A 45,445-nucleotide genomic window follows, 5' to 3' on the forward strand; every position below is an offset into this window, starting at 1 on the left:
CCGTCTTCCCTGCGCGTACGCCAGCAATGGTGACCGCGGCCGTCCGACGTTGAGCTCGCTGATGACCGCCGCGAGATCGGCGTCGTCCACGTCGATGAGGGCCTGCTTGCCACTCTTGGCGGGAAACGACAGCGTGACGACAGTGCCCTCGACCGTCGCATCCTTTCGGATCAGTGTGGTGAGCCCCCTGCTGCCGTTCGCCTTCATGTAGCGGGCGGAACCCACCCGGGGAGCCGCCTGGTCGAGCAGCCGGAAGGCCGCACCGAGCACGCGCTCACGATCGAGCGCATCGCGTCGCAGGGCCGTCGTCACGCGAGCCCTCGCCCGCGGAATGACCTCTGCCAGTTGCAGAGCCCGCGCGAACTTGCCGCGATCCCGCGTGGAGCTCCAGGCCGGGTGGTAGAGGTACTGCCGCCGACCCGCATCGTCCGTGCCGACGGCTTGGATGTGTCCGCGCCCGTCGCGGGCGATCCACACCTCACGCCACGCGGGCGGTATGACGAGGGCTTCTATGCGCTCGATGTCGCGCGCATTGGCGGGCCTGCCCCGATGATCGGCGTAGCGAAATCCGGAACCGGAGCGGATGCGTCGCAGTCCTGGGTCATGAAGCGGTTGCACACGCACGAGCCGACGCGCATCGGCGCTTGCCGCTCGTCCTATCGCCATCGACCCGCACTCCCCACCCGCCGATCGCAACGCGCGACCCTGATCGTGATCGAGGCGGTCGAAACCGCTCCATCGGAAACATAGCCGTTACGGGCACACGAACACGGGGACTTGACACGGGGACCTGACACGAGGTCTCGTCGCCGCGTCCATGCCGAGACATGGCATGTGCGCGCCGCATTCCGCGGCGGATCCGTCTCCCCGCCTCGCGATATCACCGTTCGTGAGGACTCGTCAAGCCCCTCACACGCCGCTCGACTTACCCCTAACGTCTCTTCACAGTGCCACCCGCACGTCGTCCGCATGCGTCCGCCGATTCAAGTATCCGGCGCACGTCCGATCGGACAAAACACTAAGGAGTATCACCATGAACCTCGCAGCCCTCATCATCATCATCATCGCGGTCGTCCTCGCCATCACGGGCGGCATCTGGTCTGCAGCCAACTGGCTGATCTGGGTCGCCATCGTGCTCGCCGTGATCGCGCTGATCATGTTCCTGCTCCGACTCATCACGGGTCGCAGCAAGGTCTAGAAATGTCCGGCCGCGCGCGTTTCGGGTGCGTGCGTCGGCCTTCCCCCGCGGATGCCGCGGTCTAGCTTTCGTGCTGGACCGCGGCATCCGTTTTTTCGTGCCCGGATCCTTCTTCCGAATCCGGCCTGCCCGCTAGAATTCCCGATCCGCGTACGCGTGCAACGCGTCGCGAACGAACTCCGCGCCGACATTGCCACCCGCGGACGTGGCGTAGTTCGCGCCGAACCGCGGATCCGCGACGTACATGTCACCGAGACCCGTGACGTATGCCCGCAGCGCGTCACCGGACGGAGTGCCCGGCATCCCCGTGAGCCACTCGACGTGACGTCGGGCGAGTGCGAGCGCCGCCGGGGATGTCGCATCGATACCCCTTTCGGCGGTATCGACCCAATCGCGCGCCAGATCCGCTGCGCGCTGCTTCCAGACTTCCTTCTGATTGGCCGTCATCCCGCGCCACCAGGCGTCGCTGCGGGCGTATGCGTCCGAGCCCCAGCGAGCCTCGACTTCATCACGATAGGCGGTGTGGTCGAAACCATCGAACATCGTGTCCATCGTCATTTCTTCACCTCCCCTCAATGCCGTGATCGTGTTCTCGACGGCCGTGATCTGGCGCGTCAAGCGCTCGCGCTCCCGACGCAGAGCCTGGAGATGCTCCTCGAGTACGTCGGCCGAATCGGTGTCGGCAGACTCGTCGAGCACGCGAGCTATGCGGGGCAGCCCGACACCGAGTCCCCGCAACAGCAGGATCCGCTGCAACCGCAGGAGCGCCGCACTGTCATAGAGGCGCTGCCCGCCCGCGGCGACACCCACCGGCCTGAGCAGCCCGACGGCGTCGTAGTGGCGCAGAGTCCGACTGGTGACACCCGTGCTGCGCGCCACCTCTTGGATGTTCCACTCCATGGCTCCTCCTCTTTCACCCTCAAATGCTCGTTCTCGGACGTGCGCGGCTACGCCCAACGTTAGAAGTTGACGCAACGTCAATGTCAAGTCACGTCCGCATCGCGATTCTCGGCCACTAGGCAGACACGATATATCGTGTTATTCTCCAAACTCACGATATATCGTGTCTTCGAGCGCAAGGAGCGTGCCATGACATTGGAAAAGTGGATCGTCCACCCCGGCGAATCGCGCGTGATCGACATCGAGTCCGTCAGCAAACTCAAGGTCGGTCTCGTCGGTGGCCAGATCGACGTGATCGCGCATGACGAACCCGGCATCCGGATCGAGGTCCACGCGGTCACCATCAAGGACCTACGCATCGAGGCGACCGGTGACACGATCGAGATCGATCACCCGCAGCTGCGATGGGACAACTTCCTCGAGGTCTTCCGCAACTTCGGCGCGGGCGGCCCCAAGGCCGAGATCAGTGTCGCCGTGCCGCGCGCGATCGCGCTCAACTTGGGCGTCGTTTCTGCGAGCGCCCTCGTTGCCGGACTTCAGAGCGACGTGCGTCTCAACACCGTTTCGGGCGATATCATCGTCGACGGGCTCACGGGCGACCTGCAGGTCAACGCCGTTTCGGGTGACGTGCAGGCCCACGAACTCGTGGGCGCTCTGAGCGCCAACAGCGTGTCGGGCGATGTGGCGGCAACCGGCACGATCCGGAAGGCCACCGTCGACACTGTGTCGGGCAGCGTCATGCTGGATACCACCGGACCCATCCATCAGATCGGCCTGAACACCGTCAACGGCAACGCCACGGTGCGCCTCGATCAATCCCTCGCGGCGAACTATGTCGCGCGCAGCGTGAGCGGCCGCGTGCAGGTCGACGGCGTCGTGCGGTCCGGCTCCGGTCCGACCAATTACACCGGCTCAACGGGTGAGCTGAGCGGGTCGTTCGCAGACATCCGCACCAACACGGTGTCGGGCGACGTAACCGTTCTCCGCCGGTCGGTCAGCGAAACCGCTCCGGCCGTCGATGAGGCCGCCGCGGACCACGATGTCGATGTCGAGGACGCACGATGAGTCCCGTCTTCTCGCATGGCGACCTGCGGCTGTATCTCCTCAACCTGCTCGACGAGGCTCCGCGCCACGGTTACGACATCATCCAGGCACTGTCCGACCGCACCGGCGGCACATACACACCGAGCGCCGGCACGGTCTATCCGCGCCTCGCGAAGCTCGAAGAGGAAGGCCTCGTCACCAAGAGCATCGATGGCCGCAAAACGGTCTACGAGATCACGGCGGCGGGACGCGCCGAGGTCGCATCGCGTGCGGGCGATCTCGAGGGTATCGAGGCGGGGCTGGCCGACTCGGTCCGCCTGATCGCCGACGAGGTGCGCGGCAGCGTTCGCGAGGCGATGAAGAGCCTGCGAGCAGACCTTGCCGCCTCGGCCCGAGAAGAACGCGACTCGGATGCACCGCCCTCCCCTGCCGATGACTCGCGCGGACGCAGCCGCGAACAGCTCCACCGGGCCGACGCGATCGTGAACGACTTCCGCGGGCGCCTCCGCGCAGAGCTGCGGACGCACGTGGCGCGCGGTCGTCTGCTCGAGACGGGCGTGATCGACGACCTCGCGGCGTCCCTCGAGAGCGCCCTGAAGGACCTACGATCGGCGCTCGGCCGCTGACCCGTTCGGAGCGATCGGGGCCCGACGGCTCACCGGTCGAATGAGAATGGGGCGGTTCTCGGAGCCGCCCCATTCTCACTCCTGGGGCCAGAGGTCCTCGTCGTCCGCCGCTGCCGTGCCGAGCGGCACGACCAGGACCGGGCGATGCTGACGATGAGCCAAGCGCGCGGCTACCGACCCGGTGAAGAACTCGCGGATCGATTCGCCGATACCGCGGTCGCGTGTGCCCACGACGAGAAGTTTGGCGTCGAGACGCTCGGCGAAGTTCTTCAGGGCGATAGCGGGATCACCGACGAGCTGACGCAACTCCCACGCGACACCCTTCGCGTCGAGCGCGTCGTGCGCGGCCTGCCTCACGGCATCGAGCTCGGCCGTTCCCGGCGTGATGTCGATATCGATCGGGGCGGAGTGCACGTAGCCATCCGGGTCTTCGTACGTCACGAAGCGCGTCATGTCGACGTGCACGATCACCAGCGGAGCGTGCATGAGACGGGCAAAGTGCGCACCCTCGCGCAGCACCCGAGCGGATTGGCCGGGCACCGCGGCGACAATGACCGCGCCGTGAAGCGGAGCGTCGCGCTCCCCGTCGCTGTCACCGTTCGAGGAATTCGGGTTGATGGCGGTCATCGCTGCTCCCTCACGGTGGCGGCGCCCCCGGCTTGCCCGTGTGCGCCCGTGCTATTCTGAATGCTACTCTTACCGGCCTCGAGCCGGTCTCGTGAATGCATCGGGCACCTCAGACATGCCCGCAGCTCTAGTCGTGAGGGGGTCTCGCATGGGTCGTGGCCGTCAGAAGGCGAAACACACCAAGATCGCTCGCGAGCTCAAGTCTTACAGCCCGTCGGTCAACTACACCGCGCTCGAACGCGAGCTCGGGCACACGAACGACGACCTGTACGTCGACAAGTGGGCGGACGAGTACGAGGACGAGAAGGCCTAGCCCTTCGTTCTCATCCTGCGTGCGTGCACAACGTCGCAGATTCCAGCGGACGACCACTGGCGGACCGCGAAAACCAGAGCAATCCGGCCTGACCGAAGCCGGGTCGGCGACGGTGTGCCCGGCGCCCCGGATCGGCGGGACGTCGCGCGCGGTCAGCGATTGAGCGACGCGAACTTTCGGACCGACAGCGGCACGAAGACGATGAGCATGACCGCTGCGAATGCGACCACGTAGAGCACCGGGTGCTGCAACGGCCACGCATCCGCTGTCTCCGATCCCTCCGGCACGTTGCCGAACAGCACGCGTGCCGCCTGTACGAGCGCGGATACGGGGTTCCATTCCGCAAAGACGCGGAGCGGGCCCGGCAGGTTCTCGCTCGGGACGAACGCGTTCGAGATGAACGTGAGCGGAAAGAGAATGAGGAAAGACGCGTTGTTGATGATCTCGGGGCTGCGGACCGAGAGCCCGAGGAAGCTCATCACCCACGAGAACGCGTACGAGAACAGGATGAGCAGGCCGACCCCTGCGAGGAAGCTGACGACCGACGACTCGACACGCCAGCCGACCAGCAGACCGGTCAGCATCATCACGATCAGCGACAGCACGTTGATCACGAGGTCGCCGACCGTGCGTCCGATGAGCACCGCCGCTCCGTTCATCGGGAGCGTCCGGAATCGGTCGATGATGCCGTCCTTCAGGTCCTGCGCCATCGCTGATCCGGAGTAGGTCGAGCCGAAAACGATCGTCTGCGCGAAGATGCCCGCCATCAGGAACGACGTGTAGCTCTCGCCCGGGATGTCGATCGACGAGCCGAAAACGAACGTGAACAGCAGCACGAACATGATCGGCTGGATCAGGGTGAACACCAGGATGTCGGGGACGCGCACGATCTTCTTGATGTTGCGCCACGTCGCGACGTAGCCGTCGGAGAAGAAGCGGCTGAGCGCCGTGCCGGGGATGGGCTGAAGCGAGCCGCCCGAGACCGGCGTGGTGCCGCGTGCCGTTTCGGAGGTCGTCATGCTGCCGTCTCCTCGGTTTTGGTGCCTTCGGCGGCGTGTCCGGTGAGCTGGAGGAACACGTCGTCGAGGGTCGGGCGTCGCATTCCCGCGTCGTGGAGTTCGATGCCGGCCGAGGCGACATCGGCCATGATCCTGCCGAGGGCATCCGCCCCGTCCGCAACGGGAACGACGAGGGTGCGCCCACCATCGGACACCACCGAGCCGGTCCCGTAGCGCTGCAGGACCTGCTCGACCGCGGGCGCATCCGCTTCCTGCACGAAACTGATCGCCACCCGCTGTCCCCCGACCGACGACTTGAGCTGGTCGGCCGTGCCTTCGGCGATGACCCGACCGGTGTCGATGATCGAGATGGAATCGGCGAGCCGGTCCGCCTCTTCCAGGTACTGGGTCGTCAGCAACACCGTCGTTCCGCCGGCGACGAGCGACTCGATCACGTCCCACAGCGCGAGCCTGCTCCGCGGGTCGAGTCCGGTCGTCGGTTCATCCAGAAACAACACGGGCGGATTGATCACGAGCGCGCCGGCCAGGTCGATCCGCCGCCTCATGCCGCCCGAGAATCCTTTGACGGGACGATTCTGGGCATCGACCAGGTCGAACAGTTCGATGAGTTCGCGCGCCCGCTGTGACGCTCGCTTGCGACCGAGGTGATAGAGCAGCCCGACCATCAGCAGGTTCTCGAAGCCGGTGAGATTCTCGTCGACCGCCGCGTACTGTCCGCTGGCCCCGCTCATTCGGCGGACGCCCTGCGGGTCGGCGAGGACGTCGATGCCGTTGATGCGCGCGGCACCCGAGTCCGGTCGGATCAGGGTTGTCAGGACCTTGACGGTGGTCGTCTTGCCCGCTCCGTTGGGTCCGAGCAGCGCAGTGACCGTGCCCTCGGGCACTGTGAGGTTCAAGCCGTCGAGTGCCCGTACCTCGGGGGCACCCTTCGGCTGGTACGTCTTGACGAGATCACTCGCCTCGATGAACGCCATGCGCGCGAGCGTACTCCGGGACGCCGACATCGAGGTAGCCGCGGTGTTTCGACTTCGCGAAGACCGGCACTGAGCAGGGAAACGAGTCGAAGTGTCGCGGGCGACCGGCGGTCAGGAGGTCTGTGAACCCTCGACCCACGCCAGGTACTCGTCCGACACCGTGCCCGTGACGTAGCGGCCATCGAAGCAGCTCATGTCGAGGTCGGTGACATCGGACCCCTCGAGGATCGCCGCCTTCAGGTCGTCGACCTCCTGGTACACGAGGTAATCGCAACCGAGTTCTTCGGCGATCTCGGGAATCGTCCGTCCGTGCGCGACGAGTTCCTGACGCGACGGCATGTTGATGCCATAGACGTGCGGGTACCGGACGGGCGGGGCGGCGGAGGCGAACGTGACCGTTTTGGCCCCGGCATCCCGTGCCATCTGGATGATCTGCTGGCTTGTCGTACCGCGCACGATCGAGTCGTCGATCAGCAGCACGTTCTTGCCCTTGAATTCGCTCGACATGGCGTTGAGCTTCTGCCGCACGCTCTTCCGGCGCACAGCCTGTCCCGGCATGATGAACGTCCGCCCGACGTAGCGGTTCTTGTAGAAGCCCTCGCGGTACTCGATGCCGAGTTTGCGGGCGACCTGCATGGCGGCGGGGCGCGACGAATCGGGGATCGGCATGACGACGTCGATCGTCCCGGTCGGGGTGTACTTGGCGATCGTGTCGGCGAGGCGATCGCCCATGCGCAACCGCGCCTCGTACACGGAGATGCCATTCATGATCGAGTCGGGACGAGCGAGGTAGACGTACTCGAACGAGCACGGAGCCAGCTGTGTGTCCGCCGCGCACTGACGCGTGTGCAGATGCCCCTCGAGGTCGATGAAGACGGCCTCGCCCGGCATGACGTCGCGGACGACGTCGTAGTCGCCGTTCTCGAGGACGAGGGACTCGGAGGCGACCATCCATTCGTAGCCGCCGGCCTCCGTCTTGCGCGTGCCGAGAATCAGGGGACGGATGCCGAAGGGATCACGGAACGCGAGCAGCCCGTGACCCGCGATCAGCGCGATCGTGGCGTACGACCCCTCGACGCGTTCGTGCACGCGAGAGACGGCCTGGAAGATCTGGTCGGGGTCGAGGTCGAGCCCCGAGATCGACGCCTGCAGCTCGTTCGCCAGAACGTTGACCAGCAGCTCGGTGTCGGAGCTGGTGTTGAGGTGGCGACGATCCTTCGAGAACAGCTCTTCCGTAAGCTCGCGCGTGTTCGTCAGGTTGCCGTTGTGCACCAGGACGATGCCATATGGGGCGTTGACATAGAAGGGCTGTGCCTCTTCTTCGTTGCCCGCAGTGCCCTTCGTCGCGTAGCGCACGTGACCGAGCCCGATCGTGCCGAGCAGGGCACGCATATCGCGAGTACGAAAGGCCTCTCGCACCTGTCCGCGCGCCTTCGCAATGTGGAAGATGCCGTTCGGCTCTGCGGTGGCGATGCCCGTCGAGTCCTGGCCGCGGTGCTGAAGAAGCAGCAGGGAGTCATAGATGTCCTGGTTGACCGACCCCTGGCCGACCATTCCGACGATGCCGCACATGGGGTTTAGTTCGCTCCATCCGCGTAGGAACCGACGAGCCGAACGGCGCCGCCGTCGACCCCCTTCGCTCCCTGTTCGAAATCTCCCTCGGGCAGCGCGTCGTCGCGCACAACACCCACGGGCCAGGCCGCGATACCGTCGCGACCGAGAGCCGCGATCGCGGCGTCGGCCTGATCGGCGGCGACGACCGCGAGGAATCCGATGCCCAGGTTCCAGGTGCCCTCGGTCTGCTCGAGCGAGATGCGACCCGCGTCGGCGAGCACGCGGAAGACGGGCGGCGGCGACCAGGTGGCACGGTCGACATCAACCCAGGTTCCCTGCGGAAGCACCCGCGCGAGGTTGGCCGCGATGCCACCACCCGTGACGTGACTGAGCGCGTGGACACCAGCGCCGGGGCGCAGCTCGTCGACGAGGCGCAGGAGGGGACTCGTGTAGAGGCGGGTCGGCTCGAGGAGCGCTTCGCCCCAGGATGTCGCGGATCCGGATGTCCCGACCGTGAGTTCGTCGGCACGGTCGGTGTAGGCGATCCCGCGATCCGTGATGATGCGGCGGACGAGCGAGAAACCATTCGAGTGCAGTCCACTCGACGCCAGGGCCAGCACGACGTCGCCCGCGACGATGCGCTCGTGCCCGAGGACGTCCGCCGCCTCGACGACGCCCGTCGCCGCGCCCGCGATGTCGTAGTCGTCGTCGGCCAGCAGACCCGGGTGCTCGGCGGTCTCGCCACCCACGAGCGCCGTGCCCGTTTCGGCGCAACCGCGAGCGATGCCCGCGACGATATCGGCGATGCGGGTCGGCACCACCTTGCCGCACGCGATGTAGTCGGTCATGAAAAGCGGGCGAGCCCCCACCACCACGATGTCGTCGACGACCATACCCACGAGGTCGATGCCGACCGTGTCGTGCTTGTCGATGGCCCGGGCGATCGCGATCTTGGTGCCCACACCATCCGTGCTCGTCGCGAGAAGCGGGTGATCGAAGTCGCGAAGGGCCCGCGCGTCGAACAGACCCGCGAAGCCGCCGACGCCCCCGAGGACTTCGGGACCGTGCGTTGCGCGCACCGCGGACTTCATAAGTTCTACGGCGAGGTCGCCTGCCGCGGTGTCTACTCCGGCGGCGGCGTATGGATTGAGCGAGGCTGAGGCCACCCGCACAGCCTACCGGCCCGTCCGGGGCGCCGGATTCGGTCGACCGGACCGGCAGCAGCGGTCGATGGGCGGAGGGGCTGCGACCTACAATGACGGCATGCCCAGCGCCGCAGGTCCGGAGTGGGTGATCCGCGAGGATGCGAACGTCGCGGTCATCCTGGCACTTGCGCTGCGCCAGCTCGTAGGAGTTCGCTGGCCGGACGAGCTGCCGCCCCTGCGCGGACTGCCCTCGAACGACATCGAACGCGACGAGGAGGAGCAGTCTCGACTCGAGCGACAGTGGCGCGAATACTGGGCGATGACCGTCGAGCCGCAGGCTCACCCCGCTTCGGGCCCCCTCGACCTGGTCGACGGGTTTGAAACCTACGTTGCACTCCCCGTCGACGGGTTCGACGACCTGCGGGCGGCGATCGCGCCCCACACGAGTGCCGTCGACTTCGCTCGCGCGGCACACGAGCGTCATGCCGGCGACGCGCTCGGACGGTCGGGCGTTTCGTACCGCGCCTACGCGGGCGCCATCGCCCAGCACGAACGCGAGGTCGGGCGGCGCGCACATGCTTTCGAGCTCAACGTGCAGGTTCTTCCGCTCACCCAACGCGGGGTCTGGTGGATCGGGTCGCTCACGATCGCCGTGACAGACGGACTGCGCAGCGACGTCGTCGCTTTCGACGCCGCGATCCACCCGATCATCGCCGAACTCGCGTAGGAGCGAGTCACTTCGACAAGCTCAGTGACCGGACGACGTCCACGCTCCCTGAGCCTGTCGAAGGGAGCACCGGAACCTCAGAACGGCAGAGAGATCAGTCGACGACGGTCTCGTGATCGAAGCTGAGCGTGCGCGCCCGGCGGCGCGAGGCGCGATCGAACAGCAACGCGGCGACGCCCCCGACGACCAGACCGACGGCGACGCCGATCAGGGCGAGGAATCCGAAGACCTGCGTGCCCGAGTACGTGACCTCGGTCAGGGGACTCGTGGCTTCTCCGCCGTTCACGAAGGTAAGGATGAGGGCAACCAAGACCCCGAGTAGCGCACCCACCGTCAGGAAGACGCCGTACTTGGGCGCCCGGCGCACACGCCCCTCGACGATTTCGTTGCTCACCCCTCCATTGTCGCACCTACACGGACGGTCCGGCCTGGTCGTGGGCGACAGCCTCGGCCGAGGCCGCGTCCGCCGCGCGACGGCGACGAACGACGATCGTGACGGCGAGGGCGACGATCAGCGCCAGCCCGATACCCCCGGCGATCCAGGGCCAGACGGGCAGCGGATCCGTGGTCGCCGTTGCATCGGTCTCGGGTGCGGCGAGCGGCTCGTCCTCGTCGATCGGTGCGGCAGCGGCCGCCACACCACAGTCTGCCGCCAGGGGGATCTCGAGGGTCAACGGGTCGAGCTGCTCACCCTCGGGGTAGCTCCCGAAAGCCGTCGCTCCGGCGGCGGTCAGCGTGACCGCGACACCGTCGAGCACGATCGAGTCGGCCCCCACGGCATCCGTCGGCACTGCATCTTCAGGCACGTCGAACTCGGCGAACCGCACGTCGGTCATCGCGATCGGCTCACCCGACTGGGTCGTACCCGTGATGTCGAAGACGACGTAGCCGACGTCACCCGCGAACTCGATCCGCGCGGCGGTGAGAGACGTGTCGAGCGCCCCGTCGTGGCCCGTGAAGCGGATTGTGCCCCCGAAATCGACGACACCCGTGACGGCGCCGGATCCTGTCCCGGATTCGGTGTCGAGCGATCCCGAGCCGCCCGTCCAGACGAAGTCGGGGTACTCGTAGGCGACGCCGTCGAGCTCCCACCCGCCAGCCGCGATGCCCTCGATGTAGGTGCGGAACGACTCCTTGAATCCCCATCGCATCGAAGCGCCCTCGACCACGCACGCGCCCAGGGCCTGGGCCCGCGCCAACGTGAACGAGACACCGCGCGACACCGAACCCTGGAAGGTCAGGGTGTGCTCGCCGTCAGCAAGGGTCGCGGGGAGGGAACCAGTCCAGGTCGCGACACCGGATGCATCCGCTACAAGATCCGTCGCCAAGACCGTCGGCGTCGAGTAGACGACGACCGCGATGTCGGTCTCGCCCGGGGTGAACCCGTCGGCCTGAACCGTGACGGATGCGCCGGACGAGAGGGCGGCGAGGGTGTCGGTCGCACGCACGATGCCGGTGGTCGCCGGAGGCGTCGCCGGGATGGTGCGTGCGACCGACGCGTTCGCGGCACTCGCCGTGGCGACCGTGCCCGTCGAACCCGACGGCGCCGCGGCCTCCACGCCGATCGTGAACGTGACCGGGTCGAGGGTGGTGTATTCGCCCCGGAAGAGAGCGCTCCCTGCCGACGTCAGCGAGACAGCCGCGTTCGTGAACGTCACTGCCGAACCCGAGACGCTGCGGGCCGCGGTGCCGACCGCGACATTGCCGAGGTGCAGATGGGTGCCGCCGCTCGTGACCCACAGCTGTGCCGAAGCGGGCGATGCGAACCGGAACTCGGGGTTCGCGAGCGAGACATCGAGGAGGCCGCCGTGGCCTGAGAAGCGCACAGCACCCGTGTAGGACACGTTTCCGAGTCCGGTCGCCGGGTCGTAGGTCGAGCCGGCCGCCTGGCCGAACTGGAACAGACCAGCCGAGCGAGTCGCGCCGCCCGAGACGGTGATGCTGCCGTTCGCGATGCCCGTGATGTAGGAGGCGAACCTCGCCGAGACACCCCAGCTGAGCGATCCGCCCGCGACCGGCGCGGCCGGGGTGACCGGGTCGACGGGCGTCGACGGAACTTCGGGCTCTTCGGGAACCTCGGGCGCCGTGCCCGGGAACAGGATGTCCCACTGCGACGGGCTGATCGAGACATCCGCTCGTGCGTAGATCGTGTCGTCGGTCGGAGTGGTGTGGCCGCGCCAGACGATGACCTCGTACTGCTTCGTGCGGTCGAGCTTCTCGGTCGGGGCGACGATCGTCTTGTCGAAGGCGCCCCCCGCGATCGCGCCCGGTGTCATCCAATAGCCGAACGCGACGTACCCGCCGCTGCCGCTGACGGAAGACTCCCTGCCCTTCTCGATCACGGCTGCGTACGCGCCCGTGATGTCGGCGAAGTTCGAGCCGATCACACGAATCGAAGCGCCGTCGGCCTGAGACACATCGGGAACGGTCGCGTCGATCGAGGGCGGCGGCGTGAGCGTCACGGGAACGCTCAGCTCTTGCTCGGCGTTCGTCACGCCGCCTGCCGCGTAGGTGTAGACCCCGTACCGGCCGCCCTCGGGTGGGGTCGCGGACTCGGTGACCGTGACGGTCGTGCGGAACGAGCCATCCGCAGCGATCGGTGCCCACTGGGAGCGGATTGCGGACTGATATGGGGACGGCACCTGTTCGAGCACACTCTCGGCGAGCGCCCACTTCTGCGAGGTCGCCTTGCGCGTCGCACTCGAAGCACCCGCGGACGGCCGCCATTCCTCCGCGAAGCTGCCGAAGACGACGTAGGTGCCCTGCGGCAGGGTGTTGGGGATCGGCACGCCACGGCCGCCGACGTTCGCGGTCGGGTCGTATCCGGCACCCTCGACGACGAGGGTGTCGCCGAACTCCACGGTGTTCTCGCCCAGGGGCGTCACGCCGTCTTCGAGGTACACCGACAGGGACGGTGCCGGCATCACATCGACGAGAACCTCGCGCTCCTGGGCCGCGTTGTTCACGCCACCCGCACCGTAGGTGTAGACGCCGTAGCGGCCGCCGTCGACGAGGGCGCTCGGCGCGGTGACGGTGAGGGTCGTTTCGAACGAACCATCCGATTCGATGGGCGTCCACTGCCCGCGGATCGCGGCCTGGTAGTTGCTCGGCACCTGGTTCAGAACCTCTTCGGCGAGCGCCCACTTCTGCGATCCGACCTTGCGGGTGCTACTCGCCGCGCCCTGCGAGGGCTGCCACGATTCGGCGAAATGCCCGAACACGACATAGGTCCCCTGCGGCAGGGTGTTCGGGATCGGCACTCCACGGCCGCCGACGTTCGCGGTCGGGTCGTACCCCGTGCCGCGCACGACGAGGGTGTCGCCGGCACGGACGACAGCTTCAGAGACCGGCGTCACGCCATCCGCGAGGAAGACAGAGAGTTCGGGAGCGGATGCCGGGGGTTCCGTGGGCTCGGTGGTCGGCTCCGTCGTGGGCTCGGTCGTGGGCTCCATTGTCGGCTCTGTGGTGGGCTCGGTCGTCGGCTCCGGGTCCGGCTCCGCGGGCGGGAAGACCGCATCCCACTGCGTCGAGGTGATCGCGATATCGCTGCGCGCATAGATCGTTCCCGAGTTGGCAGCCGAATGGACCTGCCAGATCAGCACCTCGTACGCCTGGGTGCGATCGAGCAAACCCGGTGCCGCGGTCAGGGCGAAGGACGTCGCTCCGTCGACGATGGAGGGAAACGGCATCGCGAACGCCGCGTAGCCGCCCGAGCCGCTGATCTGCGACTCGGTGCCCTTCACGATGAGTGCCGCGTAGGCCTGGGTGGCCGAGCCGAGTCCGGATGCCTCGACGGACACCGTCAGTCCGGATCCTTCGGAGGCCGACGTCACCGACCCCGAGATCACCGCGCCCGAGATCGTCGCGCCGTCGAGGGCGCGTGCGGGCACGGCTCCGACCACGCCGGCGGCGACCAATATCAGGGCCAAGACGGCGGCGAGGATGCTGCGAACGGGGGTGATCGAGGGTGCTGCGGTCACGATGATGGGTCTCCGAAAGACACGCATAGCGGCGCTCGGTCGCACGCGAACGAGATCGCCGGGGATGCCGGATGGTCGGGATGCATGAGGTTAGGCTTGGCTAACTCGCATGCCTTTCCGACGGTAGGGCATGACCTCGGGATTCGTCAACATTTAGGTTAGCCTGTCCTAATGCGACGCGCTCTCACCCTCGTCCTCGTCGCCGCGATGTGCGTCCTCTCGGGCTGCGCCGTGGCCGGAGCCGAGGCATCCGACACCTGCGTGCACGCCGACGCTCCCCTCGCATCGCTCGATCTCGTCGAGGACGTGCGGGCGTCGACGGGCGGCTCGACCGCCTGCCTGTCGACCCATGGTGTCACCCCGATCGACGACGACACCGCACCCGAACTTCCGGTCTCCGTCACGGACGCCGAGGGTCGCGAGGTCGAGATCACCGACATCGGGCGGATCCTGCCGATCGATATCTCGGGCACGATCGCGGCCACCGTCTTCGGCCTCGGGCTGGGCGAGAATGTCGTCGGACGCGACCTGTCGACGACGTTCGCCGGGACCGAGGATCTGCCCGTCGTCACCCAGAGCGGGCACACCCTGAATGCCGAGGCGATCCTCGAGCTGGCGCCCACCGTCGTGCTCACCGACACCTCCATCGGCCCCAAAGAGGTGCGACAGCAGCTGCGCGAGGCGGGCATCCCCATGGTGGTCGTCTCGTCGGAGCGCCGGGTCGACACCGTCGATGACCTGGTGAACGAGATCGCCGTCGCTCTCGGCGTGCCCTCGCGTGGCGCGACCCTCGTCGACCGCCTCGACACCGAGGTCGAGGACGCGCGTGCGGAGATCGCGGAGATCACCCCGACCGACCCCGCCGACAAGGCACGGATGCTGTTTCTCTACGTCCGAGGCAACGCGAACGTGTACTACATCTTCGGCCGCGACTCGGGGGCCGATTCGCTGATCGAGGCGGTCGGCGGCGTCGACGTCGCCTCCGAGATCGGCTGGGAGGGCATGAAGCCCATGACGGCCGAGGCACTGGTCGCCGCACAGCCCGACGTGCTCGTGATGATGACGGACGGACTCGCCTCGGTCGACGGTATCGACGGCCTCCTCGAGCGCATCCCGGCACTCGCGCAGACCCCCGCAGGCCAGCACCGCCGTGTCGTGGACATGGCCGACACTGAAATCCTCAGCTTCGGCCCACGCAGCGCCCAGATCATCCGCGCCCTCGCTCGCGCCCTCTACGCGCCCGCAGACTCGCCCGCGTCCGCAGACTCGACCCCGAGCTCCACGCCGTGAAGAACGGGGCCGCGAGCGTGGAATCTTCGAACGCGGAGTCTTCGAGCGCGGAGGTGGTGTTCCCAACGCCCGCGCGCAACCGCCGCCCGCGGTTCGTGATCATGACGCTCTGCCTCGCCGTCGCACTGATCGTGACCGTCGTCTTCTCGCTGGGTGCCGGTCAGTACGCCATCTCGCCCACCGAGGTGATCGGAATCCTGCTCCGCGCGGTCGGGATCGACAACGCGTGGGCGCCGGATGCTCCGACCGCAACCGGGGTGCTGCTCGAGATCCGACTTCCCCGCATCGTCATGGGCCTGCTCGTCGGCGCCGCGCTCGCGGTCTCGGGAGTCCTCATGCAGGCCATCTTCGGCAATCCGCTGGCCGACGCGGCGGTCGTCGGGGTTTCGTCGGGGGCAGCCCTCGGTGCCGCCGCGAGCCTGACGTTCGGACTCACCATGTTCGGGCTGTGGACGACCCCCGCATGGGCGTTCGGGGGCGGGTTGGTCGCGGTGTTCTCGGTCTACCTGATCAGCCGTTCGGGCGGCCGCACCGAAGTGGTCACGCTGCTGCTGACGGGTATCGCCATCAACGCGATCGCCGGCGCGGGGCTGGCATTCCTGACGTTCATCGGCACGACCTCCACCCGCGAGCAGATCGTCTTCTGGCAGCTGGGGAGCCTGAACGGGGCGCTCTGGCAGAACATCGCGCTCATCGTTCCCCTGATCGCGGTCGGCATCACCGTCGGCGCGCTCGTCGCCCGGCGCCTCGACCTCTTCGCCCTCGGCGAGCGCACCGCCCGCCACCTGGGCGTGCACGTCGAGCTGCTGCGCATCGGGGTCATCATCACCGTTGCCCTGCTGGTCTGCGCCGCCGTCGCCTTCGCGGGGATCATCGGCTTCGTCGGCCTGGTCATTCCGCACCTCATGCGCATGGCGATCGGCCCGGCCCATCTGCCCCTCGTGATCACGAGTGCGCTCGGCGGCGCGCTCCTCCTCGCCCTCGCCGACCTCGTCGCGCGCACCGCGGTGCCCCTCGCAGACCTGCCGATCGGCATGATCACCTCACTCGTCGGGGGACCGTTCTTCCTGTGGTTGCTGGTGCGGACGCGCAAGCGGGCCGGGGGATGGGGATGACGGGCACCACGGACGCTCCGCGGATCGAGGCATCCGCGGTTCGCGTGATGCCGGATGCCTCGCAGCGTCCCATCCTCGACGACGCGACGATCGAGGTCCGGGCGGGCGAGGTCCATGCCCTGGTCGGGCCGAACGGTGCGGGCAAGTCGACATTGTTCGGGGTCCTTGCCGGCGATGTGGCGCCCGCCGCAGGCACCGTTCGTCTCGACGGAGTGGAGCTACGGGGCCACCGACCGCGTGAGCTCGCTCGCCTTCGCGCCGTCCTGTTGCAACAGAACGCCGTGAGTTTTCCGTTCTCGGTCACCGAGGTCGTGCGGATGGGTCGGGCGCCCTGGGCCCGGACGCCCCAGGAAGAGGACGACGACGCCCGCGTGGCGGAGGCCATGCGCGCGACCGAAATCACAGACCTCGCCGGCCGCACCGTCACCTCCCTCTCGGGTGGCGAACGGGCACGCGTCGCGCTGGCGCGCGTACTCGCGCAGGGAACGGGCATCCTGCTGCTCGACGAGCCGACCGCGGCGCTCGACCTGAAACACCAGGAAGACGTGCTGCGGGTCGTGCGCGACCGGGCTCGCGAGGGGGACGCGGTCGCGATCGTGCTGCACGACCTGAACGCCGCGCTCGCGCTTGCCGACCGTGTGACGCTCCTCGACGGCGGGCGCGTGGTCGCCACGGGCGCGGCGGCCGAGGTTCTCACGGCGGACCGGATCGCCACGGTCTATCGACAGTCGGTGGATGTGTTCCCGCATCCGATCACCGGGGTACCGCTGGTCGTTCCGCGTCGCTGAGGGCCCGCGAAGATCAGGGGTTGAGGGGCAGCAGGTTCGCGAGGTCCGCTCGGCTGCCGGACGCGTGGACCCGGCCGGAGGCCACCGCGTCGGGCCACGTCTCGGCTCCGGTCGCGAGGGCGATCCAGGTCGTGGCATCCGTCTCCACCACATTCGGGGGCGTACCCCGCGTGTGCCGCGGACCCTGCACGACCTGCACCGCACCGAACGGCGGGATCCGCACCTCCACCGTGTTGCCCGGCGCCTTCTCGGTCAGCAGCTGCAACAGGTAGCGAACGGCGGTGGCGAGATCGGGGCGGGCGGGGGTTTCGGCGTCACGCACGGCGGCGAGCGCGGCTCGGCCGACCTCCGTGGTGATGGCGCGCGGCATGTCTCCACCGTAACCCGTTCGGAATTCAGTCCCTCGGATGCGCCGATCCGAGCCGGCCCCCGAAAACACGGGCCTTCGCACCGGTTCCCCTCACGGCGAGACTGAATACCGAACACGCGCACCTGTCGTCGAGGACGGGGCTGGATAGGCTGGTGAGGTGCGTATCCTCGTCCTCGGTTCCGGTGCCCGCGAGCACGCCATCATCCTGTCGCTGCAGTCCGAGGGGGCGGGGCATGAGATCTTCGCAGCTCCCGGCAACGCCGGCATCGCCCGCGACGCCACGATCGTCGCCCTCGATTCCGTGGATCCCGGCGCCGTCACCGACTTCGCCAACGACGAGGCGATCGACCTGGTCGTGATCGGCCCCGAGGCTCCCCTCGTCGCGGGCGTCGCCGACGCGCTGCGCGAGCGTGGTATCCCCGTTTTCGGCCCCGGCAGGGCTGCGGCGCAGCTCGAGGGCTCGAAGGCCTTCGCCAAGCGCGTCATGGAGGCCGCGGGTGTTCCCACCGGTCGAGCCCTGCACGCGCGGACGCCGGACGAGGTGGGTCACGCCCTCGACACCTTCGGCGCACCGTATGTCGTGAAGGCCGACGGCCTCGCGGCGGGCAAGGGCGTGCTGGTCACGGACGACCGGGCAGCCGCGCTCGCGCACGCCGAGTCGTACCTCTCGCAGGGCGCCGTGCTGGTCGAAGAGCACCTCTCGGGCCCCGAGGTCTCACTGTTCTTCATCTCGGACGGCGACACCGTGCGCGCGCTCAGCCCCGCACAGGACTACAAGCGCGCGCTCGATGGAGACAAGGGCCCGAACACCGGCGGCATGGGCGCGTACTCGCCACTCCCCTGGCTGACCGAGCGGTTCGGGGGCGAGGCCGAGTTCGTCGAGCTCATCACGCGCGAAGTCGCCCTCCCGGTCGTCAAGCATCTGGATGCCGAGGGCACCCCCTTCATCGGGCTCCTCTACGCCGGGCTCATCGTGACCGACGGCGGTGTGCGCGTGATCGAATTCAACGCGCGCTTCGGCGACCCCGAGACCCAGGTCGTGCTGCCCCGACTTGTGAGCCCCCTGTCCGAGCTGCTGATGGCCGCCGCCTCGGGCACGCTCGAGGACGTCGCCCAGCCGGCCTTCGCCGAGGCGGTTGCGATCACGGTCGTCGTCGCCAGCGAAGGCTACCCGGCGGCACCCGTGACCGGGCGGCCCGTCGGGGACTTGGATGCCGCGGCATCCGTCCCCGGTGTGCACCTGGCCCACGCCGCCACGGCAAACGACGGCGGCGGTCTCGTAGCCACCGGGGGCCGCGTCGTCGATGTCGTCGCTCTCGGCACGACTTTCGCCGAGGCCCGCAAGCGCGCCTACGAGGCCGTCGACCTGATCGCGCTCGAGGGGTCGCAGCACCGCACCGACATCGCCGCCGGGGTCATCGAGCGCTGAGCCCGGACCCCTCGACAGCGTGCCCCGAGCCCGCTACCGTGGCCGTCGAGACGAGGGGGTGCTTGTGGTCGACACCGAGCGGGCCCGGCTCCGGGAGCAGGCCCACGAGATCTTCGACCCGATCGCGGAGCGCTTCCTGTCGCGCGACGGGGTCGACATCGGCCGCATGTTCGCCGGCGAGGGCCTGCGGATCCGCGGGAAGATCTTCGCATTTGTCGGCCTCGACGGGGACATCATGATCAAGGTTCCCGCACCGCGCACCGCCGAACTGATCGAGGCGGGTGATGCTGAACGCGTCGTGATGCGTGGCAGCCCGATGCGGGAGTGGGTGACGGTTCCCGCATCGCGGTCGGAGCGATGGGGTCAGCTCATGGAAGAGGCCTACGTCTTCGTCGACGAGATCACGCCCGGCGGAGGCGACGCATCGACGTCGGAGGACGGCGCGAGATGACGGCCACGGGATAATGGTCGCGTGACCCCCACCTCTGATCTTCCCGGCTGGCGCCATGTCTACTCCGGAAAGGTGCGGGACCTGTACGTCCCCGCGGACACTCCGGATGGCGTCAGCGCGGAACGGATGCTGGTCGTCGCATCCGATCGCGTCAGTGCCTTCGACCACGTCCTGTCGCCCGGGATTCCCGACAAGGGTGAGCTACTCACGACGCTGAGCCTGTGGTGGTTCGACCTGCTCGAGGGAGGCGATGGCGGACCGGCGGTTCCGAACCATCTCGCCCCCGATTCGGCGCTGTCGGACGACGACGAGCCCGTGCGTCTCGTCCCGGCCGAGGTGGCCGGCCGCGCCATGCTCGTACGTCGCCTCGACATGCTGCCGATCGAGTGTGTCGTGCGCGGGTACCTGACGGGCTCCGGATGGGCCGAGTACCAGGCCGCGGGAACGGTCTGCGGCATCCCGCTGCCCGCGGGGCTGGAGAACGGCGACCGCCTGCCCGAACCGATCTTCACACCCGCGTTCAAGGCTGAGCTCGGCGAGCACGACGAGAACATCAGCTTCGAGCGGACGGTCGAGCTGGTCGGCGAGCACGCCGCGCATGCCCTACGCGATGCATCACTCGCGATCTACGAGCGGGCCGCACGCCGCGCCGCCCAGCACGGGCTGATCCTCGCCGACACCAAGTTCGAGTTCGGCACCGACGACCAGGGGGTTCTGCGGCTGGCCGACGAGGTGCTGACGAGCGACTCGTCCCGCTACTGGGATGCCGAGGCGTGGGCACGTGGCGGCACCCCCGACGAGCGGATGGCGAGCTTCGACAAGCAGATCGTGCGCGACTGGCTCGCGGCCCACTGGGACCGCACGGGCCAACCGCCGGAGCTGCCCGACGAGATCGTCGTGCGCACCGCGGACCGGTACCGCGAACTGCTCTCGCGACTGACTCGCTGACCGGCGGGACTGACCGGCTGCCGGGCGCCCTGACCGGCGGACGGAGCCCCGCTGCGCCAGGGAATGACGCGCTCGGCGCAACGGTTGTACGTGCGCATGGATGAACTGCGGTCGGCATCACTCGGAAAGTCGGCGACGGTCGACAAGATCGCGAACGACACATCGATGGGCGCGGTGACGCTCCTCGTCGGGGACCTCGACGCGATGACCCGGTACTACCGAGACGTGGTCACTCTCGAGGTGATCACCTCCGAGGGCCGGACCGTGACCCTCGGTCGAGCCGGCCTGCCGATCATCGTGCTCCAGTACGAGCCGACCCTGCGGCACGCGGCGCCGGGATCCGCAGGGCTGTACCACACGGCCATCCTGTTCGAGACGCAGACCGCGCTGGCGGCGGCGCTCTACTCCGTCGCTCGGCACGCACCCGGTACGTTCACGGGATCCGCGGATCACCTGGTCAGCCAGGCCTTCTACTTCACCGACCCCGAAAGCAACGGTGTCGAACTGTACTGGGATCGCAACCGCACCGAATGGTCGTGGACGCACGGACAGATCGAAATGGGGACCCTCTCCCTCGACCCGAACGCGTTCCTCGGCGAGCACCTCACCGAGGCAGCGGCGGAGGGCGCGACCGCACGGGACGCGGCATCCGTCGGTCACGTACATCTGTCGGTCGGCGACGTCGAGACGGCGCAGCGGTTCTACGTCGACCGTTTGGGATTCGACACCACGATTCGGATGGGCGACCAGGCTCTCTTCGTGAGCGCAGGCGGCTACCACCACCACATGGCGATGAACGTGTGGGGCTCGCGCGGCGCCGGCCGCCGTGGGCCCGCCCTCGGCCTCGGCCGCATCGATCTGGCCCTGCCCGACACGGATGCCCTGGGTGAGCTGTCCGAGCGTCTCACCCATTACGGCACACCGCTGCGCGACGACGGCCGCTCGGTCAGCTTCGAAGACCCCTGGGCGAACCAGCTGACGGCGAGCGTTCCCCTCGCCTGAGCGGGAAGGTCAGCCCTCGGCGGCGCGTGTCGACACGGAATCGCGGATGACGAGCTCCGTGTTGAGCATCGTGACCCGCGGCGGATCCCGGTCGGCGAGCAGGTCGAGGAGCACGTCCGCCATCCGCTCGCCCTGCGTGAACGACGGCTGACGCATCGTCGTGAGGTGCGGCGAAACGGTCGTCGCGACCGGGGAGTCGTCGAAACCGACGATCGCGATGTCGTGCGGAACCCGAATGCCTGCCCGGTTCAAGACGGCGAGCGCACCACGCGCCATCAGGTCGCTCGCGATGAACAGCGCGTCGGGACGCTCGGGAGCCTCGAGGATGCGTTCCATCGCTCGGGCGCCGCCGTCCGCCGTGAAGTTTCCGTCCTCGACGGGCCCCGGTTTGAGACCGGCGGCGTCGAGCGCCTGACGGAACCCCTCCAGCCGGTCGACGCCGGCGGGCATGGTCAGGGGACCCGCGATCATGGCGATCCGGCGGTAACCGCGACCGATCAAGAACTCGGTGACCTCTTGGCCGCCGCGCACATTGTCGACGTCGACGTAATAGTCCCGTTCGCGTGCACGCACGGGACGACCGCCGAACACCACGGGAACGGCGGCCGCGATGCGGTCGATGAACGTGTCGCTCGTGTGGTGCGACACGATGATCGCTCCGTCGACGCTGCCGCTGCGGAGGTAGCTGGTGGTCTTGTCGCCGGGGTCGTCGCTGGCGATGAACAGGTTGAGCACGTAGTCGGACTTGTTGACGCGCGCGTTGATGCCCGAGACGATGGCGGCGAAGAACGGGTCCCCGAAGAAGCGCGTCGTCTCTTCCGGCACGACCAGCGCGATCGCGTGGGTCTGCCGGGTCGCCAAAGATCGTGCGGCACGGTTGGGCACGTAATTCAGGGCCGAGATCGCGCGGTTGACGGCTTCGAGCGCTGCCGGGCTGACGGATGTCGACCCGTTCACCACCCGAGAGACCGTGGATCGCGAGACGCCGGCCGCCGCCGCGACCTCCTCGATCGTCGCGGTTCCCTGCGAAGAGCGAGTCCCGATGTCGACCATGTCGTGCCCTCCTGCGCGGACCTACTCGACCGCGTCGGCTAGCTCCGCACTGTCATCGAGCGTCCGCTTCGCGATGATCCGAGAGTACTCCCGGCCGCTGTCCTTGATCGACCGCACCTGAGTCTCATAGTCGACGCGTACGATACCGAAACGCTTCTCATAGCCCCAGGCCCACTCGTAGTTGTCGAGCAACGACCAGTAGAAGTATCCGCGCACATCGACGCCCGCCTCGATCGCGTCGAGCGTCGCGCCCAGATGAGCGCGCACGAACGAGACGCGTTCGTCGTCGTGCACCCGAACCACGCCGTCCTCGTCTACAGCTTCGTCGTTGTAGGCGGCGCCGTTTTCGGTCACGAAGAGCGAGGTGCCGGATGGTTCGGCGTACTCCTCCCAGACGCGCACGAGCAGGCGCGTCAAACCCTCCGGCTGCACCTCCCAGTTCATCGGCGTGCGCGGCAGCCCGCGCTCGTGCCAGTGGATGTCCTCAGAGGACGGGAAGGGCGATGCGCTCCGTCGGTCCGTCGGGGCATCGCCCGGCGTCGGCGGAACCTTGGGTGGCCGGCCCCCGACGAACTCTCCGTGGTAGTAGTTCACGCCGAGCGTGTCGACGGGGGTGGAGATCGTCTCGAGATCGCCGGGCAAGATCGCCGCCCGCAAGGCCGCATCGGCGATCTCGTCGAAGATGTCCGCCGGGTAGGCGCCCCGGAAGATCGGATCGAGGAACCACCGGTTGAACTGGCCGTCGATCCTTCGTGCGGCGTCGAGGTCTGCCGGGTCGGCGGGGTCGACGGGATCGGCCACCGTGAGGTTCAGCGTGATGCCCAGGTTGAGGGACGCATCCCGCGCCCGCAGCTCGCGCACGGTCTGGCCGTGACCGAGCAGCAGATGATGCGCCGCCAGCATGCCCTCGGACTTGCTGTAGTGACCCGGCGCATGGATACCCGCCGTGTAGCTGAGGAACGACGAGCACCATGGTTCGTTCAGCGTGGTCCAGACGTTGACACGATCGCCGAGGGCGTCGTGCATGTCGAGCGCATACTCGGTGAATCGATCGGCCGTGTCGCGGTTGGTCCATCCACCCTGCTCCTGCAGCGCCTGCGGCAGGTCCCAGTGGTAGAGGGTCAGCCACGGCAGGATGTCGGCGTCCAAGAGCTCGTCGACCAAGCGCTTGTAGAAGTCCACTCCCTCGAGGTTCAGCGCACCACCGTCGGGACGCACGCGCGACCACGATGTCGAGAAGCGGTACGTCTGCAACCCCATCGACTTCATCAGCGCGACATCGTCGCGGTACAGGTGATAGTGATCGCACGCGACGTCGCCGTTATCGGCGTTGATCACGGCGCCGGGGACCCGCGCGAACGCATCCCAGATCGAGTCGCGGCGGCCACCCTCGTGTGCCGCACCTTCGATCTGATACGCCGCGGTCGCCGCCCCGAACAGGAAGTTCGAGGGGAACGGACGCTCAGCAGTTTCGGTCATGAGAGTGGGGGCCTTTCTGATGACGGTGCTCATGTTAGCCCTTCACTGCTCCGGCCATGATGCCGCTGACGAGTTGCTTGCCGGCGAAGGCGAACAGCAGGATCAGCGGGATCGTTGCGAGCAGGACGCCCGCCAGAACGATGGAATAGTCGACGAAGTAGTTGGACTGCAGGAGCGACAGCGCGACGGGAAGCGTCGGGCTCTGCCGGTCCAGCACGATGAACGGCCAGAAGAAGTTGTTCCAGGCACCGACGAAGGTGAACAGGAAGAGCATCGCGGCGGCCGGGCGGGCAGCGACCACCCCGATCGTCCAGAACGTGCGGAGCATGGATGCTCCGTCCACACGCGCCGCTTCGATCAGTTCGTCCGGGACCGCCTGGTTGAGGTACTGCGTCATCCAGAACACCCCGAAAGCGCTCGTCAGGGCGGGAATGATGACCGCGCCGATGTTGCCCGTCCAACCGAGGTCCGCGAACAGGATGTAGAGCGGCACGACGCCGAGCTGCATCGGCACGGCCATCGTGGCGACGACGAACGCGAGCAACCACTTTCCGCCCCGGAAGCGCAGCTTGGCGAACGCCCAGCCCGCCAGCGTCGAGAACACGACGACGGATGCCGCGATCACGGTCGAGCTGAAGATCGAGTTCCAGAGCGCCAGCCAGAAGTTGACGGCAGGGTCTCCGACCACCGCCAGCGCATTGGCGATGAAGTTCCCGCCGGGGATCCACGACATGTTCGGATCGTTGATGGTGGAGGAGTCCCCCGAACCGATCAGGAACGACCAGTAGAAAGGGAAGACCGCCGAGACGAAGACCACGCCAAGACCGATGTAGACCCAGACCCCGGCGCGGACGCCGCGGATCTTCTGCACGCGCTCGTTCCGGCGACGGGTCCGCGCGTTCGGGATCCCCTCTTCCACGATGGCGAGCGGTGGTGTGCTGACCGAAGTCATCGCTGCGTTCCTTTCCGGCGTCGGCGGGGTGCGACCACGCCGCGGCCGCCCTCCCCGCGCACGAGGCGACGGGTGATGAACAGGTTGATCAAGCCGATGAGCAGGATGATCGCGAACAGAATCCACGCGAGCGCGGCCGCCCTGCCGAAGTTGAACTCGCCCCAGCCGATGTTGTAGAGGTACAGCGTGATCGTCAACCACTGCTGAGCGGCACCGCCCTGGCCCGTGTTGTCGAACATGCGCGGCTCGTCGAAGATCTGCAGGCCGCCGATCGTCGAGGTGATGATCACGAAGATCAGGGTCGGGCGGAGCGAGGGAAGCGTGATGCTGATGAACTGGCGGAACGCGTTGGCGCCGTCCACGGTCGCTGCCTCGTAGTACTCGCGCGGCACAGCCTGCATCGCGGCGAGCAAGATGAGCGCGTTGTAGCCCGTCCATCGGAAGTTGACCATGGTCGCGATCGCGATGTGGCTCCAGAACGGATCCTTGTGCCACGGGATCGCGTCGAGACCGATGCTGGTCAGGATGTTGTTCACGAGGCCGTAGTTGTCGCCGAACATGTTGCTGAAGATCAGCGCAACCGCGACCGGTGCCATCACGAACGGCAGCAGAACGCTCATCCGCCAGAACGTCTTGGCGCGGATGTTGCGGTCGAGCATCGCGGCGATGAACAACGCCAGGATCAGCTGCGGCACGGACGAGAGCAAGAAGATGCTGAACGTGTTGCGCAGCGCGGTCCAGAACTTCGGATCGTTCAAGATCCAGATGTATTGCTCCAGGCCGACGAAGGCCCCGGAATTGCGGACCAGGTCCCACTCCTGCAGCGAGATGACCGCCGTGAACGCGATCGGGAACAGGCCGACGATCGCGAACAGGATGAAGAACGGAGAGATGTAGATGTAGGGCGAGAACTTCAGGTCCCACCGGCTTAGCCGGTTCCTGAAAGACAGGACTGGTCGCGGGCGCCCGGCGGGCGGCGGGGACGAGTCCTCGGATGAGATGCGGGGGCGAGCTTCGGTCGCGGTCACGGGGGGCTCCGTATCGGTGAGGTCGAGAGCGGTCAGGGGGTGGGGCGAGCTATTTGGTCAGCGCGCCCCAACCCCTTCCGGTCATCAGAAGGCGTCGACCTCGGTGACCCAGGTGTTCCACGAGGTGGTCTGGTCTTCGACACCATCGAAGACACGAGTCACCGCGTTCTGCAGAGCGTCGTGGTACTTGAAGTAGTTCGCGCTCTTGTACGGGGCAACCGTCACGGCCTCGGCACGGTTGGCACCGATCTCGCCGGTCGGGGCGTCGTTGAAGTACGGGTTGACGAATTCCGTCAGCTCGGGGTTCGTGTACGCCTCGACCTGGCTCGGGAACGTGCCGGCCTCGACGAACGCCTTGAGCTGTTGCTCGGGCGCGGTCAGCCAGTCGGCCAAGGCAAGCGCCGCGTCGACGTTCGCACCGTTGGCGGGCACCGTCAGGTACGAGCCACCCCAGTTACCGCCGCCGCCGGGGAAGACGTCTGCGACATCCCAACCGGTGACATCGGGCGCGTTACCCGAGATGATGCCGAGCATCCAGCCGGGGCAGAGCATCGCGGCGAACTCGCCGTTGGTCATCGAGGCGTTCCAGTCATCGCTCCACTGGCCCGCGTATGCCGCGTTGGGGATCGCGCGCTCGACGACCAGGCTGTAGGCGTCAGCGATGTCGGGGTTCTCCGTCGCGATGATGGTGCCATCGGGCTCGTCGTACGTGTACTCCATCTGGTTGACGATGCCCTGCAGAACAGAGTTGGCCGAGTCGATCATCGGCTTACCCGTGGCGGTCTTGTACTGATCGGCGATGTCGAGGAAGTGGTTCCAGTCGCCCTCGAAGAGGGTCGCGACCTCGGCGCGGTCGGTCGGAAGACCGGCGGCGGCGAACAGGTCCGACCGGTAGCAGATGGACTGCGGGCCGATGTCGGTGCCGAAACCGACGAGACGTCCGTCTCCGTCCGTGGCTCCCGCTTCCTTCCAGTCCAGCCAGCGGCCCTTCGCGCTGTCCGGCACCTCGGCGAGCAGGTCGGAGTACTGCATGGCCTCGGCGAACCAGTCGATCTCGACGCCCTCGATGTCGGCGAGGCCTTCCTTCCCGAGCTTCTGGAAGTAGTTGGCACGGGCATCGCCGGACTCGGCGGCCTTGTTGTGCACGATCTCGATGTCGGGGTTTTCGTCCATGTACTCCTGCAGGAGCGCGTCGGTGTACCCGAAATTGTTGAATGTGGCGATCGTGAGCGTGGTCTTTCCGTCGGCGTCGCCGGACGGGGAGTCGCTTCCTCCACCGGCGCAGCCGGCGAGAACGATGGCGGAAGCGGAGAATGCTGCGACGATGGCGGCACTCCGGCGCATGGCGCGTGAGTTCACTGTCACTCCTTCGTGATGGTCGTTGAGTATTGCGCGTGACGTCGGGTTCGTTCCCGCCATCATCTGATCCCGTGGGAGCGTTCCCATCGGTGGAGGAAACGTTATGGGAGCGTTCCCATCAGATCAAGAGAGCGGTCCCAATGGATAGTCACAGTTTGGTCACGACGTCGAAACGTACAGTTGCGGACCCGGCTGCTACCGAAAGCCCCGATACGAAGGGCGTCACGGACGGCGTCACGAATGCGGTCGTGACGCGGCCGTAGACTGGGACGGCAACCCCGCCCCCGACAGCCGGAGCTCTCACATGCCCACCATCGTCGTCGACGTCATGCCCAAGGCAGAGCTGCTCGACCCGCAGGGAAAGGCCGTCACGGGCGCGCTTTCGCGTCTGGGGGTCCAGGATTTCAGTGCCGTCCGCATGGGTAAGCGCTTCGAACTCACCGTAGACGGCGAGGTCACGGAGGATGTTCTCGCGACCGCGCGCCGCATCGCCGACGAGATCCTCTCGAACTCGGTCATCGAAGACGTCGTGGAAATTTCGGTCGTCGAGAGCACGGTCGTCGAGAGCAAGGTCGCCGAGAGCACGGTCGTCGAGTGAGCCGCCCCCGCATCGGGGTCGTCACCTTCCCGGGATCCCTCGACGACGCCGACGCCCGCCGTGCGGTGCGCCTCGCCGGCGGCGAGCCGGTCGCACTCTGGCACGGCGACCACGACCTCCACGGCGTCGACGCGATCGTCCTGCCGGGCGGGTTCAGCTACGGCGACTACCTGCGCGCCGGTGCGATCGCCGCGCGCGCGCCGATCATGTCCGACATCCGCGACGCGGCGGACAAGGGCATGCCGGTCCTCGGCATCTGCAACGGATTCCAGATGCTCGTCGAGGCGCACCTGCTGCCGGGAGGACTCATCCGCAACGCCCACCAGCAGTTCATCCGCCGCGACCAGCGCTTGAGCGTCGAGAACGCCGATACCGCCTGGACGAGCGGCTTCGAAGCCGGACAAGAGATCGTTATCCCGCTGAAGAACGGCGACGGCGGTTACATCGCCGACGACGAGACGCTGGATCGCATCGAAGGCGAAGGGCAGGTCGCCTTCCGCTACGTCGGAGTGAACCCGAACGGGTCGCTCCGCGACATCGCCGGCGTGACGAACGCCCGCGGCAACGTCGTCGGCCTCATGCCGCACCCCGAGCACGCCGTCGAACCGGGCTTCGGGCCGGACACCTCGGTCGCGATGCGTTCGGGCGAAGACGGACGTGTCTTCTTCGCCAGTGCGATCGCCGCGGTGCTGCAAAACGCCTGACGCGGCGGAGCCCGCTAGCGTCGAAGGATGAACCGCGCGCCCCGCACGCTCACCGTTACCGTTCCCTCCCCCCAGGTTCTCGAAGACCTCGGCCCCATGCCGGATGGCGTCGAAGTGCTGGTGTGGCCGATGGACGGGCCGGCACCGCGAAAGCGACTCGACCTCGTGGTCGTGCCGTACATGTCGGGCGGAAGCGGCTTCCGTTGGCTCGACGGCGTCGAGACCGGCGTGCTGCAGGGCCAGTCCATCGGCTACGACGAGGTTGCGGTTCACCTACCTCCCGGGCGACAGTTCGCCAACGCGGCATCGGTGCATGAGACGGCCACCTCCGAGTTGGCGCTCGCACTCGTTCTCGCGGCGCAGCGGCGCCTCCCCGAGCTCGTGCACGCGCAGGCCGCCCAGACCTGGATGCAGGAGCGGAGCACCGGTCTCGCCGACCAGCGTGTGCTGCTGCTCGGCTACGGCGGAGTCGGAAAGGCGACCGCCGCGCGCCTCGCGCCCTTTGAGGTCGATCTCGTGCCGGTGGCGACGCAGGCCCGCGACGAAGACGGGGTGCACGTGCACGGTGTCGACGAGCTGCCGGAGCTGCTTCCCCACGCCGACATCGTCATCCTGACCCTGCCCGGAGGGGACGCGACGCGGCACATCGTCGACGACGCCGTGCTGGCTGCGCTGCCGGATGGTGCGCTGGTGGTCAACGTGGGTCGTGGCTCCTTGATCGACACCGCCGCGCTGGTCGATCACGCCGGTCGTGGCCGTATCCGCGCTGCGCTCGACGTCACCGATCCGGAGCCGCTGCCCGCGGGGCATCCCCTCTGGGCCTCTCCCGGGGTACTGATCGCGCCGCACGTCGGCGGTTTGACGGCGGCGATGCGACCGCGTGCGGCTCGCCTGATCCGTCAGCAGATCGAGCGGCTGCTGCGGGGCGAGGCGCCGCTCAACGTCGTGATCGGCGGCTGACCGAGAGCTACCCGTCGCTCAGCCGTCGGTGGCGGGCCCACTGTCGATCATGGGTCCACTGCCGATCGTGGGCGGAGTATCGATGTCGTCGCCCGACCAGAGGTCTTCGCAGGGGACCGAGAGCGCGTCGTGGCTCGCGAGGTAGGCACGCGCGCCACGATCCCCCGACAGGGCGTGTGCGAGCGGATCGAAGTGCTCGGCACCGATCAGGACCGGATGACCCGGGTCGCCACCGTACGTCGCCTGCACGAGTGCCCGCCTCGGTGCGGCCGCCGCGGCGGCGATGACCCGGCGGACGACGGCGGGTGGAGCATCCGGCGTGTCCACCGGCATGATGACGAGCGCTGACGCGGATCGCTCGCGCGCCGCGGCGAGCCCCGTCGAGATCGTGGCGGACAGGCCGAGTTGCCAGTCGGGCACGACGACGATCTCGGCCCCGGGCGGGACGAGGTCGTGTGCTTCCGGCGCCGATGCCCCGAGCGCCACGAGCACCCGACCGCATCCCCCCGCGCGCAGCGTGTTCACGGCCCGAACGACCCACGGCACGCCGTCGCCGTCTCGGGCAAGCGCCTTCGGGCCGCCGAACCGTGTGCCCGCGCCGGCCGCGAGCACGAGACCGAAGATCGCATCGGACTGTTGGTCGCTGCTCTCCGACGGGCGCATGGTGCCGTCAGCGTATCGTGCAGGAAACATCGCGCGACTAGCGTTGCAGGATGCTCGAACTCGCCGCAGACCTGCTGCCGCGTCTCGCAGATGGAGAGTCGGTGGCGGTCGTCACCGTGACACGTGTCGCGCGCAGCGCTCCGCGGGGGCTCGGGGCTTCGATGGCCATCACGGCGGACGGCTCGGTGATCGGCTCGATCTCCGGCGGCTGTGTCGAGGGCGACGCGATCGTGCTCGCTCATGCCGTGCTGGCAGATGGCGCGGCGCGCGCGGCGCGGTTCGGGTTCAGCGACGAGCGCGCGCACGCCGCGGGCCTCGCGTGTGGCGGCGAGGTGGAGGTGCTCGCGTACGTCCTGCGACCCGACGACGACGTGGCGCGGCACGCTCTCGAGGCAGCCGCTCGCGATGAGCGCGTCACCGTCGCCCTCGGTATCCGCGCTCCTCTCGAGGGGGTCGTCGCCGACGCATCCGGCCTGTCGCGGATCGCTGCCGAGGCGCTCCCCGAGTTGGACGCGGCCGCGCTCTTGGCGGAGACGACCCCGATCGCAGACCGCGCGTGGCTCTCGGTGTCTCAGGCTCCGCGCGCCCGACTCATCGTCGTGGGCGCGGGGGAACACGCGGCAGCGCTGTGTCGGGTGGCCAGCGCGGCGGGTTACGCGGTCACCGTGTGCGACCCCTGGCCGTTGCTGGCGACGTCGGAGCGTTTCCCCGACGCATCCGACATCGTGATCGCCGATCCCGGCGAGTATCTGACGTCGCTTGCCGAGCAGGCGGGCTCGATCGATGCCCGGACGGCCGTCTGCGTGCTCTCCCACGACGAACGGATCGACATTCCTGCTCTTCATGCCGCACTCGGAATGAACGTCGGTTTCGTCGGCGCGATGGGTGCTCGGAGCACGGTGGAGCAGCGTGGGCTTGCGCTGCGTGAGCGCGGGGTGAAGGACGCCGACCTGGCCCGCCTGCACTCTCCGCTCGGCCTGGACCTCGGCGGATCGTCGCCGGAAGAAGCCGCTGTCGCCGCCATTGCCGAGATCATCGCGTCGCGGTACGGGACATCGGGTGTTCCGCTGCGGGATGCCCGCGGCCCGATCCACGCCCGCACGCCTGCCTCCCCCGCGAGCCCCGCGCCGACCTGCTCGCCCCTCTAGCCGCGTGCCTGGGTGCGGTCTTCACCGAAACACCCCGCGCGCGACGAAACACCCCTCGCCATGGGGTGTCTGGGCGCACGTAGGGTGTTTCGCCGTCGCCTCGGCTCGCGCGACACGGTGCTACGCTCTCGGCACTGCGTGTCCTAACAACCATGACCTCCCGGCGATCGTCGGTGGACCGAGCCGGTGGCTCAGGGCGGGGACTGCTGACTTCACCCGTCACAGCATCCCGGAGGCCACCGTGTCCACATCCGCATCCACGCCCACATCCACGCCCGTGGACAAGTCCCAGGCGGGCCTGAACGCGCGCCAGTACCACATCGGCATCGCGCCCGGTGAGGTCTCGTCCGTGGCGCTGCTGCCCGGAGATCCGTTTCGCGTGCCGTTCGTCGCGGAGTTCCTGACGGAGGTCCGCGAGGTCGCACACAACCGCGAGCACCGCACCATGACGGGCTGGTACAAGGGGCGGCACATCACCGCGACGTCGACCGGAATGGGTTGCCCGTCGACCGCGATCGCCGTCGAAGAACTGGCACGGGTCGGCGTCACATCGTTCATCCGCGTGGGCAGCTCGGCCGGCCTCCAGCCGGGCATCGCCCCCGGAGACCTGCTGGTGAGCGAGGGCAGCTTCCGCAACGACGGGACGACGGATGCCTATCTGCCCAAAGGCTTCCCTGCAGTCCCCGACCTCGAACTCACGCTGGCGCTCGCCCGCCACTCGGAGCGGATCGCCGCGGCATCGGGAACACATTCCTTTCGTGGCATCAGCGTGAGCGACGACGCGTTCTATGCGGAAACACCGGAATGGATCGCCGAGCTGAACCGCATGGGCATCCTCAATGTGGAGATGGAGGCATCCGCTCTCTACATCGTCGCGCGACTGCGTGGTCTCCGCGCGGGCATGGTCTGCGCCGCGTCAAGCAACCTCGTCGATGGCGCATCCCTCTACGACGAGAAGAACTCCGCGCTCAAGGACGGCTGGATGCGCAGCATCGAGGCCGCCCTCGAGACGGCGGTCGAGCTCGAGTTGTAGTAGCTCGCGACACGCCTGACGGCCCAGCCTCGCGGTTGCACGTGAAACACTCACGAAATCGGGCGCTGGTTGGATGGAAGGATGCGGCGACGCATTCTCGGAAGGAGTGCCGGTGGACCTGAACACCATCACGAGCTTCCGCCGCGCGACCCAGCGCGACGACCTCGCGCTCGCCCCGGGCGAAATCATCCTGGGCGGGGGGACCTGGCTGTTCGGTGAGCCCCAGAACCACGCGACCGGGCTGGTCGACCTGACGACGATGGGCTGGCCTGATCTGGAGGTCACCGACGGGGGGCTCACGATCGGCGCGACGTGCACGATCGCGACGCTCGTCGCCTTCGCCCAAGGCCGGACGACGGATGCGGCGGCCCCGGCCGATTGGTCCGCCATCGCGCTGTTCCCCGTCGCCGCGAACGCCCTCCTGGCCTCGTTCAAGATCTGGAACACAGCGACGGTCGGAGGGAACGTCTGCCGCTCGTTCTCGGCCGGCGCGATCGTGTCCCTCGCGTCCGCGCTCGACGGCGAGGCCGTGATCTGGACTCCCGACGGTGACGAGCGCCGCACCCCGGTGGCCGAGCTGATGACGGGCAATGGCACGAATGATCTCGCCCGCGGCGAGGTGGTCCGTGCTGTCGAGATCCCCGCGCACGCACTCCGTTCTCGCGCCGTCATGCGCAAGATCGCCCTCGCCGAGCTGGGTCGCTCGGGAGCGGTCGTCACCGGGCGTATCGACCGCGACGGGTCCGCCGTCTTCAGTGTCACCGCCGCCACCCTCACACCGACCGTCCTGCGCTATCCGGAGCTTCCCGCAGCGGCACAGCTCGCGGCCGATGTCGCGGGGGCAGCGGACTTCTATACCGATCCCCTGGGATCCGCCGATTGGCGCCGCGGGGTCAGTGTCGAGCTCGCGGAGCGGATTCGGGCCGAACTCGCCGCCGATTCTGGGGAGACCGCATGAAGATCGAGGTCAACGGCGCACCCCTCGAGGTCGAGCCACGCCCGGGTCAGTGCCTGCGGACGCTGCTACGCGAGCACGGCCACACCGAGGTCAAGAAAGGGTGCGACGCGGGCGATTGCGGCGCGTGTGCCGTGATCCTCGACGGCCAGCCTGTCCACTCGTGCATCATTCCCGCGATGCGGGTCGAGGGCAGCACGGTGACGACGGCGGCGGGCCTCGCCCCCGGCGATGGCCTCCATCCCGTGCAAGAGGCGATCATCGAGAAGTTCGGCTTCCAGTGCGGCTTCTGCACCCCGGGCATGAGCGTCACGGCCTCCACCCTCACCGAGGCCGACCTGCCCGACCTCGACCGTCGCATGAAGGGCAGCCTCTGCCGGTGCACCGGGTACCGACCGCTCCGCGAGGCGATCACCGGTGCCGTGCGTGAGACGGGGCGGAGAGCCGCCATCGTCGAACAGGATGTGGCGGAGAAGGATGCCGCGGCTCCGTCATCCGTCTGCGGTGAGGTGTGCGAGGGTTCGTGCGACACTGCCGCCGCGGCGAAATCGTCGGGTATCGGCTCGTCGGGCGTCGGCACATCGGTCTCACCCGAGCCCGCCCGAAGAGTGGTGCAGGGTCGCGAGCCGTACACCTTCGATGAGCCGGTCACGGGTGCCCTGGTGCTGCGGGTCGTGACCTCGCCACATGCGCACGCACGCATCCTCTCCATCGATACTTCGGCTGCACTCGCGGTTCCCGGGGCCGTCGCGGTGTTCACACATGAGGATGCTCCGGCCACCCGGTACTCCTCCGGCCGACACGAACACCGCACCGACGACCCGGACGATACTCGTGTGCTCGACGACGTCGTGCGCCATGTCGGGCAACGGGTCGCGGCCGTGGTCGCCGAGAACTCGCAGGCAGCCGAGCAAGCCTGCCGGCTGGTCGAGATCGAATACGAGGTGTTGCCCGCGGTCTTCGACGCGGCGGCCGCCCGCATGCCGGGTGCCCCCCTGCTGCACGCCGAGGGCACACCCGACGACCGTGTCGCGGATGCGTCGCGCAATGTCGTCGCCGCGCTCCACGACGGATACGGGGGCGACATCGATGCCGCCCTCGCGGCCAGCCCGATCCGCGTCGCGGGGACCTGGCAGACGTCCCGCGTCAGCCACGCGCAGCTGGAAACGCACGGATCTGTCGGCTGGATGGACGACGAAGACCGGCTGGTCATCCGCTCGAGCACGCAGGTGCCCTTCCTCACGCGTGACGAACTGGGCCACATCTTCGACCTGCCGCGCGAGCGCCTGCGCGTCTATGCGCCACGCGTCGGCGGGGGCTTCGGCGGCAAGCAGGAGATCTTCACGGAAGACCTCGTGGCCCTCGCCGTGCTGCACACCGGACGTCCCGTCGCGTACGAGTTCTCTCGCACCGATCAGTTCCAGCGGGCGTCGCTGCGTCACCCCATGCGCGTCTCGGTGGAGCTCGGCGCCAACGAGGATGGAATGCTGACCGCGATCAAGCTCGACGTGCTGAGCGACACCGGTGCGTACGGCAACCACGCGATCGGCGTGATGTTCCATGGCTGCTCCGAGTCGATCAGCCTCTACAACGCCCCCGCGAAGCGGGTTGATGCCGAGGCTGTTTACACCAACAACGTGCCGTCAGGAGCCTTCCGCGGGTACGGCCTCGGGCAGGTGCAGCTCGGGGTCGAATCCGCGCTGGACATGCTCGCCCAACGCCTCGACCTCGATCCGTTCGAGGTGCGCCGCATCAACGCCGTCCGCGACGGCGACCCCCTGCTCGCGTGGCACGCAGAACACGAACCCGAAGTCCGCTGGGGAAGCTACGGCCTCGATCAGTGCCTCGATCTCGCGCAAGGCGCCCTGGCCCGCGGCAACGGCGTGACGGCACCGGACGGCTGGCTCGTCGGCGAGGGTATGGCCTCGACGCTGATCGCGACGATGGCCCCGCGCGGACATATCGCGCACGCCACGGCGACGCTCCGGCCCGACGGAACCTACGCGCTCCGCACCGGTACGGCCGAGTTCGGCAACGGCACCACCACCGTGCAGCGCCAGATCGCGGCATCCGTCTTCGGCGTGGACGGCGGGCGTGTGACGCTCCAGCATGCCGATACGGATGGCGTCGCGCACGGCACGGGTGCGTTCGCATCGGCGGGGACGACCGTCGCGGGCAAGGCCGTGTACGCGGCGTGCGTCGCGCTACGCGACCGGATGCTCGGGCTCGCCGCCGTCCTACACGGAGCCGAACCCGGGGCCTGCTCGCTCACGGCCGAGGGCGTTCGCACGCCGTCGGGGGTCGTGCCGTTCGGCGAGATCGTCGCCGCGGCGGCGCCGGAACACGGGAGCGGCGACGGTCTGACTGCCCACGGCGCCGAATACGGCGACGAACGCTCGCTGGCGTTCAACGTCCACGCGGTGCGGGTCGCGGTCGAGCCATCCACCGGATCCGTCCGCATCCTGCAGTCGGTGCACGCCGCAGATGCGGGTTTCGTCATGAATCCGGCCCAGTGCCGGGGGCAGATCGAGGGCGGCGTCGCGCAGGGCATCGGCAGCGCGCTCTACGAAGAGGTCTACATCGACGACCGTGGCGCCGTGGTGAACCCCATGTTCCGCACCTACCGCGTGCCGCAGTTCGCCGACATTCCCGACACCGAGGTCTACTTCGCCGACACGAACGACGACCTCGGTCCGTTCGGTGCGAAGTCGATGAGCGAGTCGCCGTACAACCCCGTCGCCCCCGCGATCGGCAACGCGATCGCCCGTGCTCTCGGACGCAGGCCGTACGAGCAGCCGTTCTCGCGCGACCGCGTCTGGCGCATCGCGCAGGCCGACTGACCCGTCAGCGGTGTGCGCGACCCGCGGCGATCAGCGCCGTGGCCTCGGAGCGCGAGGTGACCCCGAGCTTTCGAAACACCTTCGAGACGTGGAACTTGACGGTGTTCTCGCTGATTCCCAAGCGCGCCGCGATCCCGCGATTGCGGAGCCCCTGCGTCATAAGTTCGAGGATCTGCACCTCGCGCGGTCCGAGCCGCGCGATGAGCGGGTCATCGCCGTGGGTGTGCGGGGGGTCCAGAGGCATGACGACGGAGAGCTCCGAGCCCCACCCCTCGGTCGCCGCGAGAGTCATCTCGCCGTTGACCGCCGAGACGCGCTGCCGGAGTTCGTCGAGGGCATCGTGACCGAGCGATGCATCGCCGGGGCCGTCGTCGCGCACGCTGATCAGCAGGTTGCGGCCGTCGCAATCCCATTTGACCCGCACGCGGCTCGTGCCCGGTTGTTCGACGGACGCCAGGATCGCTCGACGCACGATCGCCCGAGCACCGTGGGCGATCTCGCTGGGCAGGGCGCGCCCGTCCACGGGTGGTTCGACGAACTGCACGTCCACGTCGCGGTACCGCACGAGCGGCACGAGATCATCGCGCAGACGCTCGAACGCCGAGGTCACGGGCTCTTCCGTGAAGGTGCGGACGAGATCGGTCGAGGTGCGCAGCTGCACCATCGCGTGCGCCGCGACACCGACGGCGGCCTGGCGCGCGGCGTGATCGTCGGTCGAGGGTGAGCGCAGGACCGCGAGCAGCGCCTCGAGTGTGCGCGAGTGCGTGTCGCTGAGTTCGGCGACGACCTCTGCACGCACACCGGCCGCGGCACGCGACTCGAGCAGATAGCTCGGCGATGCGTCGCGTGCGGGTTGCCGGATCCGCACCGCGACGATGCGCCACAGTTGGAGAAGTTCGGCGTCTGCGCGCACGTCGGCGTCGGGATCTGTGGCGGATGCCGCGGGCACCGGATCGACGAGAACCAGCAGCGGACCGGTCTCGGCGCAGACCAGCACGGTGTTTCGCGCTGCGCCGCCGACCTCGACCGAGGCGCGCAGTACCCCGGGGCCGCTGAGGAGGGCCCGGGCCTCCACCATCTCCGACAGAGCGACGCGTGATGCGAGCGCCGGGTCCCCGTGGAGCTTGAGCGGGTGGCTCACGTCGTCCTCGGCCAGGATGATGAGCGCGGAATGCGGGATCGTGGGCGCCAGGTATTCCGAGAGTGAGCGCGCGATCTCGGGCAATGGGGCCGCCACCACGTCGGCTATCGCGGCGATCGAGGTCGGCATCGGATGATGCTAGCTGGCTCCGCGCCATCTCGCGCTACCCGAACGGGTAGTGAGAACTATCCCGATCGCCGATGGCGCTACCGAAACGGGTGGCGCACTCTGGATAAGCCGCCGATGTCGACCCGACGTACGCGCGGTTCGAGGTTCGGAGAGGAGCCACCATGACGAACAATCGTGCCGTCGCCTACAAGGGGCCGGGCAAGGTCGAGGTCATCGACACCGAATACCCCACCTTCGAGCTGAAGGATGGTCCGGGCGTCAATCCCGCGAACATCGGACGCAAGCTCCCCCACGCCGTCATCCTGAAGACCGTCGCCACCAACATCTGCGGATCTGACCAGCACATGGTCCGGGGCCGGACGACGGCGCCCGCGGGCTTGGTCCTGGGTCACGAGATCACGGGTGAGGTCGTCGAGGTCGGTCCCGACGTCGAGTTCGTCAAGGTCGGCGACATCGTCTCGGTACCCTTCAACATCTCGTGCGGTCGCTGCCGCAACTGTAAGGAAGGCAAGACGGGCATCTGCCTGAACGTCAACCCCGACCGTCCCGGCAGCGCCTACGGGTACGTCGACATGGGCGGATGGGTGGGCGGACAGGCCGAATACGTGCTCGTGCCGTATGCGGACTGGAACGCCCTCGTCTTCCCCGACCGCGAGCAGGCCCTCGAGAAGATCCTCGACCTCACGATGCTCTCCGACATCTTCCCGACGGGCTTCCACGGCGCCGTCACCGCGGGAGTGGGAGTCGGATCGACCGTGTACATCGCGGGTGCCGGTCCCGTCGGTCTCGCGGCAGCAGCCGGCGCCCAGTTGCTCGGTGCGGCCGTCGTCATCGTCGGCGACCTGAACGAGGAGCGACTGGCCCAGGCGCGCAGCTTCGGCTGCGAAACCATCAACGTCGGCGACGGTGACGTACCCGAACAGCTGGCACAGCTGCTCGGGGTCCCCGAGGTCGACGCCGCGGTCGACGCGGTCGGCTTCGAGGCGCGCGGGCAGGGGCACGGCGCGGACGCCGCCGAGGCTCCCGCGACGGTGCTGAACTCCCTGATGGATGTGACGGCCGCGGGCGGAGCCATCGGCATCCCGGGTCTTTACGTCACCGGTGACCCGGGCGCGGCCGATGAGGCGGCGCAGAAGGGTTCGCTGTCGCTGAGCTTCGGCACCGGCTGGGCGAAGTCGCTGTCGTTCACCACCGGCCAGTGCCCCGTCATGCGCTATAACCGGCAGCTCATGATGGCGATCCTCCATGACAAGGTGCAGATCGCGAAGGCGGTCAACGCCACCGCGATCTCGCTCGAGGATGCTCCGCGCGGCTACGCGGAGTTCGATGCGGGCGCCGCAACCAAGTACGTGCTCAACCCGAACGGGTACATCGCGGCCTGACCGCACCCCCGACATCCGTCACGACTTCACGTCCCACCACCCTCACGATCGAAGGAGACCACCATGTCAGCTCTCACCCTCGCGGACGCCCGCACCCTGATCGCCGCCGCCGAAGCGCGCGCCGACGAGATCGGCCAGCCGATGAACATCGCCGTCGTCGACGCCGGCGGCAACCTGATCGCACACGTTCGCCAAGACGGCGCCTGGATGGGCAGCATCGACATCTCGATCAGCAAGGCGTGGACGTCGCGTGCCTTCGACATCCAGACGAAGGACCTCGGCGACAACTCGCAGCCGACGCAGCAGTTCTTCGGCATCCACACCACCAACGGCGGCAAGGTCGCGATCTTCGCGGGGGGCGTGCCCCTGCTGCGCGACGGCGTCGTCGTCGGTGGCCTGGGCGTCAGCGGAGGCTCGGGCGAGCAGGACCAGACGGTCGCCGAAGCGGGTGCCGCCGCGCTCTGACGCGGGCTCCGTGCGCGCTACCAGCGCCCGGCGCCGGCACCGCGCAGGCCCTGCTTCACGACGACGAGACGGTACGTCCGGCCGTTCGCCGACCACCAGCGGTGGTGAACACCGCCCGCGTAGTAGGCCGAGTCGCCCGCTTCCAGTGTCGATTGATCGCCCTCGACCTCGATGTTGATGGCCCCCTCGATCACGTAGAGGAACTCATCCTCGGCGTGCACGAAGATCTCGCCGGGTTCGGTGGCGCCGCCGGCCACTTCCATCGGATGCAGCGGCCTACCGCCGCGCGCCAGCATCCGGGCGGAGCCGGCGGCGAATCCCTCGGGCACCGCCTCGTCCGTCGCGGCCTGTCGGTGCACCTCGACCGCGGGATGCGCGGATGCCGCGGCATCCGCTTCCGCGATCAGCTCGATCGGGCTCGTCTCGAGCGCCGAGGCGATACGCCGCAGCGACGACAGACTCGGCTGGGCGAGGCCGCGCTCGAGCTGGCTCAGGAACGGATGCGAGAGGTCCGTCGTTTCGGCGAGCCGGACGAGCGTCATGCCACGCGCGTGCCGAACGCGCCGGATCGCGGCACCGAGCCGCGTATCAGCGTCATCCGCATCCACCGGTCGCGAGGCGACGCTCGACGTCATGGTCGCCGCCCTCGCTAGACCGGCAAGCCGACGCCGCGGGAGCCCGCGTACTCCCCCACCCGTTCAACGAAGGCGGCCTTCTGCTCGGGCGTCAGCCACGATGCCTCGAACGAGTTGATGGCAAGCTGGACGAGGTCGGTCTCGGACAGCCCGGCCTGCTCGGCGAGGGCGACGTAATTATCGCCGACGTAGGCTCCGAAGTACGCAGGGTCGTCCGAGTTGATCATGACGCGCAGGCCCGCCCGCATCAGGCTGACGATCTCGTCGGCCTTCATCTGCTCGGTGACGAACGAGTTCGACACGGGACAGCACGTGAAGCCGAGCCCTCGCTCCTTCGCGATCGCCACGAGTTCGGGGTCCTCCACGATGTTGGTGCCGTGGTCGATCCGCTCGACCCGAATGTCGGTGAGTACAGCGCGGATGTTCTCGATCGAGCCGACCTGGTCGATGTCGCAGTGCATCGTCAACCGGAAGCCCTCGGCACGGGCGCGGGCGAACACCTCCGAGAACTTGCTGGGCGGGTTGTCGCGCTCATCCGAATCGAGCCCGACCCCGATGATCCAGTCCTTGTACGGCAGCGCCGACTCGAGCGTCGCCGCCGCATCCTCTGCCGAGAAGTCGCGCAAGAAGCAGAGGATGAGCTCTGCGGAGATGCCGAGCTCGTCCCCCGCCCGGACTGCGGCGCGGTGATAGCCCGTGATGACGTTCTTGAACGGCACGCCACGGCTCGTGTGTGCCTGCGGGTCGAAGAACATCTCGGCGTGCACGACGCCCTGTTCCTTCGCACGCAGCAGATAGGCCCAAGCGAGGTCGTGGAAGTCGTCGGCCGTCTGCAGCACCTGCATCGCCGGGTAGTACACGGCGAGGAAGCTCGTCAGGTCGGTGAAGTTGTAGGTCGCCTTGACCTCTTCGACGGTCTTCTCTGCCAGTTCGATGCCGTTGCGGGCCGCGAGTTCGAACTTGAGCTCGGGCTCGAGGGTGCCCTCGAGGTGAAGATGCAGTTCGGCCTTGGGCAGGCCATAGGCGAACGCGGTGAGCGCGAGGGAGTCGGTCATGGTGTCCTTTCGAACGGTGGAGACAACCGCACCCGAAGGCTCTGGGGCGGTTCGACGAGATCAGACGCGGTTGCCCATGCCCATGCGGGCGAGCGCCACGGACTCGAGGATCTGAACGACGTTGTAGAGGATGAGTGCGGCCCCGGTCACGAGGACCACAGCGGTCCAGACGGCCGAGAACTGTGCCCCCGAGATGTAACCACCCACGGCGCCGCCGATGCCGCCGCCGACGGCGAGCCACTCGGCGAGCAGGGCCCCCGTGATCGCGCCGGGCACCGAGATGCGGACGGCGGCGAAGAACTCGGGCAGCGAGCTCGGCAGGGCGACTTTGCGGAGACGGGTCCACGACGATCCGCCGTAGACCGTGACGAGATCGTTCATCTGGGGCGAGGCCGACTTGAGGCCGAACACGATGTTCACAAGTGCGGGGAACAGCACCACGATTCCGCCGATCACCGCGACCGAGGCGAACTCACGCCCGAAGATCAGGATGATGACGGGCGCCATCGCGACGAGCGGCACCGAACGCAGCAGCATCGCCATGGGCATGAGCGCGTGCTCAACGCCCTTGCTGAGCTGGAAGATCATCGCGACGACGAGGGCCACCACGAGGCCGGCGATGAACCCGACGACCGAGTGTCCGAGAGTCACCCAGAGCTGGCCGAAAAGCTGTTCGCGGTTCGCCTCGGAATTCGGCATGGTGAAGAGGAAGTTCCAGACATCCACCGGTCCCTTGCCGACGTACGGCGAGATCTGGAAGGCCCAGAGCGATCCGACCCAGATCACCAGGACGGCGACGATCGTGAGAAGGAACGTCAGGACGCTGCGCCCGAGCGCCCGGAGCGTGGCGCTGCGCGTCTCGCGGCGGATCTCGGCGTTCAGCTTGGCGGTCTGTTCTGCTTCGGAGACCGCCGCCACGGTCGGCGGCTCGGTGATGAGCGTGCTCATTTCGACACTCCCTTCGACCAGGGTGCGATGGCTCGGGCGACGAGGCCCAGCAGGCCGTAACCCAGGAGGGCGACAGCGCCGGAAACGAGGGCGATATCCCACACGCGGGGTGAGTTGAGCGCCTGTTGCGCCGCGATCATCGCGGGGCCGACGCCGACCGTGATCTTGCCGAAGAACTCACCGAGCACGGCGCCGAGGAAGGCCGCCGGAACCGCGATCTGGAGCGCGTTCAGGATGGACGGAAGGGACGCGATCAGGCGCACCTTGCGCAGTTGCGTCAGCCGCGACCCGCCGTACACGGTGATCAGGTCGAGGCTGGCCTTGTCGGCCGCTTTCAACCCGAGCAGCGCACCGACAACGGTCGTGAAGAAGCAGCTGAGCGCCGCGAGGAAGATCGCGGTGGTCGAGGGCTGACCCGACGTCGGGATCGGCACGATGACCGTGAGCAGAAGACCCAGGGCGACGATCGGGATGCAGTAGGTGATGATCGCGATCTGCATCACGACGCCCTCGAGCCGGGGGATGATCAGCACAAGCGCCGACAGCACCAGGGCGAGGCCGTTGCCCCACAGGTATCCGATCCCCGCCTCGGCGAGGGTCACCCCGAAGTTCCGGACGTAGAAGTTCCAGCCGGTGTTGAAGAACTCCATCAACACCTGAGGAGGTGTCGGGATCGCCTGCACCCCGCCCGGACCGACGTTCGAGAAAACGGTCGCTGCCAGGATCCACCACAGCGCGATGATTCCGACGACACCGATGAGTCCGGTGACCCACGCGGGAAGTTTGACGTCCTCCCACTGGATCGTGCGGGGCTTGGTAGCCTCCGGCGGCGCGACGCTAGTGGTCATCCGCCGCGGCGCCTCCCACGCCGAAGAGCAACTCGGACGCCTGGTCCACATACGCGTGGAACTCGGGCGTGCGCATCATCTCGGGTGTCCGCGGACGCGGCAGGTCGATCGTCATGACCTCTTTGATGCGACCGGGACGCGGGCTCATGACGGCTACCTGGTCGGACAGGAAGATCGCCTCCGAGATGCCGTGCGTCACGAGCAGCGTGGTGGCGGGCTTCTCGGTCCAGATGCGGAGCAACTCGAGGTTGAGCTTCTGCCGCGTCATGTCATCGAGGGCGCCGAACGGTTCGTCGAACAACAGCACCGATGGCTTCATGATGAGCGAGCGCGCGATCGATACGCGCTGGCGCATGCCGCCGGACAGCTGTGCGGGCTTCGCCTTCTCGAAGCCCGTCAGACCGACGAGGGCGATCATCTCTTTGACGTAGTCCTTGTCGACGGGCTTGCCCGCGACCTCGAACGGCAGCTGGATGTTCGACTGCACGCTCCGCCAAGGCAGAAGAGCCGAGTCCTGGAAAGCGATACCCAGCTCGTTACCCTTCCGGAGCTCTTTGGGGCTCTTGCCATCGACGCGCGTCGTGCCACTCGTGGCATCCTCGAGTCCCGCCAGAATGCGCAGGATGGTCGACTTGCCGCAGCCCGACGGCCCGAGCAGGGCGAGGAAGGTGCCCTGATCGGTGTGCAGGTTGGCGTCCTGCAGCGCGACGACGGTCTTGCGACCCACGCTGAAGACTTTGTTCAGTCCGGTGATCTGCAGGCCGGTGCCCAGGCTTGTCGCCTGGGCACCGGTCTGGGTGGCCGTTTCGGTCACAGTTGATATCTCTCGGTAGAGGTGAAGAACTCAGCCCATGTAGGCGATGAGGTCCGGGTTCTCTTCGTAAACCTCGGCGAGCAGGCTCATGTCGAAGAGGTCGCCCGCTTCGATCATGATGCCGGCGCCCTCGAGGCTGCCGATGGTCGATGCCTGCAGGGCGTCGCTGATCGTGAAGATCCCGAACTCCTCGGTCTCGTCCGACACGATGAGCTCGTTCTGCGCGATCGCACCGGCGAGCGAGTTCTCGGGGTTCAGGTCGAGGTCGACGCCGTACTCTTCGACAGCGAGGCGCGAGCCCTCTTCGGGGTCGTTCAGCGCGTCGGTCCAGCCGCGGATCTCGGCGACGAGGAACGCCTTGAGCATCTCGCGGTTGTCGGCGATCTGCTCGTCGGTCACCGTGATCGTCTCGGCGACGAACGGCAGGCCGTTGTCGGCGAACGGCAGGTCCGTGGTATCGAGACCCTGAGCGGCGACCGTGACCGACTCGTTGGTGATGTACGCCATGAATCCGTCGACCTCGCCGTTGACGAGGGGCGCCGGGTCGTACTGAACCGGGACGATCGTCAGCTCGGACGGGTCGATGTCGTTCGCCGCGAGCAGCGCGTTGAAGAGCGTGGTGTTCGAGTCCTGCACGCCGATGCGCTTGCCCTTGAGGTCGTCGACGGTGGCGATATCGCCCCCATCGGCGAGCGAGAGGATCGTGAAGGGGTTGGCCTGGAACGTTGCGCCGATGATCTTGAGGGGGGCACCCTCGTTGGCGACGGCCGCGCCGACCGAGATCGAGTCGCTCAGGGCGACGTCGGCGGTGCCGCTGACGAGCTCGGCGACACCGGTCGAGGGACCGGGGACCAGGTTGACCGACGAGAAGCCGGCCTCTTCGTAGTAGCCCTTCGAGTCGGCGAAGTACTCGCCCGCGAACTCCTCGTTGAGGATCCAGCTGAGCTGGAGGGTCAGGTCGCCGAAGCCCTCTTCGCCGGCGGGCGATTCGGAGGCGTCGGAGCCGCTGCCACTGGAGCAGGCGGTCAGGGCGAGAGCTGCGACGGCGACGCTCGCGCCGGCGACGGCGAGGCGGCGGCTGCGGGAGGAATTGAAGCGGAATGTCATGTGCTGTGTCTCCAGATTGGACGGGGTGGCACTCGGGTACATCGGCACGGTCAGAAAGCCTCGACCCTGCGCGATAAAGGTGACGCTATGGGATGTAGATTTCACGAACACTGGCGCAGTGTTTCGTCGCCGTTACACCTGAGCGTGGATGCGCCGGCCGGCCGGCTCAGTGGGGGTGTCGCCCGAGACGCGCGGCCATCGCGGGCAGGTCTGTGTGAACACGGACGGATGCCTCGGCGGCGAGCTGAAGCGCTCCAGGTTTTGTGCCGCTCCTATGCGGGTTGCGGCTCTCGGTTGAGGGTCGCGTAATGGGCTTGCTCGAACTCGGCGGGTGGGACGTAGCCGAGGCTCGAGTGAAGCCTACGAGTGTTGTACCAGTTGACCCAGCCGGCGGTCGCGAATTCGACGTCTGCGATGGTCCGATACGGCCCGTCGTGGAACACGGTCGTGCGGATGCACTCGGCCTTGTAGAGCCCGTTGATCGTCTCCATCAGCGCGTTATCGAACGCGTCGCCGACGGACCCGATCGAGGGTGCGATGCCATCGAGCGCCAGCTTCTCGGTGTAGGCCAGCGAGACGTATTGAGACCCGGCGTCCGAATGTGCCCGCAGCTGCTCGGGCTGGACCGGGTGCCCATCACGCGCTCGTT

General features: G+C 67.9%; 45 protein-coding genes (1 of these 45 running past the window's edge). 21 read left to right on the forward strand and 24 right to left on the reverse strand.

What is annotated here, in order from left to right; translation table 11 throughout:
* Positions 1 to 666, reverse strand: partial view of a DNA topoisomerase IB gene (locus tag CGU34_RS03735; protein WP_100813284.1) — the 5' portion only. 327 nt of this gene lie to the left of the window's left edge; only the first 666 of its 993 coding nucleotides appear in the window; its start codon is at positions 664 to 666; the stop codon falls past the left edge of the window.
* A gap of 367 nt (positions 667 to 1,033) precedes the next feature.
* On the opposite strand from CGU34_RS03735, the gene CGU34_RS17110 reads away from it, so the two are divergent.
* Positions 1,034 to 1,198, forward strand: a complete 165-nt coding sequence (locus tag CGU34_RS17110) for a hypothetical protein (RefSeq protein ID WP_181003470.1) — start codon at positions 1,034 to 1,036, stop codon at positions 1,196 to 1,198.
* Between the two features lie 132 nt (positions 1,199 to 1,330).
* On the opposite strand, the gene CGU34_RS03740 is transcribed toward CGU34_RS17110, so the two are convergent.
* On the reverse strand, positions 1,331 to 2,098 hold the full coding sequence (locus CGU34_RS03740; protein ID WP_100813285.1) for a MerR family transcriptional regulator: 768 nt from the start codon (positions 2,096 to 2,098) through the stop codon (positions 1,331 to 1,333).
* 189 nt (positions 2,099 to 2,287) lie between these two features.
* On the opposite strand from CGU34_RS03740, the gene CGU34_RS03745 reads away from it, so the two are divergent.
* Together CGU34_RS03745 and CGU34_RS03750 are read left to right on the forward strand one after the other, a co-directional pair.
* Positions 2,288 to 3,163 (forward strand): DUF4097 family beta strand repeat-containing protein, encoded by an 876-nt coding sequence (locus CGU34_RS03745; RefSeq protein ID WP_100813286.1) that lies wholly within the window; start codon positions 2,288 to 2,290, stop codon positions 3,161 to 3,163.
* Positions 3,160 to 3,768, forward strand: coding sequence for a PadR family transcriptional regulator (locus CGU34_RS03750; RefSeq protein ID WP_100813287.1), 609 nt, complete (start codon positions 3,160 to 3,162; stop codon positions 3,766 to 3,768). The genes CGU34_RS03745 and CGU34_RS03750 overlap by 4 nt, the downstream gene beginning before the upstream one ends.
* A gap of 75 nt (positions 3,769 to 3,843) precedes the next feature.
* On the opposite strand, the gene CGU34_RS03755 is transcribed toward CGU34_RS03750, so the two are convergent.
* Positions 3,844 to 4,395: a universal stress protein gene (locus CGU34_RS03755; RefSeq protein ID WP_036298115.1), complete on the reverse strand. Its 552-nt coding sequence runs from the start codon at positions 4,393 to 4,395 to the stop codon at positions 3,844 to 3,846.
* Between the two features lie 148 nt (positions 4,396 to 4,543).
* Between CGU34_RS03755 and CGU34_RS03760 the strand changes: the two genes are divergently transcribed.
* The gene (locus CGU34_RS03760; protein ID WP_081766276.1) at positions 4,544 to 4,708 is read left to right on the forward strand and encodes a DUF3073 domain-containing protein; all 165 of its coding nucleotides are present in this window, start codon (positions 4,544 to 4,546) and stop codon (positions 4,706 to 4,708) included.
* Positions 4,709 to 4,860: 152 nt separating this feature from the next.
* Here CGU34_RS03760 and CGU34_RS03765 read toward each other — a convergent pair whose 3' ends face one another.
* The 4 genes from CGU34_RS03765 to purM form a co-directional block, all read right to left on the reverse strand.
* Positions 4,861 to 5,727: an ABC transporter permease gene (locus CGU34_RS03765; RefSeq protein ID WP_036298116.1), complete on the reverse strand. Its 867-nt coding sequence runs from the start codon at positions 5,725 to 5,727 to the stop codon at positions 4,861 to 4,863.
* Positions 5,724 to 6,701, reverse strand: coding sequence for a daunorubicin resistance protein DrrA family ABC transporter ATP-binding protein (locus CGU34_RS03770; RefSeq protein WP_036298118.1), 978 nt, complete (start codon positions 6,699 to 6,701; stop codon positions 5,724 to 5,726). The genes CGU34_RS03765 and CGU34_RS03770 overlap by 4 nt, the downstream gene beginning before the upstream one ends.
* Before the next feature lie 111 nt (positions 6,702 to 6,812).
* Positions 6,813 to 8,273 carry an amidophosphoribosyltransferase gene (gene purF, locus CGU34_RS03775; protein WP_036298120.1) on the reverse strand — a complete coding sequence of 487 codons (1,461 nt, stop codon included), beginning with the start codon at positions 8,271 to 8,273 and terminating at the stop codon, positions 6,813 to 6,815.
* Between the two features lie 5 nt (positions 8,274 to 8,278).
* Positions 8,279 to 9,421 (reverse strand): phosphoribosylformylglycinamidine cyclo-ligase, encoded by a 1,143-nt coding sequence (purM, locus tag CGU34_RS03780; RefSeq protein ID WP_198517673.1) that lies wholly within the window; start codon positions 9,419 to 9,421, stop codon positions 8,279 to 8,281.
* 97 nt (positions 9,422 to 9,518) lie between these two features.
* Between purM and CGU34_RS03785 the strand changes: the two genes are divergently transcribed.
* Positions 9,519 to 10,127 carry a zinc-binding alcohol dehydrogenase gene (locus tag CGU34_RS03785; protein ID WP_100813289.1) on the forward strand — a complete coding sequence of 203 codons (609 nt, stop codon included), beginning with the start codon at positions 9,519 to 9,521 and terminating at the stop codon, positions 10,125 to 10,127.
* Positions 10,128 to 10,221: 94 nt separating this feature from the next.
* Here CGU34_RS03785 and CGU34_RS03790 read toward each other — a convergent pair whose 3' ends face one another.
* Positions 10,222 to 10,521, reverse strand: a complete 300-nt coding sequence (locus CGU34_RS03790; protein ID WP_100813290.1) for a potassium transporter Trk — start codon at positions 10,519 to 10,521, stop codon at positions 10,222 to 10,224.
* A gap of 16 nt (positions 10,522 to 10,537) precedes the next feature.
* Positions 10,538 to 14,107, reverse strand: coding sequence for an HtaA domain-containing protein (locus tag CGU34_RS03795; protein ID WP_157811211.1), 3,570 nt, complete (start codon positions 14,105 to 14,107; stop codon positions 10,538 to 10,540).
* 171 nt (positions 14,108 to 14,278) lie between these two features.
* Here CGU34_RS03795 and CGU34_RS03800 point away from each other — a divergent pair, with 171 nt between their 5' ends.
* From CGU34_RS03800 to CGU34_RS03810, 3 genes are all read left to right on the forward strand, one after another.
* Positions 14,279 to 15,397: a heme/hemin ABC transporter substrate-binding protein gene (locus CGU34_RS03800; protein WP_100813292.1), complete on the forward strand. Its 1,119-nt coding sequence runs from the start codon at positions 14,279 to 14,281 to the stop codon at positions 15,395 to 15,397.
* Positions 15,398 to 15,498: 101 nt separating this feature from the next.
* Positions 15,499 to 16,512: a FecCD family ABC transporter permease gene (locus tag CGU34_RS03805; RefSeq protein WP_051513420.1), complete on the forward strand. Its 1,014-nt coding sequence runs from the start codon at positions 15,499 to 15,501 to the stop codon at positions 16,510 to 16,512.
* Positions 16,509 to 17,300, forward strand: coding sequence for a heme ABC transporter ATP-binding protein (locus CGU34_RS03810; RefSeq protein WP_232711522.1), 792 nt, complete (start codon positions 16,509 to 16,511; stop codon positions 17,298 to 17,300). Before CGU34_RS03805 ends, CGU34_RS03810 begins: the two co-directional genes overlap by 4 nt.
* Positions 17,301 to 17,313: 13 nt before the next feature.
* Here CGU34_RS03810 and CGU34_RS03815 read toward each other — a convergent pair whose 3' ends face one another.
* Positions 17,314 to 17,670: a sterol carrier family protein gene (locus CGU34_RS03815; protein ID WP_100813293.1), complete on the reverse strand. Its 357-nt coding sequence runs from the start codon at positions 17,668 to 17,670 to the stop codon at positions 17,314 to 17,316.
* A 157-nt stretch (positions 17,671 to 17,827) separates the two neighbouring features.
* Between CGU34_RS03815 and purD the strand changes: the two genes are divergently transcribed.
* From purD to CGU34_RS03835, 4 genes are all read left to right on the forward strand, one after another.
* A complete protein-coding gene (gene purD, locus CGU34_RS03820) occupies positions 17,828 to 19,099 on the forward strand; it encodes a phosphoribosylamine--glycine ligase (RefSeq protein WP_100813294.1) in 1,272 nt (423 codons plus the stop codon).
* Positions 19,100 to 19,163: 64 nt separating this feature from the next.
* Positions 19,164 to 19,550 carry a hypothetical protein gene (locus CGU34_RS03825; protein WP_100813295.1) on the forward strand — a complete coding sequence of 129 codons (387 nt, stop codon included), beginning with the start codon at positions 19,164 to 19,166 and terminating at the stop codon, positions 19,548 to 19,550.
* Positions 19,551 to 19,571: 21 nt separating this feature from the next.
* Positions 19,572 to 20,498 (forward strand): phosphoribosylaminoimidazolesuccinocarboxamide synthase, encoded by a 927-nt coding sequence (locus CGU34_RS03830; RefSeq protein ID WP_100813296.1) that lies wholly within the window; start codon positions 19,572 to 19,574, stop codon positions 20,496 to 20,498.
* 96 nt (positions 20,499 to 20,594) lie between these two features.
* Positions 20,595 to 21,500 (forward strand): VOC family protein, encoded by a 906-nt coding sequence (locus tag CGU34_RS03835; protein ID WP_100813325.1) that lies wholly within the window; start codon positions 20,595 to 20,597, stop codon positions 21,498 to 21,500.
* Between the two features lie 9 nt (positions 21,501 to 21,509).
* On the opposite strand, the gene CGU34_RS03840 is transcribed toward CGU34_RS03835, so the two are convergent.
* The 5 genes from CGU34_RS03840 to CGU34_RS03860 form a co-directional block, all read right to left on the reverse strand.
* The gene (locus CGU34_RS03840) at positions 21,510 to 22,553 is read right to left on the reverse strand and encodes a LacI family DNA-binding transcriptional regulator (RefSeq protein ID WP_100813297.1); all 1,044 of its coding nucleotides are present in this window, start codon (positions 22,551 to 22,553) and stop codon (positions 21,510 to 21,512) included.
* A gap of 21 nt (positions 22,554 to 22,574) precedes the next feature.
* Complete coding sequence (locus tag CGU34_RS03845; RefSeq protein ID WP_100813326.1) at positions 22,575 to 24,032, reverse strand: GH1 family beta-glucosidase; 1,458 nt, start codon at positions 24,030 to 24,032, stop codon at positions 22,575 to 22,577.
* Positions 24,033 to 24,066: 34 nt separating this feature from the next.
* Complete coding sequence (locus CGU34_RS03850) at positions 24,067 to 24,984, reverse strand: carbohydrate ABC transporter permease (protein ID WP_036297191.1); 918 nt, start codon at positions 24,982 to 24,984, stop codon at positions 24,067 to 24,069.
* Complete coding sequence (locus CGU34_RS03855) at positions 24,981 to 26,012, reverse strand: carbohydrate ABC transporter permease (RefSeq protein WP_100813298.1); 1,032 nt, start codon at positions 26,010 to 26,012, stop codon at positions 24,981 to 24,983. The genes CGU34_RS03850 and CGU34_RS03855 overlap by 4 nt, the downstream gene beginning before the upstream one ends.
* Before the next feature lie 84 nt (positions 26,013 to 26,096).
* On the reverse strand, positions 26,097 to 27,371 hold the full coding sequence (locus CGU34_RS03860) for an ABC transporter substrate-binding protein (RefSeq protein WP_100813299.1): 1,275 nt from the start codon (positions 27,369 to 27,371) through the stop codon (positions 26,097 to 26,099).
* A gap of 304 nt (positions 27,372 to 27,675) precedes the next feature.
* On the opposite strand from CGU34_RS03860, the gene purS reads away from it, so the two are divergent.
* Genes purS through CGU34_RS03875 form a run of 3 tightly spaced genes read left to right on the forward strand, consistent with a single transcriptional unit; the run spans position 27,676 to position 29,633 of the window.
* Positions 27,676 to 27,969: a phosphoribosylformylglycinamidine synthase subunit PurS gene (gene purS, locus CGU34_RS03865; RefSeq protein WP_036297197.1), complete on the forward strand. Its 294-nt coding sequence runs from the start codon at positions 27,676 to 27,678 to the stop codon at positions 27,967 to 27,969.
* Positions 27,966 to 28,673: a phosphoribosylformylglycinamidine synthase subunit PurQ gene (purQ, locus tag CGU34_RS03870; protein ID WP_100813300.1), complete on the forward strand. Its 708-nt coding sequence runs from the start codon at positions 27,966 to 27,968 to the stop codon at positions 28,671 to 28,673. Before purS ends, purQ begins: the two co-directional genes overlap by 4 nt.
* 27 nt (positions 28,674 to 28,700) lie before the next feature.
* Positions 28,701 to 29,633 (forward strand): 2-hydroxyacid dehydrogenase, encoded by a 933-nt coding sequence (locus tag CGU34_RS03875; protein ID WP_100813301.1) that lies wholly within the window; start codon positions 28,701 to 28,703, stop codon positions 29,631 to 29,633.
* 18 nt (positions 29,634 to 29,651) lie between these two features.
* On the opposite strand, the gene CGU34_RS03880 is transcribed toward CGU34_RS03875, so the two are convergent.
* A complete protein-coding gene (locus CGU34_RS03880) occupies positions 29,652 to 30,296 on the reverse strand; it encodes a nucleotidyltransferase family protein (RefSeq protein ID WP_232711523.1) in 645 nt (214 codons plus the stop codon).
* A 50-nt stretch (positions 30,297 to 30,346) separates the two neighbouring features.
* On the opposite strand from CGU34_RS03880, the gene CGU34_RS03885 reads away from it, so the two are divergent.
* The 4 genes from CGU34_RS03885 (at position 30,347) to CGU34_RS03900 (ending at position 36,272) form a co-directional block, all read left to right on the forward strand.
* Entirely contained in the window at positions 30,347 to 31,444 is a 1,098-nt protein-coding gene (locus CGU34_RS03885) for an XdhC family protein (RefSeq protein WP_100813303.1), read from the forward strand.
* Positions 31,445 to 31,685: 241 nt separating this feature from the next.
* Positions 31,686 to 32,477: a nucleoside phosphorylase gene (locus CGU34_RS03890; protein WP_157811212.1), complete on the forward strand. Its 792-nt coding sequence runs from the start codon at positions 31,686 to 31,688 to the stop codon at positions 32,475 to 32,477.
* Positions 32,478 to 32,589: 112 nt separating this feature from the next.
* Positions 32,590 to 33,435, forward strand: coding sequence for an FAD binding domain-containing protein (locus tag CGU34_RS03895; RefSeq protein ID WP_100813305.1), 846 nt, complete (start codon positions 32,590 to 32,592; stop codon positions 33,433 to 33,435).
* Positions 33,432 to 36,272: a molybdopterin-dependent oxidoreductase gene (locus tag CGU34_RS03900; protein WP_100813306.1), complete on the forward strand. Its 2,841-nt coding sequence runs from the start codon at positions 33,432 to 33,434 to the stop codon at positions 36,270 to 36,272. Before CGU34_RS03895 ends, CGU34_RS03900 begins: the two co-directional genes overlap by 4 nt.
* A gap of 4 nt (positions 36,273 to 36,276) precedes the next feature.
* Here CGU34_RS03900 and CGU34_RS03905 read toward each other — a convergent pair whose 3' ends face one another.
* Positions 36,277 to 37,542 carry a helix-turn-helix transcriptional regulator gene (locus tag CGU34_RS03905; protein WP_100813307.1) on the reverse strand — a complete coding sequence of 422 codons (1,266 nt, stop codon included), beginning with the start codon at positions 37,540 to 37,542 and terminating at the stop codon, positions 36,277 to 36,279.
* A gap of 161 nt (positions 37,543 to 37,703) precedes the next feature.
* Here CGU34_RS03905 and fdhA point away from each other — a divergent pair, with 161 nt between their 5' ends.
* Entirely contained in the window at positions 37,704 to 38,924 is a 1,221-nt protein-coding gene (gene fdhA / locus CGU34_RS03910) for a formaldehyde dehydrogenase, glutathione-independent (protein ID WP_036297242.1), read from the forward strand.
* 63 nt (positions 38,925 to 38,987) lie between these two features.
* The gene (locus tag CGU34_RS03915; protein ID WP_036297211.1) at positions 38,988 to 39,389 is read left to right on the forward strand and encodes a GlcG/HbpS family heme-binding protein; all 402 of its coding nucleotides are present in this window, start codon (positions 38,988 to 38,990) and stop codon (positions 39,387 to 39,389) included.
* A 17-nt stretch (positions 39,390 to 39,406) separates the two neighbouring features.
* Here CGU34_RS03915 and CGU34_RS03920 read toward each other — a convergent pair whose 3' ends face one another.
* From CGU34_RS03920 to CGU34_RS03950, 7 genes are all read right to left on the reverse strand, one after another.
* Positions 39,407 to 40,024 (reverse strand): helix-turn-helix domain-containing protein, encoded by a 618-nt coding sequence (locus tag CGU34_RS03920; RefSeq protein WP_100813308.1) that lies wholly within the window; start codon positions 40,022 to 40,024, stop codon positions 39,407 to 39,409.
* 14 nt (positions 40,025 to 40,038) lie between these two features.
* A complete protein-coding gene (gene add, locus CGU34_RS03925) occupies positions 40,039 to 41,079 on the reverse strand; it encodes an adenosine deaminase (protein ID WP_100813309.1) in 1,041 nt (346 codons plus the stop codon).
* 60 nt (positions 41,080 to 41,139) lie between these two features.
* The gene (locus CGU34_RS03930; RefSeq protein WP_036297217.1) at positions 41,140 to 42,027 is read right to left on the reverse strand and encodes an ABC transporter permease; all 888 of its coding nucleotides are present in this window, start codon (positions 42,025 to 42,027) and stop codon (positions 41,140 to 41,142) included.
* Positions 42,024 to 42,875 (reverse strand): ABC transporter permease, encoded by an 852-nt coding sequence (locus CGU34_RS03935; RefSeq protein ID WP_100813310.1) that lies wholly within the window; start codon positions 42,873 to 42,875, stop codon positions 42,024 to 42,026. The genes CGU34_RS03930 and CGU34_RS03935 overlap by 4 nt, the downstream gene beginning before the upstream one ends.
* Positions 42,865 to 43,689 (reverse strand): ABC transporter ATP-binding protein, encoded by an 825-nt coding sequence (locus CGU34_RS03940; RefSeq protein ID WP_036297220.1) that lies wholly within the window; start codon positions 43,687 to 43,689, stop codon positions 42,865 to 42,867. The genes CGU34_RS03935 and CGU34_RS03940 overlap by 11 nt, the downstream gene beginning before the upstream one ends.
* Positions 43,690 to 43,719: 30 nt before the next feature.
* On the reverse strand, positions 43,720 to 44,796 hold the full coding sequence (locus CGU34_RS03945; RefSeq protein ID WP_100813312.1) for an ABC transporter substrate-binding protein: 1,077 nt from the start codon (positions 44,794 to 44,796) through the stop codon (positions 43,720 to 43,722).
* A gap of 272 nt (positions 44,797 to 45,068) precedes the next feature.
* Positions 45,069 to 45,445, reverse strand: a 377-nt coding sequence (locus CGU34_RS03950) for an integrase core domain-containing protein (RefSeq protein ID WP_157811213.1), incomplete at its 5' end; no start/stop codon positions are given.

Source organism: Microbacterium lacus (assembly GCF_002812805.1).
Taxonomy (GTDB): domain Bacteria; phylum Actinomycetota; class Actinomycetes; order Actinomycetales; family Microbacteriaceae; genus Microbacterium; species Microbacterium lacus_A.

What these genes read in the sequence shown, in the direction of transcription:
- CGU34_RS17110 (WP_181003470.1), top strand. Translation starts at nt 1,034, where the DNA reads ATGAACCTCGCAGCCCTCATCATCATCATCATCGCGGTCGTCCTCGCC.
- CGU34_RS03740 (WP_100813285.1), bottom strand. Translation starts at nt 2,098, where the DNA reads ATGGAGTGGAACATCCAAGAGGTGGCGCGCAGCACGGGTGTCACCAGT.
- CGU34_RS03745 (WP_100813286.1), top strand. Translation starts at nt 2,288, where the DNA reads ATGACATTGGAAAAGTGGATCGTCCACCCCGGCGAATCGCGCGTGATC.
- CGU34_RS03750 (WP_100813287.1), top strand. Translation starts at nt 3,160, where the DNA reads ATGAGTCCCGTCTTCTCGCATGGCGACCTGCGGCTGTATCTCCTCAAC.
- CGU34_RS03755 (WP_036298115.1), bottom strand. Translation starts at nt 4,395, where the DNA reads ATGACCGCCATCAACCCGAATTCCTCGAACGGTGACAGCGACGGGGAG.
- CGU34_RS03760 (WP_081766276.1), top strand. Translation starts at nt 4,544, where the DNA reads ATGGGTCGTGGCCGTCAGAAGGCGAAACACACCAAGATCGCTCGCGAG.
- CGU34_RS03765 (WP_036298116.1), bottom strand. Translation starts at nt 5,727, where the DNA reads ATGACGACCTCCGAAACGGCACGCGGCACCACGCCGGTCTCGGGCGGC.
- CGU34_RS03770 (WP_036298118.1), bottom strand. Translation starts at nt 6,701, where the DNA reads ATGGCGTTCATCGAGGCGAGTGATCTCGTCAAGACGTACCAGCCGAAG.
- purF (WP_036298120.1), bottom strand. Translation starts at nt 8,273, where the DNA reads ATGTGCGGCATCGTCGGAATGGTCGGCCAGGGGTCGGTCAACCAGGAC.
- CGU34_RS03785 (WP_100813289.1), top strand. Translation starts at nt 9,519, where the DNA reads ATGCCCAGCGCCGCAGGTCCGGAGTGGGTGATCCGCGAGGATGCGAAC.
- CGU34_RS03800 (WP_100813292.1), top strand. Translation starts at nt 14,279, where the DNA reads ATGCGACGCGCTCTCACCCTCGTCCTCGTCGCCGCGATGTGCGTCCTC.
- CGU34_RS03805 (WP_051513420.1), top strand. Translation starts at nt 15,499, where the DNA reads ATGACGCTCTGCCTCGCCGTCGCACTGATCGTGACCGTCGTCTTCTCG.
- CGU34_RS03810 (WP_232711522.1), top strand. Translation starts at nt 16,509, where the DNA reads ATGACGGGCACCACGGACGCTCCGCGGATCGAGGCATCCGCGGTTCGC.
- CGU34_RS03815 (WP_100813293.1), bottom strand. Translation starts at nt 17,670, where the DNA reads ATGCCGCGCGCCATCACCACGGAGGTCGGCCGAGCCGCGCTCGCCGCC.
- CGU34_RS03835 (WP_100813325.1), top strand. Translation starts at nt 20,595, where the DNA reads ATGGATGAACTGCGGTCGGCATCACTCGGAAAGTCGGCGACGGTCGAC.
- CGU34_RS03840 (WP_100813297.1), bottom strand. Translation starts at nt 22,553, where the DNA reads ATGGTCGACATCGGGACTCGCTCTTCGCAGGGAACCGCGACGATCGAG.
- CGU34_RS03845 (WP_100813326.1), bottom strand. Translation starts at nt 24,032, where the DNA reads ATGACCGAAACTGCTGAGCGTCCGTTCCCCTCGAACTTCCTGTTCGGG.
- CGU34_RS03850 (WP_036297191.1), bottom strand. Translation starts at nt 24,984, where the DNA reads ATGACTTCGGTCAGCACACCACCGCTCGCCATCGTGGAAGAGGGGATC.
- purS (WP_036297197.1), top strand. Translation starts at nt 27,676, where the DNA reads ATGCCCACCATCGTCGTCGACGTCATGCCCAAGGCAGAGCTGCTCGAC.
- CGU34_RS03875 (WP_100813301.1), top strand. Translation starts at nt 28,701, where the DNA reads ATGAACCGCGCGCCCCGCACGCTCACCGTTACCGTTCCCTCCCCCCAG.
- CGU34_RS03880 (WP_232711523.1), bottom strand. Translation starts at nt 30,296, where the DNA reads ATGCGCCCGTCGGAGAGCAGCGACCAACAGTCCGATGCGATCTTCGGT.
- CGU34_RS03885 (WP_100813303.1), top strand. Translation starts at nt 30,347, where the DNA reads ATGCTCGAACTCGCCGCAGACCTGCTGCCGCGTCTCGCAGATGGAGAG.
- CGU34_RS03900 (WP_100813306.1), top strand. Translation starts at nt 33,432, where the DNA reads ATGAAGATCGAGGTCAACGGCGCACCCCTCGAGGTCGAGCCACGCCCG.
- CGU34_RS03905 (WP_100813307.1), bottom strand. Translation starts at nt 37,542, where the DNA reads ATGCCGACCTCGATCGCCGCGATAGCCGACGTGGTGGCGGCCCCATTG.
- fdhA (WP_036297242.1), top strand. Translation starts at nt 37,704, where the DNA reads ATGACGAACAATCGTGCCGTCGCCTACAAGGGGCCGGGCAAGGTCGAG.
- CGU34_RS03915 (WP_036297211.1), top strand. Translation starts at nt 38,988, where the DNA reads ATGTCAGCTCTCACCCTCGCGGACGCCCGCACCCTGATCGCCGCCGCC.
- CGU34_RS03920 (WP_100813308.1), bottom strand. Translation starts at nt 40,024, where the DNA reads ATGACGTCGAGCGTCGCCTCGCGACCGGTGGATGCGGATGACGCTGAT.
- add (WP_100813309.1), bottom strand. Translation starts at nt 41,079, where the DNA reads ATGACCGACTCCCTCGCGCTCACCGCGTTCGCCTATGGCCTGCCCAAG.
- CGU34_RS03930 (WP_036297217.1), bottom strand. Translation starts at nt 42,027, where the DNA reads ATGAGCACGCTCATCACCGAGCCGCCGACCGTGGCGGCGGTCTCCGAA.
- CGU34_RS03935 (WP_100813310.1), bottom strand. Translation starts at nt 42,875, where the DNA reads ATGACCACTAGCGTCGCGCCGCCGGAGGCTACCAAGCCCCGCACGATC.
- CGU34_RS03945 (WP_100813312.1), bottom strand. Translation starts at nt 44,796, where the DNA reads ATGACATTCCGCTTCAATTCCTCCCGCAGCCGCCGCCTCGCCGTCGCC.